The organism is Bradyrhizobium sp. CCBAU 11386, assembly GCF_028128955.1.
Lineage (GTDB): Bacteria > Pseudomonadota > Alphaproteobacteria > Rhizobiales > Xanthobacteraceae > Bradyrhizobium.
In genome coordinates, this window is sequence record NZ_LBKA01000004.1 from 563 (window position 1) to 57506 (window position 56944).

General features: G+C 64.4%; 50 protein-coding genes and 1 pseudogene (1 of these 51 only partly in view). 31 read left to right on the top strand and 20 right to left on the bottom strand.

Features of this window, described 5'->3' with window-relative positions:
* Positions 1-856, top strand: an 856-nt coding sequence (locus tag XI09_RS01465) for a GDP-L-fucose synthase family protein (protein WP_271565369.1), incomplete at its 5' end; no start/stop codon positions are given.
* A 1861-nt stretch (positions 857-2717) separates the two neighbouring features.
* Here the strand turns inward: XI09_RS01465 and XI09_RS01470 are convergent.
* Both XI09_RS01470 and XI09_RS01475 read right to left on the bottom strand, forming a co-directional pair.
* Positions 2718-2924, bottom strand: coding sequence for a hypothetical protein (locus XI09_RS01470; protein ID WP_271565370.1), 207 nt, complete (start codon positions 2922-2924; stop codon positions 2718-2720).
* Positions 2925-3591: 667 nt separating this feature from the next.
* Complete coding sequence (locus tag XI09_RS01475) at positions 3592-4815, bottom strand: phenylacetate--CoA ligase family protein (protein ID WP_271565371.1); 1224 nt, start codon at positions 4813-4815, stop codon at positions 3592-3594.
* Between the two features lie 86 nt (positions 4816-4901).
* On the opposite strand from XI09_RS01475, the gene XI09_RS01480 reads away from it, so the two are divergent.
* Positions 4902-6053, top strand: coding sequence for an AGE family epimerase/isomerase (locus tag XI09_RS01480; RefSeq protein WP_271565372.1), 1152 nt, complete (start codon positions 4902-4904; stop codon positions 6051-6053).
* Between the two features lie 65 nt (positions 6054-6118).
* On the opposite strand, the gene XI09_RS01485 is transcribed toward XI09_RS01480, so the two are convergent.
* The 7 genes from XI09_RS01485 to XI09_RS01515 form a co-directional block, all read right to left on the bottom strand.
* Positions 6119-6958, bottom strand: coding sequence for an ABC transporter ATP-binding protein (locus XI09_RS01485; RefSeq protein ID WP_271565373.1), 840 nt, complete (start codon positions 6956-6958; stop codon positions 6119-6121).
* A 143-nt stretch (positions 6959-7101) separates the two neighbouring features.
* Positions 7102-8382, bottom strand: coding sequence for an ABC transporter substrate-binding protein (locus XI09_RS01490; protein ID WP_271565374.1), 1281 nt, complete (start codon positions 8380-8382; stop codon positions 7102-7104).
* Between the two features lie 42 nt (positions 8383-8424).
* A complete protein-coding gene (locus XI09_RS01495) occupies positions 8425-9498 on the bottom strand; it encodes a branched-chain amino acid ABC transporter permease (protein ID WP_271565375.1) in 1074 nt (357 codons plus the stop codon).
* 3 nt (positions 9499-9501) lie between these two features.
* Complete coding sequence (locus XI09_RS01500) at positions 9502-10395, bottom strand: branched-chain amino acid ABC transporter permease (RefSeq protein WP_271565376.1); 894 nt, start codon at positions 10393-10395, stop codon at positions 9502-9504.
* Positions 10392-10517, bottom strand: coding sequence for an ABC transporter (locus XI09_RS01505; protein WP_271565377.1), 126 nt, complete (start codon positions 10515-10517; stop codon positions 10392-10394). The genes XI09_RS01500 and XI09_RS01505 overlap by 4 nt, the downstream gene beginning before the upstream one ends.
* Positions 10514-12445 (bottom strand): long-chain fatty acid--CoA ligase, encoded by a 1932-nt coding sequence (locus XI09_RS01510; protein ID WP_271565378.1) that lies wholly within the window; start codon positions 12443-12445, stop codon positions 10514-10516. The genes XI09_RS01505 and XI09_RS01510 overlap by 4 nt, the downstream gene beginning before the upstream one ends.
* Complete coding sequence (locus XI09_RS01515; protein ID WP_027545088.1) at positions 12442-13263, bottom strand: ABC transporter ATP-binding protein; 822 nt, start codon at positions 13261-13263, stop codon at positions 12442-12444. Before XI09_RS01515 ends, XI09_RS01510 begins: the two co-directional genes overlap by 4 nt.
* Positions 13264-13600: 337 nt before the next feature.
* On the opposite strand from XI09_RS01515, the gene XI09_RS01520 reads away from it, so the two are divergent.
* Positions 13601-14275 (top strand): Crp/Fnr family transcriptional regulator, encoded by a 675-nt coding sequence (locus XI09_RS01520; protein WP_027545089.1) that lies wholly within the window; start codon positions 13601-13603, stop codon positions 14273-14275.
* Here the strand turns inward: XI09_RS01520 and XI09_RS01525 are convergent.
* Positions 14272-15522, bottom strand: a complete 1251-nt coding sequence (locus tag XI09_RS01525) for an MFS transporter (RefSeq protein WP_271565379.1) — start codon at positions 15520-15522, stop codon at positions 14272-14274. The genes XI09_RS01520 and XI09_RS01525 overlap by 4 nt on opposite strands.
* Positions 15523-15687: 165 nt before the next feature.
* Here XI09_RS01525 and XI09_RS01530 point away from each other — a divergent pair, with 165 nt between their 5' ends.
* The 4 genes from XI09_RS01530 to XI09_RS01545 all read left to right on the top strand — a co-directional run bounded on the left by XI09_RS01530 (position 15688) and on the right by XI09_RS01545 (position 20750).
* Positions 15688-15885, top strand: coding sequence for a hypothetical protein (locus tag XI09_RS01530; protein WP_271565380.1), 198 nt, complete (start codon positions 15688-15690; stop codon positions 15883-15885).
* 132 nt (positions 15886-16017) lie between these two features.
* Positions 16018-19341 carry an adenylate/guanylate cyclase domain-containing protein gene (locus tag XI09_RS01535; RefSeq protein ID WP_271565381.1) on the top strand — a complete coding sequence of 1108 codons (3324 nt, stop codon included), beginning with the start codon at positions 16018-16020 and terminating at the stop codon, positions 19339-19341.
* A gap of 18 nt (positions 19342-19359) precedes the next feature.
* The gene (locus tag XI09_RS01540; protein ID WP_271565382.1) at positions 19360-20037 is read left to right on the top strand and encodes a redoxin domain-containing protein; all 678 of its coding nucleotides are present in this window, start codon (positions 19360-19362) and stop codon (positions 20035-20037) included.
* A gap of 32 nt (positions 20038-20069) precedes the next feature.
* Complete coding sequence (locus XI09_RS01545) at positions 20070-20750, top strand: redoxin domain-containing protein (RefSeq protein ID WP_271565383.1); 681 nt, start codon at positions 20070-20072, stop codon at positions 20748-20750.
* Between the two features lie 17 nt (positions 20751-20767).
* Here the strand turns inward: XI09_RS01545 and XI09_RS01550 are convergent, their stop codons facing one another.
* Positions 20768-21607 (bottom strand): uroporphyrinogen-III synthase, encoded by an 840-nt coding sequence (locus XI09_RS01550; protein WP_271565384.1) that lies wholly within the window; start codon positions 21605-21607, stop codon positions 20768-20770.
* Positions 21608-21766: 159 nt separating this feature from the next.
* Between XI09_RS01550 and purU the strand changes: the two genes are divergently transcribed.
* The gene (gene purU / locus XI09_RS01555; protein ID WP_092190825.1) at positions 21767-22630 is read left to right on the top strand and encodes a formyltetrahydrofolate deformylase; all 864 of its coding nucleotides are present in this window, start codon (positions 21767-21769) and stop codon (positions 22628-22630) included.
* A gap of 69 nt (positions 22631-22699) precedes the next feature.
* On the opposite strand, the gene XI09_RS01560 is transcribed toward purU, so the two are convergent.
* The gene (locus XI09_RS01560; RefSeq protein WP_271565385.1) at positions 22700-22984 is read right to left on the bottom strand and encodes a hypothetical protein; all 285 of its coding nucleotides are present in this window, start codon (positions 22982-22984) and stop codon (positions 22700-22702) included.
* Positions 22985-23511: 527 nt separating this feature from the next.
* Between XI09_RS01560 and XI09_RS01565 the strand changes: the two genes are divergently transcribed.
* The 6 genes from XI09_RS01565 to XI09_RS01590 all read left to right on the top strand — a co-directional run bounded on the left by XI09_RS01565 (position 23512) and on the right by XI09_RS01590 (position 29414).
* Positions 23512-24690 (top strand): ABC transporter substrate-binding protein, encoded by a 1179-nt coding sequence (locus tag XI09_RS01565; RefSeq protein ID WP_271565386.1) that lies wholly within the window; start codon positions 23512-23514, stop codon positions 24688-24690.
* A 165-nt stretch (positions 24691-24855) separates the two neighbouring features.
* Positions 24856-25725, top strand: a complete 870-nt coding sequence (locus XI09_RS01570) for a branched-chain amino acid ABC transporter permease (protein WP_271565387.1) — start codon at positions 24856-24858, stop codon at positions 25723-25725.
* An 8-nt stretch (positions 25726-25733) separates the two neighbouring features.
* Positions 25734-26762 carry a branched-chain amino acid ABC transporter permease gene (locus tag XI09_RS01575; protein WP_271565388.1) on the top strand — a complete coding sequence of 343 codons (1029 nt, stop codon included), beginning with the start codon at positions 25734-25736 and terminating at the stop codon, positions 26760-26762.
* Positions 26759-27514, top strand: coding sequence for an ABC transporter ATP-binding protein (locus XI09_RS01580; RefSeq protein ID WP_271565389.1), 756 nt, complete (start codon positions 26759-26761; stop codon positions 27512-27514). The genes XI09_RS01575 and XI09_RS01580 overlap by 4 nt, the downstream gene beginning before the upstream one ends.
* Positions 27507-28223 carry an ABC transporter ATP-binding protein gene (locus XI09_RS01585; protein WP_271565390.1) on the top strand — a complete coding sequence of 239 codons (717 nt, stop codon included), beginning with the start codon at positions 27507-27509 and terminating at the stop codon, positions 28221-28223. Before XI09_RS01580 ends, XI09_RS01585 begins: the two co-directional genes overlap by 8 nt.
* 72 nt (positions 28224-28295) lie before the next feature.
* Positions 28296-29414 carry a cobalamin-independent methionine synthase II family protein gene (locus XI09_RS01590; RefSeq protein WP_271565391.1) on the top strand — a complete coding sequence of 373 codons (1119 nt, stop codon included), beginning with the start codon at positions 28296-28298 and terminating at the stop codon, positions 29412-29414.
* A 222-nt stretch (positions 29415-29636) separates the two neighbouring features.
* On the opposite strand, the gene XI09_RS01595 is transcribed toward XI09_RS01590, so the two are convergent.
* Positions 29637-31355 (bottom strand): caspase family protein, encoded by a 1719-nt coding sequence (locus XI09_RS01595; protein ID WP_271565392.1) that lies wholly within the window; start codon positions 31353-31355, stop codon positions 29637-29639.
* Between the two features lie 166 nt (positions 31356-31521).
* Between XI09_RS01595 and XI09_RS01600 the strand changes: the two genes are divergently transcribed.
* The 7 genes from XI09_RS01600 (at position 31522) to XI09_RS01630 (ending at position 39197) form a co-directional block, all read left to right on the top strand.
* Positions 31522-32877: a hypothetical protein gene (locus XI09_RS01600; RefSeq protein WP_271565393.1), complete on the top strand. Its 1356-nt coding sequence runs from the start codon at positions 31522-31524 to the stop codon at positions 32875-32877.
* 63 nt (positions 32878-32940) lie between these two features.
* Positions 32941-34137, top strand: coding sequence for a methionine adenosyltransferase (gene metK, locus XI09_RS01605; RefSeq protein WP_271565394.1), 1197 nt, complete (start codon positions 32941-32943; stop codon positions 34135-34137).
* A 122-nt stretch (positions 34138-34259) separates the two neighbouring features.
* Complete coding sequence (ahcY, locus tag XI09_RS01610) at positions 34260-35681, top strand: adenosylhomocysteinase (RefSeq protein WP_271565395.1); 1422 nt, start codon at positions 34260-34262, stop codon at positions 35679-35681.
* 164 nt (positions 35682-35845) lie between these two features.
* Complete coding sequence (locus XI09_RS01615; RefSeq protein WP_271565396.1) at positions 35846-36265, top strand: nuclear transport factor 2 family protein; 420 nt, start codon at positions 35846-35848, stop codon at positions 36263-36265.
* Between the two features lie 50 nt (positions 36266-36315).
* Positions 36316-37782, top strand: a complete 1467-nt coding sequence (locus XI09_RS01620; protein WP_271565397.1) for a flavin-containing monooxygenase — start codon at positions 36316-36318, stop codon at positions 37780-37782.
* A 142-nt stretch (positions 37783-37924) separates the two neighbouring features.
* A complete protein-coding gene (locus XI09_RS01625) occupies positions 37925-38587 on the top strand; it encodes a ParA family protein (protein ID WP_271565398.1) in 663 nt (220 codons plus the stop codon).
* A complete protein-coding gene (locus tag XI09_RS01630) occupies positions 38556-39197 on the top strand; it encodes a phasin family protein (RefSeq protein WP_271565399.1) in 642 nt (213 codons plus the stop codon). Before XI09_RS01625 ends, XI09_RS01630 begins: the two co-directional genes overlap by 32 nt.
* Positions 39198-39222: 25 nt before the next feature.
* Here XI09_RS01630 and XI09_RS01635 read toward each other — a convergent pair whose 3' ends face one another.
* Genes XI09_RS01635 through XI09_RS01645 form a run of 3 tightly spaced genes read right to left on the bottom strand, consistent with a single transcriptional unit; the run spans position 39223 to position 41454 of the window.
* Positions 39223-40455 (bottom strand): YbfB/YjiJ family MFS transporter, encoded by a 1233-nt coding sequence (locus XI09_RS01635; RefSeq protein WP_271565400.1) that lies wholly within the window; start codon positions 40453-40455, stop codon positions 39223-39225.
* Between the two features lie 32 nt (positions 40456-40487).
* Positions 40488-40724 carry a tautomerase family protein gene (locus XI09_RS01640; protein ID WP_271565401.1) on the bottom strand — a complete coding sequence of 79 codons (237 nt, stop codon included), beginning with the start codon at positions 40722-40724 and terminating at the stop codon, positions 40488-40490.
* A gap of 19 nt (positions 40725-40743) precedes the next feature.
* Complete coding sequence (locus XI09_RS01645) at positions 40744-41454, bottom strand: SDR family NAD(P)-dependent oxidoreductase (protein WP_271565402.1); 711 nt, start codon at positions 41452-41454, stop codon at positions 40744-40746.
* Between the two features lie 211 nt (positions 41455-41665).
* Between XI09_RS01645 and XI09_RS01650 the strand changes: the two are divergent.
* From XI09_RS01650 to XI09_RS01665, 4 genes and pseudogenes are all read left to right on the top strand, one after another.
* Positions 41666-42589 (top strand): annotated as a pseudogene (locus XI09_RS01650) (LysR family transcriptional regulator).
* Positions 42590-42734: 145 nt separating this feature from the next.
* Entirely contained in the window at positions 42735-42890 is a 156-nt protein-coding gene (locus XI09_RS01655) for a hypothetical protein (RefSeq protein ID WP_177234883.1), read from the top strand.
* Between the two features lie 144 nt (positions 42891-43034).
* A complete protein-coding gene (locus XI09_RS01660) occupies positions 43035-43964 on the top strand; it encodes an aspartyl/asparaginyl beta-hydroxylase domain-containing protein (protein ID WP_027545117.1) in 930 nt (309 codons plus the stop codon).
* A gap of 11 nt (positions 43965-43975) precedes the next feature.
* A complete protein-coding gene (locus XI09_RS01665; RefSeq protein ID WP_271565403.1) occupies positions 43976-44434 on the top strand; it encodes a YybH family protein in 459 nt (152 codons plus the stop codon).
* A gap of 174 nt (positions 44435-44608) precedes the next feature.
* Here the strand turns inward: XI09_RS01665 and XI09_RS01670 are convergent, their stop codons facing one another.
* From XI09_RS01670 to galE, 3 genes are all read right to left on the bottom strand, one after another.
* Positions 44609-45310 carry a fumarylacetoacetate hydrolase family protein gene (locus tag XI09_RS01670; protein WP_110116673.1) on the bottom strand — a complete coding sequence of 234 codons (702 nt, stop codon included), beginning with the start codon at positions 45308-45310 and terminating at the stop codon, positions 44609-44611.
* A 35-nt stretch (positions 45311-45345) separates the two neighbouring features.
* Entirely contained in the window at positions 45346-47148 is a 1803-nt protein-coding gene (locus tag XI09_RS01675) for an ABC transporter ATP-binding protein (protein WP_271565404.1), read from the bottom strand.
* Between the two features lie 118 nt (positions 47149-47266).
* Positions 47267-48280: a UDP-glucose 4-epimerase GalE gene (gene galE / locus XI09_RS01680; protein ID WP_271565405.1), complete on the bottom strand. Its 1014-nt coding sequence runs from the start codon at positions 48278-48280 to the stop codon at positions 47267-47269.
* Between the two features lie 126 nt (positions 48281-48406).
* On the opposite strand from galE, the gene XI09_RS01685 reads away from it, so the two are divergent.
* Positions 48407-49444: a glycosyltransferase family 4 protein gene (locus tag XI09_RS01685; protein WP_271565406.1), complete on the top strand. Its 1038-nt coding sequence runs from the start codon at positions 48407-48409 to the stop codon at positions 49442-49444.
* Between the two features lie 487 nt (positions 49445-49931).
* Positions 49932-51485, top strand: coding sequence for a hypothetical protein (locus XI09_RS01690; RefSeq protein ID WP_271565407.1), 1554 nt, complete (start codon positions 49932-49934; stop codon positions 51483-51485).
* A 58-nt stretch (positions 51486-51543) separates the two neighbouring features.
* On the opposite strand, the gene waaF is transcribed toward XI09_RS01690, so the two are convergent.
* On the bottom strand, positions 51544-52611 hold the full coding sequence (gene waaF, locus XI09_RS01695; protein ID WP_271565408.1) for a lipopolysaccharide heptosyltransferase II: 1068 nt from the start codon (positions 52609-52611) through the stop codon (positions 51544-51546).
* Between the two features lie 159 nt (positions 52612-52770).
* Between waaF and rfaD the strand changes: the two genes are divergently transcribed.
* The 4 genes in view from rfaD to XI09_RS01715 are tightly spaced (at most 55 nt apart) and all read left to right on the top strand, a layout consistent with a single transcriptional unit that may run on beyond the window.
* Positions 52771-53751: an ADP-glyceromanno-heptose 6-epimerase gene (gene rfaD / locus XI09_RS01700; RefSeq protein WP_271565409.1), complete on the top strand. Its 981-nt coding sequence runs from the start codon at positions 52771-52773 to the stop codon at positions 53749-53751.
* A gap of 12 nt (positions 53752-53763) precedes the next feature.
* On the top strand, positions 53764-55248 hold the full coding sequence (gene rfaE1, locus XI09_RS01705) for a D-glycero-beta-D-manno-heptose-7-phosphate kinase (protein ID WP_271565410.1): 1485 nt from the start codon (positions 53764-53766) through the stop codon (positions 55246-55248).
* Positions 55245-56555, top strand: coding sequence for an O-antigen ligase family protein (locus XI09_RS01710; RefSeq protein ID WP_271565411.1), 1311 nt, complete (start codon positions 55245-55247; stop codon positions 56553-56555). Before rfaE1 ends, XI09_RS01710 begins: the two co-directional genes overlap by 4 nt.
* Positions 56556-56610: 55 nt before the next feature.
* Positions 56611-56944: the 5' end (the start) of a nucleoside-diphosphate sugar epimerase/dehydratase gene (locus XI09_RS01715; RefSeq protein ID WP_271565412.1), read on the top strand. The gene runs 1580 nt beyond the window's last position; only the first 334 of its 1914 coding nucleotides appear in the window; it begins with the start codon at positions 56611-56613; its stop codon lies off the right edge, out of view.

Consider the following 56944-nt stretch of genomic DNA (forward strand, 5'->3'; position numbering starts at 1 on the left):
TCGGCTCGCAGGAGAGGATGTCAAGCTCGTCACGGTGGACCGTCGCGAGGTCGATCTCTGCAACCAGGCCGCCGTGTTCGACTGGTTCGCAAGGGTGCGGCCGCAGGTCGTGTTCCTCGCCGCGGCCAAGGTCGGCGGCATCGTTGCCAACGACACGCTGCGCGCCGAGTTCATCTACGACAACATCGCGATCGCGGCCAACGTGATCCACGCCGCGCATCAGAACGGCGCCGAGAAGCTGATGTTCCTCGGCTCCTCCTGCATCTATTCCAAACTGGCGCCGCAGCCCCTGCGCGAGGACTCGGTGCTATCAGGCCCGCTGGAGCCGACCAACGAGCCCTATGCGATCGCCAAGATCGCCGGCATCAAGATAGCGGAGGCCTATCGCAGCCAATATGGATGCGACTTCATCAACGTGATGCCGACCAATCTCTACGGCCCCGGCGACAATTATCATCCCGAAATGAGCCACGTCGTCGCCGCGCTGATCCGCCGCTTCCACGAGGCCAAGGTTGCGGGCGCCGGAAGCGTCGTCGTGTGGGGCACCGGCACGCCGCGGCGCGAGTTCCTCTATGTCGACGACATGGCGGATGCCTGCGTGCACCTGATGAAGACCTATTCGGCTGCCGAGCTGATCAACATCGGCACCGGCGAGGACATCACCATCGCCGAATTCGCGCGCGTCGTCGCCGAGGTCGTTGGCTACCGCGGCGAGATCAGTTTCGACACCTCGCGGCCCGACGGCACGCCGCGCAAGCTGCTCGATGTCCGCCGCCTCACGAAACTCGGCTGGCGCGCGACGACCTCGCTTCACGATGGCTTGAAGAGTGCTTACGGACATCTCTCTCTCGAGTAAAATACAGCGATTGCGCGTCACCAGTTTTGGAAAGATTCCTGCGACGTCGGTTGGGCCTGTTCCTTCGGTTTCGCTATGAAAGAACATCCGACGTAGATGCATCGATAGTCGGATAACCTCTCCGGCACTTCTGGCGTCCGCGCAAGCATGGGCAGCTTCAGCCGTCTGCATCGCTTCCTTCAGGCTGTGTGGAGCTCGGCGGGCAGTGGGTTAATAGTTGGCATTGCAGCTTCGACGTCCATTTGTAGCCTCATGTGTAGGGCTCTTGTGACAGCCCGACCCTCTTTGCGGAGCTCTCCCTGTCAATCGGACTGTGGTTAAGGCGCATCTTGCTCTAGCGCCGGAGATTGTTGATCTCCTCAGCAGCAGCAGACGCCGAAGCTGCGCTCCGTTCAGGACCGCTTTAAATGGACGGAGGACTTCTCTGGCCCGGACGTAGACCTCCATGTTGAGGGCGTGCTGATCGAAACTGTAGGAGCGGAGGCTGGCTTCGATGTCGATCGCGGCAGATGGGTCGAGCTGCCGGTTAACTGCGTTCTTAATCGTGTAGATTTCGGCAACATCTTGGAAATCGGGAGGCCCCGCCCGCGACATCCATGCACCGGAGAGCCATCTCGACCGCCTTTCCTTCCGCCAGATGGACGGGACTCGCATCCCAAAGCTATTTGGCGATCTGTAGCGGAGCAATCTGCAAGTTTGTCCACCAGGCTCGCTCGTTGCCATGCCGATGAAGAGATTGGTGATGCGATCGGCAAGTGGCGCGGTGAACTCGTCGCTGACTTTTCTCGGTCGGGAGAACGTCAGGTGATGCGCGTCCGCAGAGGTCTTTTGGCGGCCTGGCAAGCCGCGGGCGAAGGCGAGGTGTTCCTTGCTTCGCCTGCGCGCTCCTTTCGGGAAGGCACGGCCAACGTGCTCTTGGAGAGGCGGATTGGCAGTAGCATGAAGCTGGCTGGGCGCCGCCCTGGAACCTCTGTCGACTAGAGATTGATCGGCTGCGAACGCGGGCGGCTCGTCTGCTACATTTAGTCCAGAGGCTCCCAGGCGACTTCGAGAACGCGGACGTCCGGCTCCAGGAGGCTGTTCCCAGGCCAGTCTTGGCCTAGGCAAGAAGACCTTCGCGGTCCTCTTGGCCGGCCAGTTCGCCCAGGAGCCGGTCCAGGACCTCGGCGGAGCATTCGGGCGGCACGCGGAGGGCTGGTTCAGGACGTCCTAGGCGGCCTCCCGTCGGCCCCGGCGCGGTTCGATTAGCCTGCAATCCCGAAAGCAAACAGCGCATAGCCAAGAAGGTCAGCGCCGCCCCCATCCGGTGCGGCGCCTCAATGTTTCGAGGCGCCGCACCGGCAGATCCGAGGAGATCCATTCTCCCGAAGCGTGGGCGAGCACGATGGCGAGAGGGATCTGTCCCGTGCCCTGCTCAATGGGCCCGTTAGCGACTTGCGTGGACATTTCGGTAGGCGATCTACTGTGGTTTGGTTCCCCGGCCGACCGGCCAAATCGAAAACCCGAAATGGAACTTGCGCCGTCGGGCAAAATAGTGGTTCATAGGGTGCTGGTCCCACTCGTGAAACGACGAACCAGCCATGACCCACGAATTCAAAGCTTTATCCGATTTGCCCGCACTCGCTAGGCGCGTTGCTTTCGACCGCTTTGCTGCGCTGGCGTGGCTCGGCAAGCGGGGTGGCTGGCGGTTATAGCTTGATGAGGCGATTAGCCGTTTTGAACCACACAATTTCTGGCGTTCTTGCTGCTCATGATCTCGCGAAAGGGGCGGCGCAACTTACGATCAGGCGAGCGGCCTTCTCGCTACGCTCTTGCGAGATCTGGGCGCAAATTGCGGCGACATAAGCTCTCCACAAACCGGCTAAAACACACCACCGAAGTCGATGCCTTCCTTGGCGAGCCCCTCGGCTTCCTCGGCGGAGCCGGCGGGCCTGGTATCAAGGTAGGGACGCTCAGAAGCCGGCAGGATGGTGCGGATGTTCTGGCCATCCGCCCGGGTGATGCGGGCAACCCAGCGCCTATGGCCCTGCTCAAATCGCTGGATATGGTACTGCTTGTACGTAATCATGACTCTTGAACGCAACCGACGCTGGAGCAGGCCTGCTTTTAGCTAAAGTGAGGCCGCCGAACAACGGGTCTTAAGCCAAAGTTAAGATCCCAGTGGAACCGGCGTGTCCCGTCGGACACAAGGGTTAAAAGAAAACCCGCCGACCTAGGGCCGTCAGGAGCTAACTGAAATTGCAACCGAGTTAGTGGTCGCCCGCGGAGCCTAGTACAGCCCGCGCGCCGCAGGGCTTGTCGCCGAGCCGCACAAACCAACATGCCGAAAGCTCGGCTGTACTTGGCCGCGATCACTCACCAGATGTTCTCGACGATGCTCGCGAGCATGCTCCCATTGTTTTCGAACTGCTCCGCGCAATAAGCAACGTTGGTGCCAGCACGTCAGCAACGAACTTATGTTGCGCGCTTTCGTCAAGATCCTGGGAGCGCCCTCCATTGGCTGACGTCGTAACTAGGAGTTGGCAAGTCGGTCAGTTCTTCTCGATATCCTCAAGCAGTTGAGGGAGCCCAACCCTTGTTGGTAAACAACCCGCTCTCGCCTTCGTCGTTGTTGATTGTGAGACCTTTGGGCCCTCTCGACCACAGGAAAAGCCGATCCTTCCCAGACTCGCGGTCCTTCTCCCAATTGGCCGGAAAAACAAAACAGGAGACTCGAACCCGATGGTGAAGGAACCCTACCGCTCGTCCGCGATCACCTTGCCGTCGTTCGGCAGCGCGCCGGGGCTGACCAACTCGACGTTGCCGCCAAGTTTCGTGACGACGCGCAAGCTGGCCGCCACCTCTTCGCGCAGGGCGTCGTTTGGGGCCGCCGTTTCTACTCTCAGCGTCATCGCGTCGGTCTCGCCCTGGCGAGTCACGACGAGGCGCAGTCTTCCAAGGGCGGAATGCCGCTTGCCGATCTCGGCGACCTGCTCGGGACGGATGAACATGCCCTTGACCTTGGTGGTCTGGTCGGCGCGGCCCATCCAGCCCTTAATGCGCATGTTGGTGCGCCCGCATGGGCTCGTGCCGGGCAAGGCCGCGGTGAGGTCGCCGAGCGCGAGGCGGATCCAGGGATGGTGCGGGTCGAGCGAGGTGACGACGATCTCGCCGACGTCGCCTTCCGCAACGGGATCGCCGGTGCCGGGCTTGACGATCTCCATAATCAGGCCCTCGTTCACGACCATGCCCTCGCGCGCCTCCGTCTCGAAGGCGATGAGACCGAGATCGGCGGTGCCGAAGGCCTGGTAGGCGTCGATGCCGCGCGCCTTGATCTCGGCCTGGAGCGAGGGCGGGAAGGCCGCACCCGAGACCAGCGCACGCTTGATCGAGGAGACGGCGCGGCCCGCGGTCGCCGCTGCATCGAGCAGGATCTTCAGGAAGTCCGGCGTGCCGCTATAGCCGACCGGCCGGTAGGCCTCGATCAGCTCGAATTGTTGCTCGGTATTGCCGGGCCCGGCCGGGATCACTGCACAGCCGAGCGCGCGCGCGGACGAGTCGAAGATGAAGCCGCCGGGGGTGAGGTGGTAGCTGAAGGTGTTGAGCACGATGTCATTGGGCCGGAACCCGGCCGCGAACAGCGCCCGTGCGCCGCGCCAGGGATCGGCCTGCCGGCCCTCCGGCTCGAAGATCGGACCCGGGGAGGTAAAGAGCCGCGCGAACGAGCCTGGTGCCGCCGCCACGAAGCCGCCGAAGGGCGCGGAGGCCTTGTGCAGGGCCGGCAGTTCCGACTTGCGCAGCACCGGCAGGCGCGCCAGCGCCGCGCGCGTGGTCACCGTGGCCGGATCCACACCCTTGAGCCGCTCGGCATAGGCGGGCGCCGTCATCGCGCTGCGCAGCACGCCCGGCAGGCACGAAAACAGCTCGGCCTCGCGCGCGGCTTGCTCGCGCGTCTCGAGGGGGTCGTAATGGGCGGTCATGGCTGATCTTTCCGGGTTGGCATCCGTTGCACGCCGCCGCTGGCATGGGTATCAGACGGCCATTGTCGGGACGTGGAGAGAGCGAGATGGCGGACGAACGGATCATGGTGGCGGAGGAGACGGCCGGCGTTGTCGCGCGCCTGAAACGCCGCATGATCGACGACGCGATGCCGCTGTGGTCGAGCGTCGGCTGGGACCATGCCGCGGGCGGCTTCATCGACCGGCTGCACCGCGACGGCACGGCGGATGCCGCCGCGCCGCGGCGCGTGTTCGTGCAGGCCCGGCAGATCTACTGCTACGCCAAGGCGGCGCAGATGGGCTGGTATCCCGAGGGGCGCGCCATCGCGCTGAAGGGGCTGGAGCACCTGCTGGCACGCGCGAAGGCGCCCGACGGCCGGCCGGGCTATGTGCACCGGCTGACGCCGGAGGGCGCGGTGCTGGACGGCCGCCGCGACGCCTACGACCACGCCTTCATCCTGTTTGCGCTTGCGACCGTCTACGCGCTCGACAAGGACGCGCAGGTTCGCGCCGAGATCGACGCGCTGCTCGCCTTCCTCGACGGCCGTCTGCGCTCGCCGCATGGCGGCGTCCACGAGGGGCTGCCGGTCTCGCTGCCGCGGCGGCAAAACCCGCACATGCACCTGTTCGAGGCGATGATCGCGTGCTTCGACGCGACCCACGATCTGTCGTTCCAGAACCGCGCCGGCGAATTCTTCGCGCTGTTCCTCGCCAATCTCTACGACAAGCAGAAGCACATCCTGACCGAGTATTTCGAGGAGGACTGGTCGAAGATCGAGCCGGTCAGTGTCGAGCCAGGCCATCAGGCGGAGTGGGTCTGGCTGCTGAAGGGATTCGAGCGCATCACGGGCTGCCCGACCGGGCAGCGGCGTGCGGAGTTGCTGGCGAGCGCGCTGCGCTATCGCGACGAGGCGACGGGCTGCCTGAGCGACGAGGGTGATGCCACGGGCAACATCCGCCGCAGCACGCGCCGGCTGTGGCCGCAGACCGAGATCGCGAAGGCGTGGACTGCGCAAGCCGAGTCCGGCGAGGCGGGCGCGGCGGATGAGGCGCGCGCGGCCCTGGTGCGGCTCGAACGGCATTATCTCAGCCATCCCGTGCGGGGCGGCTGGTACGACCAGTTCGATCGCGACGGCAAGTCGCTGGTCGACACCATTCCTGCGTCGTCGTTCTATCATGTTCTCTGCGCAGTCACGGAAGCGGAGCAGGTGCTGGAGTAAGAGTCTCTTGTCTTGACGCGTCTTCTTCACGCGGACCGGTTCCCACTTCGCTTGAAAACGTTATGTCAGAGCCAGCGCTTGCGCCGCTTGAAGCTCTTGAGGTTCTTGAAGCTCTTGCGCTGGTCACCGGCGCCGCCGAGGTAGAATTCCTTGACGTCCTCGTTGTCGCGCAATTCGTCCGCGGTGCCGTCGAGCACGACCTTGCCCTGCTCCATGATGTAGCCGTGGCTCGCCACCGACAGCGCGGCGCGCGCGTTCTGCTCGACCAGCAGGATGGTGACGCCGAGGTCGCGGTTGATCTTCTGGATGATGGAAAACACCTCTTTCACCAGCAGCGGCGACAGGCCCATCGACGGTTCGTCCATCAGGATCATCTTCGGGCGTGCCATCAGCGCGCGGCCGATCGCGAGCATCTGCTGCTCGCCGCCGGAGAGATAACCGGCAAGGCCGGTGCGCTCCTTCAGGCGCGGGAAATAATCGAAGACCATGTCGATGTCGGCATCGACCTCGCGGTCCCTGCGGGTGAAGGCGCCGAGCTTGAGGTTCTCCAGCGACGTCATGTCGGCGACGATGCGGCGGCCCTCCATCACCTGGAAGATGCCGCGGCGGACGATCTTGTCGGGATCGATGCCGTTGATCCGTTCGCCCTCGAACAGGATCTCGCCGCGCGTGACCTCGCCGTCCTCGGTCTTGAGCAGCCCCGAGATCGCCTTCAGCGTCGTCGACTTGCCGGCGCCGTTGGCCCCGAGCAGCGCCACGATCGCGCCCTTGGGCACGTCGAGGCTGAGGCCGCGCAGCACCAGGATGACGTCGTCATAGACGACCTCGATATTGCGCACGCCGAGGAGGGGCGGCGCGGGGACGGTGATAGGCGAGGGACGTGTTGCTTGGGCGGTCTCGGTCATGCTTCATAACTCCGCTGTCGTCGCCCGGCTTGACCGGGCGACCCAGTATTCCAGAGACGCCTGAGATTCACGGAGAAGCCGTGGCGTACTCGATCCCCCGCCTTCGCGGGGGATGACATTTGTGCTTAAGGTGAGTGCCGGGCTCACCACCCCAGCCATTCCGGCTTGCGCGGCAGCTCGACGGTCTTGACCTTTTCGAGCTTGATCGTGCCCTTGGTCATGAGGTCGTTGAGGTCGCCGTCGGTCGCGCCCGAAACCTTGGTGCGATAGAGATCGACCTTGAGCGTGCCGCGATGGTCCTTGTCGGTCCAGGTCGAGGGATTGCAGACGCCCTCCATGCCGGCCGGCACCCAGTCCTTCTTCTGATAGAAGCCCTTGGCGACGTTCTCGCCGGTGGCGCCGCCGTTCTTGACGGCCCAATCGAGCGCTTCCTTCGTGTACAGCGCGCTGCAGACGCCGGCGATATAGTGCACGGGGCGATACGCCTTGCCACCGGCATCAGACATCTTGGAGATTTCCATCACCGTCTTCATGCCCGGCGCGTTACCGCCCCAGGTCACCGCCGTGCGCAACGGGAACACGACACCTTCGGCCGCGTCGGCCGCGGTCTTGGCGGCGTTCTCGTCCATGCCCCAGACGTTGCCGAGGAATTGCACGTCGACACCGGCGGCCTTGCAGGCCTTCAGCACGGAGATGTTGGAGGCTGCCGTGTTGCCGAGATAGGCGTAGTTGGCGCCGGAGCTCTTCAGGCTCAGGCACTGCGCCGAGTAGTCGCCCGGCGTCAGCGCGAACACGATCGGCGGCAGCACTTCGAAGCCGAGCTCGTTGGCGATCGCCTCGCCGGCCGCCTTCGGTGCGTTCGGGTAGGGATGATTGCCGCCCATGTGGACGAATTTGGGCTTGCCCGGCTTGCCCTTGGCCTTCCAGTCTTCGGCGGCCCAGGTCACGAGTGCCCGCATCGCGTCCGAGTAGCTCGGGCCATAAAAGAAGTTATACGGTGCCGGCTTGGCCTTTCCGCTGACGCCTTCCGGATCGGTCAACGCCGCCGCATAGGAAGCGGAAACATAGGGGATCTTGTCCTGCGCGACGAAGCCGGTCAGCGCTTCGGTGTCCGCGGTGCCCCAGCCCATGATCGCCGCGACCTTGTCGCCGCCGGACCACTTCTTGTACAGCGCAATTGCGCGCGGCACCTGATAACCGTAGTCGTTGCTGTCGAGATTGACCTGCTTGCCGCCGATGCCGCCGTTCTTGTTGATCCAGGCAAACGTGTCGGCCACGGCCTGGCCATAGGGCGTTCCGACATCCGAGGTCGCGCCGGAATAGTCGGCGAGATGGCCGAGCGCGATCTGCGCCTGCGCGGGCGCCGAGAAGGCCGCGACCGCAAGCGCGAGCGAAGCGGAGCTCAAAAGGGCTTTTGTCTTCATGGGTTGGTTCCTCCTGTTATCGTTAAAGTGAAGTTGCCGCCTTCAATGCGAAAACGGGTAGAGTTTCCAGTAGGCCTTGATCTGTCGCCAACGATGCGCGAGCCCGTCCGGCTCGAACATCAGGAAGGCGATGATGATGAGCCCGATCGCGATCTCGCGCAGGAAGGTGATGTTGGTGTTGAGCGACAGCGCGTGATCGATCGCGCCGCCCTTCAGGCGCAGGCTGATCCATTCCATCGATTCCGGCAGCAGGACCACGAAGGCGGTGCCCATCAGCGTGCCCATGATCGAGCCGGTGCCGCCGATGATGATCATGGCGAGGAACAGGATCGAGCGTTCGATGCCAAAGCCTTCCTGGGAGACCACGAGCTGGTAGTGGGCATAGAGCGCGCCGGCGATGCCGGCGAAGAAGGCGGCAAGGCCGAACGACAGCGTGCGATATTTGGTCAGGTTGATGCCCATGATCTCCGCGGAGAGATAATGGTCGCGGATCGCCACCAGTGCGCGGCCGTCGCGCGTGCGCATCAGATTGGTGACGAGGATATAGCTCGCCAGCACATAGGCCAGCACGACGTAGAAGTACTGCTTGTCGCCGCGCAAGGTGAAGCCGAAGATCGAGAACGGATTGGCGCTGGCCGGCACCGAGCCGCCGGTGAACCATTCGGCGCGGGAGAAGAAGTCGAGCAGGATGTATTGCGCGGCGAGCGTCGCGATGACGAGGTAGAGCCCCTTCAGCCGCGCCGCCGGAATGCCGAAGATCAGCCCGATCAGCGCGGTGACGACGCCCGCGAGCGGGATCGCGAAGAACACCGGGATCGGCGCATTGTTGGAGATGTAGGCCGAGGTGAAGGCGCCGAGCAGGAAGAAGGCAGCGTGGCCGATCGAGATCTGGCCGGTGAAGCCGACCAGGATGTTCAACCCGAGCGCCGCGATCGAGAAGATGCCGATCTGGATCAGGATGCTGAGCCAGTAGCCGCCGAGGAATTGCGGCACGAGGCAGAGCAGCAGCACGCCTACGATCGCAAAGTTGCGGCTGGTCGCCGTCGGGAAGATCGTGGTGTCGGCCGCATAGGAGGTGCGGAAATCACCAGCGGGAATGAGGGCAGGGCCGGCCATGGGTCAGATCCGCTCGATGTCGTGGGTGCCGAACAAGCCGTAGGGCTTGATCATCAGCACGATGATGAGGACGTAGAACGGTGCGATCTCGTAGAGATTGCCCCAATGCAGATACTCGCTGTCGACATATTGCGCGATGTTCTCGAGCAAGCCGATGATGATGCCGCCGAGCACGGCGCCGCCGACGGAATCGAGCCCGCCGAGGATCGCCGCCGGAAACACCTTGATGCCGTAGGCGGCGAGGCCTGACGATACGCCGTTGACGACGGCGACGACGACGCCCGCGACCGCCGAGACGGTGGCCGAGATCGCCCAGGCCATCGCGAAGACGCTTTTGACGGAAATGCCGAGCGACTGCGCGACCTGCTGGTTGAACGCGGTGGCGCGCATCGCAAGGCCGTATTTGGAAGCGCGGAAGAACCAGGCCATGCCGATCATCATGGCGACCGAGACCACCAGGCTCATGACATAGACGGTCTGGATCTGAAGCCCGAACAAGCTGACCGACTGGCTCTCGAACACGCGCGGGAACGGCTGCGGGTTGACGCCGAACATCCATTTCAGCGCGGCCTGGAGCACGGTCGAGAGGCCGATCGTCACCATGATCACCGAAATGATCGGCTCGCCGATCATCGGCCGCAGGATCAGGACCTGGATGGCGATGCCGAACACGAACATGAACACCAGCGTCATCGGCATGCCGATCCAGAACGGCACCTGGTATTTCGCCAGCAACGCCCAGCACACCCAGGCGCCGACCAGCAGCAGCTCGCCTTGCGCGAAGTTGACGACCTGCGTCGCCTTGTAGATCAGCACGAACGACATCGCGACCACGCCATAGAGCGTGCCGACCACGAGGCCGTTGACCAGGAGCTGGATGAGGAAGGCGGTGTTCATGTCGGCTGACCCAACTCGTCATTGCCGGGCTTGATCCAGCAATCCATCAATGTGGACGGAAGCTTGTTCGGAAGAGGATGGATGCGCGGGTCGAACCCGCGCATGACGATCACGTGTGTCACTCCGCAGCCTCCGCCAGATGCCCGGGCCCGCCCAGATCCACCACCCGCAGCGTGGTGCGCACCCTCTGCGTGGTGCCGTCCTGGAAGCGGATCACAGTGTCGACGGGGATATCGGCATCGCCGCGGTAGATCGCGTCGATGATGCCGGCGTATTTCTCGTTGATCACGCTGCGGCGCACCTTTCGCGTGCGGGTTAGCTCGCCGTCGTCGGCGTCGAGCTCCTTGTAGAGCAGCAGGAAGCGCGAGATGCGCTGCGCCGGCGGCAGCGTGGCGTTGACGGTCTCGACCTCCTTCTGGAGCAGCGTGTAGACCTCGGGCCGCGAGGCGAGGTCGCTGTAGGTCGTGAAGGAGAGGCGGTTCTTTTCCGCCCATTTCGAGATGATGGAGTAGCGGATGCAGATCATCGCCGCGAGTGCGTCGCGCCCCGAGCCGAGCACCACGGCTTCGGCGATATAGGGCGAGAATTTCAGCTTGTTCTCGATGAACTGCGGCGAGAAGCGCTCGCCGCGCGAGGTCTCGGCGAGATCCTTGATGCGGTCGATGACGACGAGCTGCCGGTTGGCGTTGAAATAGCCGGCATCCCCCGACAGCATCCAGCCATCCTTGATGTCGGCAACGCTCGCCTCCGGGTTCTTGTAATAGCCGAGGAACATGTTGGGATGCCGTACCACGATCTCGCCGACGCCGTGGACGTCGGCATTGTCGATGCGGATCTCGATGCTGTCGGCCATCGGCACGCCCGTGGTGTCGGGATCGACCTTGCCCTCGGGATGCAGCGTGTAGGCGCCCAAAAGCTCGGTCTGGCCGTAGAGCGTGCGCAGCGGCACGCCCATCGCCTGGAAAAACTTGAAGGTATCAGGGCCGAGCGCCGCGCCGCCGGTTGCGGCCGAGCGCAGGCGGGTGAAGCCGAGCCGGTCGCGCAGCGCGCGGAACAGGATGGCGTCGGCAAAGCCGGAGCGCTGGCCCTGTTCGAGCGCGGCAAGACCGCTTTTCATCCCGATATCGAACAGGCGCTGCTTGAAGGGCGTGGCGTCCATCACCCTGGCGCGCACGTCGGCGGCGATCGATTCCCAGACGCGCGGCGCAAACAACACGAACGTCGGCGCGATCTCGCGCAGATCGTTCATCATCGTATCGGGCTCTTCGACGAAGTTGATCTTCATCCGGCACAGGAGGCCTTTGCCGAGCACATAGACCTGCTCCATGATCCACGGCAGCGGCAGCACCGAGACGTATTCGTCGTCGGGGCCCTTGGGGTCGAAGGCGAGATAGGTCGCGCAATGGCCGAGCACGCGGCCGGCGGCGAGCATTGCGAGTTTTGGATGCGAGGTGGTGCCCGACGTGGTGCAGAGGATTGCGACGTCCTCGCCCTTGGTCGCATCGACGAGCTTGTCGTAAAGCCCCGGTTCGCGCGCAGCGCGGGCGCGGCCGAGCTCGGCGAATTTCTCCGCCGACAGCAGCCTGGGATCGTCGTATTTCCGCATCCCGCGCGGGTCGGAATAGATGATGTGCTTCAGATCAGGCACGCGGTCGGCGAGGGTGAGCAGCTTGTCGACCTGCTCCTCATCCTCGGCGAAGACGAGCTGCGCCTCGCCATGATTGAGGAGATAGGAGGCTTCTTCGTCCAGCACGTCGCGGTAGAGCCCGAGGCTGAGGCCGCCGATTGCGTGGGTGGCGATTTCGGCGGCGACCCAGTCCGGCCGGTTGTCGCCGATGATGCCGACGACGTCGTTGCGCCCAAGGCCGAGCTCGACGAGGCCGAGCGCGAAATCGCGCACGCGCGTCTGGTAATCGTTCCAGGTGAAGACACGCCACAGCCCGAGATCCTTTTCGCGCAACGCGATTTCGTTGCCATGCTCCCTGGCGTTGAGCCGGAGCATTTTGGGATAGGTATCGGCCTGCGCGACGCGGCCTGCATAATCCATCATGCCGCGCTCTCCTGCGCCGGCGGCGCATCGTCGGGATCGACCAGCACCTCGTCCTCCTCGCCGAGATAGGCGCGCCTGACGTGGGGATCGGCGAGCACCGCACCCGGATCGCCCTCGGCGATCTTGCGGCCGAAATCCAGCACCATGACGCGATGAGAGATGTCCATCACCACGCCCATGTCGTGCTCGATCATCACCACCGTCATCCCGAACTCCTCGTTGAGATCGACGATGTAGCGGGCCATGTCCTCCTTCTCCTCGAAGTTCATGCCGGCCATCGGCTCGTCGAGGAGGATGAGGCGCGGCTCCAGCGCCATGGCGCGGGCAAGCTCGACGCGCTTGCGCAGGCCATAGGAGAGCGTGCCGGCTTGCGCTTTTCGCACCGACTGGAGGTCGAGGAAGTCGATGATCTCCTCGACCTTGCGGCGATGCGCGAGCTCTTCCTTGCGCGCGCCGGTGAGCCAGTAGAGCGAGCCTGTGAGGAAATTGTTCTTCAACAGGTGGTGGCGGCCGACCATGATGTTGTCGAGCACGCTCATGTGGTGGAACAGGGCGAGGTTCTGGAAGGTGCGGCCGATGCCGAGCGAGGCGCGGGCGTTCGGCGTCAGGCCGGTGATGTCGCGGCCCTGATAGAACAGCTGGCCCTCGGTCGGCTTGTAGCGGCCGGAAATACAGTTCACGATCGAGGTCTTGCCGGCCCCGTTGGGGCCGATGATCGAGAACAGCTCGCCATCCCTGATGGCGAAGCCGACATCGGTCAGCGCACGGACGCCGCCGAATCGCAAGGACACGCCGCGCACTTCAAGACTGGTAGCCACCAAACAAATCCCTCCCGGTGATGGCGCTTGATTGGCGCTCTTCGTCGGTTCCTGTCGGGCGATCCTAGTACCGTCGTGTCGGCCAGACCATGCAGCTATTGGTCTCGACCGGACCCGTGAGGCTCTCTTTCTCGCTAGGGGATCAAAAGCCGCATCGCCCGAGGTGGTTCTCAATAGGGGAAAGCGCTATTTTGAAATGTCTCCGGCCTGACAATTCTGCGACAAAGTTTTTCAGGCGGAGGCGGTCTTCATCTTTCGTCGGATGGTGGCCGGAGCGGTCGTGTTGCAGTGCAACAGAAGGGCGGAGTGACGAAACGGTGCGGCTGGCTTCGGGATCATGATTTCAGAGGATCAACTGAAGCGCATCGCCGCCTGGTCGCGCGAGCTCACCCAAGCGGAGATCGAGGTCGCTCGCGCCGGGATCACGGAGCGGTCCTACGGCACCGGCGAGGCCGTGTTCATGCGCGGCGACACGTTCGACTATTGGGCCGGCATGGTCTTTGGCCTTGCCCGGATGGGCGGGGTGTCGCGCGACGGCAAGGAGACGAGCCTTGCCGGGCTGACCGCGGGGGCCTGGTTCGGCGAGGGCAGCGTGCTCAAGAACGAGCCGCGCCGCTACGACGTGGTCGCGCTGCGCAACAGCCGCGTCGCGCTGATGGAGCGCAGCGCCTTCATGTGGCTGTTCGAGAACAGCGTCGGCTTCAACCGTTTCCTGGTGCGCCAGCTCAACGAGCGGCTCGGCCAGTTCATCGGCATGCTCGAGGTCAACCGCACGTTGGACGCCACCGCGCGCCTCGCCCGCGGCATCGCCTCGCTGTTCAACCCGATCCTCTATCCGGAATCGACCGCGCATCTGGAGATCACCCAGGAGGAGATCGGGGCGCTCTCCGGCATGTCCCGCCAGAACGCCAACCGCGCGCTGAACCGGCTGGAGAAGGAGGGCCTGCTGCGGCTCGAATATGGCGGCGTTACCATCCTCGATGTCGAGCGGCTGCGCGGGTACGGGGACTAGCGCACATTGGCGGGGGCGTGCACGGGCCAGAGGTCGGCGCGCCAGCGCACGGCGATCGCCGTCATCGCGATGAAACCCGACGCGGCATAGAGCGACCCCGTCGCGGAATAGCCGATGATGTCGATCAGGCTGCCGGCTGCGAGCAATCCGACCGGCAGGCCGTAGATCACCATCATGCGCACGCCCATCACGCGGCCGCGCAGATGCGCGCTCGCCGTGCGCATCAGGATCACGGCGGCCGAGATCATCGACATGCTCTGGGCGATGCCGGCGAGAGCAAGGCAGGCCATGGCCACCGGCATGGTCCTGATCTCGACGAACACCAGCAGCATGGCGTACCAGGCCAGCGTCGCGCCTATCAGCAGTCGGGCAATGCGCAGTCCGCCGACGAGGCTGAGCGTGATGGAGCCGGTCAGCGAGCCGACGGCGAAGCTCGCCGACAGATAACCGAGGCCGGTCTGGTCGGTATGAAAGATCTCCCGCGCGATATAGGGCAGCAATCCGCCGGTGAGGGGAAAAGCGGTGAGATTGGCCAGGAAGGCGACGCACAGCGCCGCGCGCATTCCCGGGCCGTTCCAGGCGTAGACCATCCCTTCCTTCAGGTCGTCCAGCAATCTTGAGACGGCGCGGCTGTTCGCCCGGAGATGAGTTGCGGCAACGGTCCTTTCCGGCCGGGTCAGACAGAGCATGAGAAGCGCGGCCACGAGGTAGAGGCTGGCGACCGCCGCGTAGACGAGTCCAATGCCAAGCACCGCAAACAGTCCGGCTCCCGTCAGCGCTCCGGCAATGCGCGCGCTATCCTGGGTCGTGCGTGACAGGCCGATCGCGCCGACAAGCTGCTCGGCCGGCATGATGTCGGCGAGCAGCGCGCTGCGAATGCCGAGATCCGAGGAGCGGATCAGGCCCATGATCGCCACGATGGTCATGACGTTGAGCGGCGCCAGGTGTCCGGCGAGCGCCAGTACCATGATGGTGGAGGCGAGCGCCGTATAGGTAAGGCGCAGCACGACGAGGAGATCGCGATGTCCCATGCGGTCGCCGACCATCCCGAGCGCCGGTGCAATCAGCGTTCCCAGATATTGCAGCGAGGCGAGAATGGTCAGCAGCAGCACCGATCCGGTCTCGACCAGGATGTACCAGCCGAGCACCAGCGTTTCGATTTCGAACGCCCAGGAGGTGAGCAGGTCGGATGGCCACTGGAAGCGATAGTTGCGGATGCGGAATGGCGCGAGTGCGGATGTGCTCAAGATGCGATGACGGGTGTCACGGCGATTCCCTGCCCTTGTTCTTGTTCTTTCTAATCCGGCAGCGTAGCGCTGACACTGCTCGTGTCAATCAGCGCGGCCGCATACCAACATGCTCGAACGCCACGACCAATGCGCCGTCCCCCGCTGTTTCTTGTGAGCGTCGTCGTGTCGCCCTCCCGGGCGGGTCCGCAGGACATGCTCGCCTTGATGCAGCGCATTACGTCGCTCGCAAAGGAGACCCGCTATGGCGAGGCGGTGTGGCTTGCGCGAAAGCTCGTCGGCGAGGCCGAGAAAAGCGCGGGCGACAATCGCCGGGGGGCGATCCTGAACACCGAAAGACTGACCGGTTGCGGGGAGGAGTGAAGCCGCGCTCGCGGCCGTTGACCAACCACCACTTGCTCTTCCCGTGCGACGAGCCCATGCTTGTCTGGTTCCTGGGCCCATCCGGCGGGTCCAGTGGATTGCGGCATCGCGGCTTCCGCGAGGTCTTGACCCATGAACTGCTCTTGCTGTGGTTTAGAGGTCCAGAGCGGCTTTGCCTTCTGCCCGAAGTGCGGCACGAAGCAACCGAACGCGTGCCCTGGCTGCGGCTTTCCGTGCGCGCCGGACTTCGCCTATTGCCCGAAATGCGGCGCCCTCGTCTCTGAGGTCCCCACAGGCGGCGGGCAGGCATCCGCGCGGACGAGTCCGACGACGCTCCCGATCCGGTCCTCCTCTCCGCCGCTCGCGCCGACGGAGGAGGCTCAAGCCGCATTTCGACCTCAGTCGGACAAGATCGACAGCGAGGCGAACCGCCGCACCATCACCGTGCTATTTGCCGACCTCAGCGGCTTCACTGCGATGAGCGAGCGGCTCGACCCCGAGGTCATGCAGACGCTTCAAAACGAGTTGTTCGAGGAGTTGACGGCCGCGGTGCAAAGCTTTGGCGGCTTCGTGGACAAATTCATCGGCGATGCGCTGCTTGCTCTGTTTGGTGCGCCGGCGGCGCACGAGGACGACCCGGAGCGGGCGGTGCGCGCTGCCCTCGACATGATCGACCGGTCGGCGCGCCTCAGCGAACGCGCGAAGGCGTATGCAGGTTCACCGCTGCTGCTCCATGTCGGGATCAACACCGGGCACGTCGTCGCGGGCGGGCTCGGTGCGGGCGTTGCCAAATCCTATTCGGTGACCGGCGACACGGTGAATACCGCCCAGCGACTCCAATCGATGGCGGCTCCGGGCGAGGTGCTGGTCGGGCCGTTGACCCACCGTCTGACGCGGCATGCGTTCTCCTATGACTCGCTTGGCGAGGTCTCGCTCAAGGGCAAGATGGGCAGCGTGCTGGTCCACCGTCTGAAGGAGCCGCTCGACACGCCCCGTGCGGCGCGAGGTCTCGACACGCTGGGCCTCAATGCGCCGTTGATCGGGCGCGACGCCGAGCTTGCGCGCATGATTGGCAGCCTTGATCGCGCGTGCGGCGGCGCGGCTCAACTGGTGCGGCTGGTCGGTGAAGCCGGCATCGGGAAAACGCGCCTGGTCAGGGAGTTCGTCGCCCGCATCCGCGATCAGGATCGGTTCGCAGGCGTGGCGATCCGGCAGGCGGCGTGCTCGCCGCTCGGCGAACAATCCTACGGCACACTCGCCGCCGTGCTGCGCAGCGCCTATGGCATCGCGCAGAAGGCGAGCGCCACAGAGGCGGAGGCGAAGGTCGCCGAAGCGCTGTCGGAGCTTGGCCTCGCGACTGACGAGGCCGACCGCCTGATGCCCCTCTATCTGCACGTACTCGGCCTCGGCGACCCCAACGCCGTGCTCAGGCATGTCGAGCCCGAACAGCTCCGCCGGCAGATATTCTTCGCGATTCGCACCGTCTTCGAACGCCGCCTCGCACTGTCGCCACTGCTGATCATCGTCGAGGATCTGCATTGGGCCGATGCGGTGTCGCTTGAAGCGTTGCGCTTCCTGATGGACCGACTGGAGCGGACGCGGCTGATGCTGCTGTTTACGCATCGGCCGATGCTGGAACTGGACCAGTTCGGTTCGAGCAGGATCAGTCACGCAACCCTCCGGCTGCCCCCGCTTGGCGACGCTGACGGACAAAGGCTGCTCGCGGCCTATTTCAGTCACGGTTGGCGTGAACCACCGGGACGTCTGTTCAGTCGAATCCTCGATCGCGCCGGCGGCAATCCGCTTTTCCTCGAGGAGATCATACGCGGCCTGATCGAAGCCGGCACCCTGGAGCGCGACGGCGCGCAGTGGCGGATGACGTCGGATGAAGCCGCCGCCGATATTCCGGCAAGCATTCAGGCGTTGTTGCTGGCGCGTCTCGACCGGTTGCCGCATCAGGTGCGCCGCCTGGCACAGGAGGCCGCGGTGATCGGCCCGCGTTTTGATGCGGCTGCTCTCGGTGCGGCGGCAACCGAGCCGGCAAGGGTCGAAGCAGGGCTCGAACTTCTGTGCGACGCGGAAATCGTCGAGGAGATCGCGGGCTCGAACTCGATTTCGCTGCGGACCTACCGCTTCACGCAAACCATGCTTCAGGACGTGATCTATCAAAACCTGCTTCTGCAGCGCCGGATCGAGCTTCATGGACGGATTGGTGGGGCGCTCGAGAGGCTGTATGGCCATGAGCCCGAGCGCCTCGAAGATCTCATACTGCTCGGACATCACTTCAGTCTGAGCGCGAGCAAGCCGAAAGGTGCGCACTATCTGCGCGCGGCCGGCGATCGCGCACGCGCCAGCTATGCCAATGACGATGCCATCCGTCTCTACCAACAGGCCCTCGCCGTGCTGTTGACCGGCGGCGAACGGGAGCCGGAACGTCTGGTCCTGTACGAGCGGATTGCGGACCTCTGTGGCGCGGCTGGCCGCCGGAACACGGCCGAGGAGCACTATCAGAGCGCGTTGGAGGGGCACCGCGCCATACAGGACCGGATCGGCGAAGCGCGAATTCTTCGCAAGCTTGGCCGATTGCTGTGGGACGCCGGCAAGCGGATCAAGGCGGAGACGCATTACGCCGAGGCGGCCAACCTGCTTGGAGGGATCGACGCGCCCATCGAGTGGGCGCATCTCTTGCAGGAGCGCGGCCGTCTCGCGTTTCGGACGGGCGATCACGTGGCCGCCGCAAGATGGGCAGACGAGGCGCTCGGCTATGCACGGTCCGTATCGGCGGACGCGGACGAGCAGTGCGGGCTCGAGGCGGCACGTGCCATTGCGGAGGCCCTCAACACCAAGGGGGTTGCGCTGGCGCGGCTTGGACGACACGAGGAGGCGGTGCGCGAAGTGGAGCAAAGTGTTGCAGCCGCCGAAACAGCCGGCCTCCTCAACGTAGCCTGCCGCGGCTACACCAACCTCGGTGTGCTCTACACGATTGTCGACCCGGCGAAAGCCGTGGAGGTCTGCCGGCGTGGACTCGATGTCGCGCGTCGGATCGGGGATCTCGGCTTCCAGGCGCGTCTTCTTGCCAATTTTGCCGTTGCCTGTTGCACCTTCACGGACAGATGTACCGAGGAAGGGGTGCCGGCTGCCGAAAAGGCGATCGAAATCGACCGTGCGCTCGATCAGCGCGAGCATCTCTCCGTGCCCTTGATCGTGCTCGGGCAAATCCATCAATGCCATTTCCGCCCCGATCTGGCCGCCCTGTGCTACAACGAGGCAATCGAGGTGGCGAACGAAACCGGCGAACCGCAGCAGCTTTTTCCATGCTATGATGGTCTCGCCACGCTGAGCCTTGATCGAGGCGACATGCCCGAGGCCGAGCGGTATTTCGCGCTGGCCCATGATGTCTGCGCCCGCCACGGGCTTGATCCCGCCGGGCTGATCGTACTGCCGTTTCTTGACTAGGTTAGAAGGAGTTCAACCATGTCAGAACTTCATGTCGGACCGCTTCAACCGGGCGATCGCGCACCGAACATCGTGCTGGACGCCATCACACGCGATGGAACGATCGCGCTCCAGGACTTTCGCGGGCATAGCCCGATATTGATCGGCTTGTTTCGAGGGCTGCACTGCCCGTTCTGTCGGCGCCATATCGCGGCACAGGCGCAACTTGACGTAGCCCTGCGCGACAAGGGCGTCGAAAGTCTCACGGTCGTCAATACGCCGATCGAACGCGCGCGGCTCTACTTCCGCTATCATCCCTTGCCCAATCTGCTCGCCGCGTCCGACCCCGAGCGGGTCTCGCACCGTGCGTTCGGCCTGCCCAATCTCGAGTTTACGGAGAACGAAACCGAGTGGCCGCGCAAGGTGGGCATGGATGTGGTGAGAAGCATGCAGGTCGAAATTCCGGGCGAATTATCCGGACCGATGAATCGACTGGCGGCGTTTGACTACCTCAACAACAAGGACGGTTACGAGATCATGGAAGCCGACAAGCACATGGAAGCAACCGGCCTTGGCCAGTTGTTTGGGCAGTTTCTGCTCGACCGCGAGGGGATTGTGCGCTGGAGCTTCACCGAGATTCCTGACGGAGGCCAGCACATGTTCGAGGCGCCGAGCCCCCGGGAGTTGATGTCGGCTGCCTCGCAGGTGGCAGGCTAAGCACCGTTAGCTAAAAGTGAAGGAGTTCAACCATGTCAGAACTTCATGTCGACGGACCGCTTCAACCGGGCGATCGCGCACCGAACATCGTGCTGGACGCCATCACACGCGATGGAACGATCGCGCTCCAGGATTTTCGCGGGCATAGTCCGATATTGATCGGCTTGTATCGAGGGCTGCACTGCCCGTTCTGTCGGCGCCATATCGCGGCACAGGCGCAACTTGACGCAGCCCTGCGCGACAAGGGCGTCGAAAGTCTCACGGTCGTGAATACGCCGATCGAACGCGCGCGGCTCTACTTCCGCTATCACCCGTTGCCCAATCTGCTCGCCGCGTCCGACCCCGAGCGGGTCTCGCACCGCGCGTTCGGCCTGCCCAATCTCGAGTTTACGGACCACGAGACCGAGTGGCCGCGCAAGGTGGGTATGGACGTCGTCACGAGCATGCAGGTTGATATACCCGGCGAAACGTCGGGGCCGATGAATCGGTTGGCGGCTGCCGAGTACCTCAACAACAAGGACGGCTACGAGATGATGGAGGCCGATCAGCGCATGGCGGCAACCGGCCAGGGCCAGCTGTTCGGCCAGTTCCTGCTCGATCGTGAGGGGATCGTGCGCTGGAGCTTTACCGAGGTTCCTGAAGGCGGCCAGCGCATGTTCGGGGCTCCAAGCCCTCAGGAGTTGATGTCGGCCGCCTCGCAGGTGGCAAGCTAGGCATCGTCGCCTGGTGATTAACCCGCCACCTTCGGCCGTTTCTCGGCGAGCGCTGCCGCCATCGCCGAGATCAGCGGGCGCATGAAATAGGCCTCATCGGCCGGCGAGATATCGGTGCGCAGGCCATGCGCGGCGAGCTCCCCCGACACCGCAGGGCCCACCGACGCAATCAGCGTCCGCTCCAACCCTGCGTGCAACTTCGCCTCGCTGCCATGCGCCTTGGCGGCTTCGATCAGGCGGCGGACCTGGCCGAGATTGGTCAGCGCGATGGAATCGATCCGCCCCTCCGCCATGTCGTCGATGGCGGCGACGATGTTGGCATCCGCCGCCTTGGGATCGTAGACATAGGGCAGCACGGTATCGACCTCGGCGCCTTGCGCCGAGAGTGCGCCGGTCAGTGCGCTGTGGTCCTTGTCCGGATACAGCTGGAGGCCGAGGCGATGCCCCGTCAGGTCGAGCTTGCCCAGCATCTCGATCACGCCCTCGGTGGTCGGCTTCTCCGTGGTCTGCTGCGCCTCGAGCGAGATCTCGCGCAGCGCCTTGCCGGGCTTCGGCCCGCGGGTGAATTTTCGCGATTTGGCGAGGGCTGCGACCAGAGCCTGGTCGAGACCACGGGCCCGCGCGAGCTTCATGATCCGCCGCAGGCCTTCGCCGGTCATCAGCACGAGATCGTCGAAGGGCCTGGCGATGGCGCGGCGGATCCAGGCCTCGATCGGGGCGGGGTCCGGCGCATCGTGGATGGTGAACATCGGGCACTGCACGACGTCGGCGCCTTGCTCGGCGAGGAGCTTCGAGAACTGCGCCTCCTCGCGCGTTTCCAGGATCAGGATACGGTAGCCGTTCAAGCGGTCGGCCATGGGCGTGCTCCGGTATAAATCGCAATTGTCCGTTCATCCTGACTCTGCGCTTTATGTGGAAGCAAGTCTTGGGATTGGCGCAAGGGCGGGGTCGGTGATAGAGCAGGGCGCAAATCGCGGGTTGTTCCGCATCATTTGCCCAAACCTTCATCAAGAGCCATGCCCGATCATCAATATGTCCTGACCCTGTCCTGTCCGGATCGCCCCGGCATCGTCTCGGCGGTGTCGACCTTCCTGGCCCACAACGGACAGAACATTCTCGACGCCCAGCAGTTCGACGACGTCGAGACCAAGAAGTTCTTCATGCGGGTGGTGTTCACCGCGGCCGACCTAGCCGTGGAGCTGTCCGCGCTCCAGACCGGCTTTGCCGCGATCGCGGAGCGCTTCGGCATGGAGTGGCAGATGCGCGACCGCGCCGCGCATCGCAAGGTGATGCTGCTGGTGTCGAAGTCCGACCATTGTCTGGTCGACATCCTCTATCGCTGGCGCACCGGCGAATTGCCGATGGTCCCGACCGCGATCGTCTCCAACCATCCGCGCGAGGTCTATGCCGGGCTCGATTTCGGCGGCATCCCGTTCCACCATCTGCCTGTAACAAAGGAAACCAAGCGCGAGCAGGAGGCGCAGATCCTCGATCTCGTCGCCAGGACCGGGACCGATCTCGTCGTGCTTGCGCGCTACATGCAGATCCTGTCGGATGATCTGTCGGCCGAGCTCTCCGGCCGCTGCATCAACATCCACCACTCGTTCCTGCCGGGCTTCAAGGGCGCAAAACCCTATCACCAGGCCCATGAGCGCGGCGTCAAGCTGATCGGCGCCACCGCGCATTACGTCACGCGCGATCTCGACGAGGGCCCGATCGTCGACCAGGACGTCGAGCGCATCAGCCATCGCGACACGCCGGAAGATCTCGTCCGCAAGGGCCGCGACATCGAGCGCCGCGTGCTGGCGCGCGCGATCCGCTATCACCTCGACGACCGCGTCATCCTCAACGGCCGCAAGACCGTGGTGTTCATGGATTAGCGAATGGTGAGTGGCGAATAGAAAAAGGTAGCCTCCTTATTCGCTACTCCCTATTCGCCATTCGCCTCCTCAGCGCACTGCGTTGCCGGGCGCCGAGCCCGTCGCGCCCTTCTGCGCCTGCTCTTCCTTCTCGCGATCGGCCGCCGGCAGCAGCCGCTTGCGCTCGCGCTCCTTCACGTAGGCGTCGTATTGCGGCGTGCCTGCCCGCGGCGGGGCGTCGGCCGGCAGGCCGCCGGCCCATTGCGGCACGTAATCGCCCATGCCGGCTGACAGCTTCTCATTGACCGTGCCGCAGCCGGACAGTCCCGCGGCAAGCGCGAGGAGGGGCAGGAGAGAGCGGAAAGGCTTCGGCATTGTGGGGGCGCGCGGGTTCGGTCTGGTTGGACGCCGGGTCAGGCTGGCGCCGAGAGAGTAGCCTTCAACAAGGTAAAAGAGACTTATTCGAGGTAGGTACTGCGTTACCGAGTTGGAGCCGGGCCCAAGGCCCCGGATGTACCAATTCTGCAAAAGAAAGACGAAATCTTCCATCCACGCGGCCCGTCGCGTTTCTAGACTGTGGCGCGGGCTCGCGACAAAGTGGCTTGGCCGATCAGAGGGGTTTTTCGTTGACAGGTCCATTTTCTTTGTACAATCGTACAAATAGAAGCGGCCAAGGTCGGGGCGTTCGGGTCACCTCGACGTAACCGCGACATCACTCCCCGCCGTCGGAAAACGGGACGCCCGGCTTGCGCCGAATGGTCGCCAAACGTCCGATTGACAAGGGGGGCGCCAAGGACGCCATGTGGCGCGCGATAAGGCTCGCGCGTGAGCTAGAGTGAGGCAAGGATCGGGCACTCGGTTCGCCGCACAAGAGGTCAGGAATCAAGGGGAGGGACACTCTGATGTTCGAACGCAAACAACTTTCTTGGGCAGCCGCGGTGGCCGCCGTTGCGGGCCTGGTGGCCGTCGCACCGGCCAGGGCCGAGGACACGGTCAAGGTCGGCCTGATCCTGCCGATGACCGGCGGCCAGGCCTCGACCGGCAAGCAGATCGAGAACGCGATCAAGCTCTACATGCAGCAGAAGGGCGACACCGTCGCCGGCAAGAAGATCGAGATCATCCTGAAGGACGACGCCGCGATTCCGGACAAGACCAAGACGGCCGCGCAGGAACTGATCGTCAACGACAAGGTCAATTTCATCGCCGGCTTCGGCGTGACGCCGGCAGCCCTCGCCGCCGCGCCGCTGGCAACGCAGGCCAAGATTCCGGAAGTCGTGATGGCGGCCGGCACCTCCATCATCACCGAGCGCTCGCCCTACATCGTGCGCACCAGCTTCACGCTGGCGCAGTCCTCGACCATCATCGGCGATTGGGCGGTGAAGAACGGCATCAAGAAGGTGGCGACGCTGACCTCGGACTATGCGCCGGGCAACGACGCGCTGAACTTCTTCAAGCAGAATTTCACCGCCGGCGGCGGCGAGGTGGTCGAAGAGGTCAAGACGCCGCTTGCCAACCCCGACTTCGCGCCGTTCCTCCAGCGCATGAAGGACGCCAAGCCCGACGCGATCTTCGTGTTCGTGCCGGCCGGCCAGGGCGGCAACTTCATGAAGCAGTATGCCGAGCGCGGCCTCGACAAGGCCGGCATCAAGGTGATCGGGCCGGGCGACGTCACCGATGACGACCTCCTCAACAACATGGGCGATGCCGTGCTCGGCACGGTCACCGCGCACCTCTACTCGGCGGCGCATCCGTCAGCGATGAACAAGGATTTCGTCGCGGCCTACAAGAAGGCCTTCGGCAACCGTCCGGGCTTCATGGCGGTGAGCGGCTATGACGGCATCCACCTGATCTACGAGGCGCTGAAGAAGACGGGTGGCGACACCAATGGCGACAAGCTGATCGAGGCGATGAAGGGCCAGAAGTGGGAGAGCCCGCGCGGCCCGATCTCGATCGACCCCGAGACCCGCGACATCGTGCAGAACATCTACATCCGCAAGGTCGAGAAGGTCGACGGCGAGCTTTACAACGTCGAGTTCGCGACCTTCGAAGCCGTCAAGGACCTCGGCAAGACCAAGAAGTGACGCGCGAAAGCGCGTCATCCCGGGGCGCGCATTAGCGCTAATCCGGGATCTCGCGCCCCGCTCTCGTCATGCCCGGGCTTGACCCGGGCATCCACGCGAGAGCCGAAACAAGAACGTGGATGGCCGGGACAAGCCCGGCCATGACGATAACACCAAGCTGAGACGATGACCGCAATCCTCACCAACCTGTTCGATGGCGTTGCCTACGGCATGCTGCTGTTCGTGCTCGCCTGCGGGCTCGCGGTCACGCTCGGCCTGATGAACTTCGTCAATCTCGCTCACGGCGCCTTCGCCATGACCGGCGGCTATGTCTGCATGGTGCTGGTCAACCGGATGGGCTGGCCGTTCTTCGCCGCGCTGCCGCTCGCTTTCGTCTCGTCGGCAGCGATCGGCATTGCGCTCGAGCGTACGCTGTACCGCCATCTCTATACCCGCAGTCATCTCGACCAGGTGCTGTTCACGATCGGCGTGACCTTCATGTCGGTCGCCGCCGTCGACTACATCCAGGGCTCGTCACGGGTCTTCATCAACCTGCCGGCCGCGCTCCAGGGCCAGTTCGACCTGTTCGGCGTCGGCATCGGCCGCTACCGGCTGATGATCATCGTGATCTGCGGCCTGCTCACCATCGCGCTCCAGATGGTGCTGGCCAAGACGCGTTTCGGCAGCCGGCTGCGCGCCGCCGTTGACGATCCGCGCGCCGCCAGCGGCCTCGGCATCAACGTGCCGCAGGTGTTCGCTTTCACGTTCGCATTCGGTTGCGGGCTTGCCGGCCTCGGTGGCGCGCTCAGCGCCGAGATCCTCGGCCTCGACCCGTATTTCCCGCTGAAGTTCATGATCTACTTCCTGATCGTGGTCACCGTCGGCGGCTCGTCCTCGATCACCGGCCCGTTCCTGGCCTCGCTCCTGCTCGGCATCGGCGACGTCGCCGGCAAGTATTACGTGCCGAAGATGGGCCCCTTCGTGATCTACACCATGATGATCGTGATCCTGATCTGGCGCCCGAACGGCCTGTTCGGCCGCACGGCCGCGCGTTGAGTTCGCCGATGAGCGCTTCTTCCGACGTCGGTTATCGTGCCCAGCGCCAGGCGCGCTGGCACTACGGCGAAGTCGCCTTCTGGCTGATCGTGCTGGCCTGCGGCTTTGCATTTCCCACGCGCTATCTGATCATGACCGACATCCTGCGGCTGGCGCTGTTTGCGATGTCGCTCGATCTCATCCTCGGCTATGCCGGCATCGTCTCGCTCGGCCACGCCGCCTTCTTCGGCGTCGGGGCCTATGCCGCGGGACTGCTTGCGCTTCACGGCATCATCAACGAGCCGGTGCTCGCGCTGATCGTGGCCGGCCTGGCCGCGATGGTGCTCGGCTTCGCCACCAGCTTCCTGGTGATCCGCGGCGTCGACCTGACCCGGTTGATGGTGACGCTCGGCATCGCGCTGCTGCTGGAAGCGCTCGCCGAGCGCTTCTCCAACATCACCGGCGGCACCGACGGCCTGCAGGGCATCGAGATGCAGCCGATCTTCGGCGAGATCCCGTTCGACATGTTCGGCAAGGCCGGCTTCTTCTATTCGCTGGCCGTGCTGTTCGTGTTGTTCCTGTTCGCCCGCCGCGTCGTGCATTCGCCGTTCGGCCTGTCGCTGCGTGCGATCAAGAACAATCCGCTGCGGGCCGCCGCGATCGGCATCCCCGTCAACCGCCGCCTGATCGCGATCTATACGCTGGCGGCGTTCTATGCCGGCATCGCCGGCGCGCTGTTCACCCAGACCACCGCAATCGCCTCGCTCGACGTGTTCGCCTTCGAGCGCTCCGCCGACCTGATGCTGGTGCTCGTCATCGGCGGCACCGGCTATCTCTATGGCGGGCTGATCGGCGCGGTGGTGTTCCGCATGCTCCAGGAATTCTTCTCCACCATGACCCCGCAATACTGGCAGTTTTGGATCGGCCTCGTGCTGGTCGTGATCGTGCTGGTCGGCCGCCAGCGCCTGCATCGTTGGGTGCTGTACGTGCCCAACCTGATCATCAAGCAGATTGCGGGCCGCAAGGCGGTCGTCGCCGTGCCGGAGAGCGACGCATGACCATCGCGCTCGAAACCCAGAACCTCGAAAAACAGTTCGGGGGCCTGCGCGTGACTCGCGATCTCTCCCTGAAGATCGAGCAGGGCGCCCGCCATGCGCTGATCGGCCCGAACGGCGCCGGCAAGACCACTGTCATCAACCAGCTCACCGGCGTGCTGAAGCCGAACTCCGGGCGCATCCTGCTGGAAGGCCAGGACATCACGGACCTGCCCGTGCACAAGCGCGTGCTGCGCGGTCTGTCTCGCACGTTCCAGATCAACCAGCTCTATCCCGACCTGACCCCGCTCGAAACCATCGGCCTTGCCGTCTCCGAGCGCCTCGGCCATGGCGGCGACTGGTGGCGGCGGATGGGCACGCGCAGCGACGTCAACGGCGAGATCGCCGATCTGCTCGGGCGCTTCCATCTGCTCGACGTCATGAATGAACAGACCGTGACGTTGCCCTACGGCAAGCAGCGCCTGCTCGAGATCGCGGTCGCCATTGCAGCCAAGCCGCGTGTGCTGCTGCTCGACGAGCCTGCCGCCGGCGTGCCCGAGAGCGAGCGCCACGACATTCTCGCCGTCGTAGGCAGCCTGCCGCGCGACGTCACGGTGCTGCTGATCGAGCACGACATGGATCTCGTGTTCTCCTTCGCCGACCGGATTTCGGTTCTGGTCTCCGGTGCGCTGCTCACCGAAGGTCCGCCCGAACAGGTCGCGCGCGATCCGCAGGTGAAGGCGGTCTATCTCGGCGAGGAGGCGGTCAATGTCTGACCTGCTCGCGATCGACGCCTTGCGCGCCGGCTATGGCGAGGCGGTGGTGCTGCCGAAGATGACGCTGCGTCTCGCCGAGGGGCAGGTGCTGGCGCTGCTCGGGCGCAACGGCACCGGCAAGACCACGCTGATCAACTCCATCGTCGGTGTCACCCGCCGCTTCTCCGGCACAGTCGCGCTCGCCGGCATGGATGTCACCACGCTCCGACCCGATCAGCGGGCGCGCGCCGGCATCGGCTGGGTGCCGCAGGAGCGCAACATCTTCCGCTCGCTCACGGTCGAGGAGAACATGACCGCGGTGGCCCAGCCCGGCGCCTGGACGGTCGAGAGGGTCTACGAGATGTTTCCGCGGTTGAAGGAGCGGCGGAGCAATTTTGGCAACCAGCTCTCCGGCGGCGAGCAGCAGATGCTGGCGATCGGCCGCGCGCTGACCCTCAACCCGAAGGTCCTGCTGCTGGACGAGCCGACCGAGGGCCTTGCCCCCATCATCGTCGAGGAGCTGTTGAAGGCGATCGGCACCATCACCCGGGCCGGCGGCATCTGCTCGATCATCGTCGAGCAGAATGCGCAAAAGATTCTGGGGCTCGCCGACCGCGTTGTGATATTGGAACGCGGAACGATCGTCCACGACGCCCCGAGCGCCGCGCTGAAGGCCGACCCCTCGGTCCTGGAGCGCCACCTCGGGGTCGCAGGGGCGGTGGCCCACTAATCTTCGCCTCTCCCCGCAGGAGGGGAGAGGGAGTACAACGAGCGCCGACTGAAATTTCGGGAGAGACAAGAAATGCAGCGAACCAAAGCCCCCTTCCGCGCCGACGAGGTCGGCAGCCTCCTGCGCCCCGCCAAGATCAAGGAAGCCCGCGCCAGGCTCGAGAAGGGCGAGATCTCGGCCGACGATCTGCGCAAGATCGAGGACATGGAGATCGAGAAGGTCGTGCACAAGCAGGCCTCGGTCGGCCTGAAGCTCGCGACCGACGGCGAATTCCGCCGCTCCTGGTGGCATTTCGACTTCCTGGCCAAGCTCACCGGCTGCGAGCTCTTCCACCCCGACACCGGCATCCAGTTCGCGGGCGTCGAGACCCGGCACGACGCGATAAGGGTGATCGACAAGCTCGACTTCCCCGACAACCATCCGATGCTGGACCACTTCCGCTTCCTGAAGAAGTGCGCCGACCAGGCCCACGTCACCGCCAAGATGACGATCCCCTCGCCGGCGGTGCTGCACTTCCGCGGCGGCCGCAAGTCGATCTCCAAGGACGTCTATCCCGATCTCGAGGCCTTCTACGAGGACCTCGGCAAGACCTATCGCAAGGCCGTGAAGGCGTTTTACGACGCCGGCTGCCGCTATCTCCAGTTCGACGACACCGTGTGGGCCTATCTCTGCTCGCCGGACGAATTGCAGAAGGCGCGCGAGCGCGGCGACAATCCGGACGGTCTCCAGCAGATCTACGCGCGCATCATCAACTACGCGCTGGCCGAGAAGCCCGCCGACATGGTGGTGACGACGCATGTCTGCCGCGGCAATTTCCGCTCGACCTGGATCTCCTCGGGCGGCTACGAGCCGGTGGCCGAGACCATGCTCGCCGGCACCAATTACGACGGCTACTTCCTCGAATACGACAGCGACCGCGCCGGCGGCTTCGAGCCGCTGCGCTTCCTGCCCAAGGGCAACAAGGTCGTCGTGGTCGGGGTCATCACCTCGAAGTTCGGCGAGCTCGAGAAGAAGGACGACATCAAGCGCCGTCTGGAAGAAGCCGCCAAATTCGCGCCGCTGGAGCAGCTCGCGCTCTCTCCGCAATGCGGGTTTGCTTCGACGGAAGAGGGTAACATCCTCTCCGAAGAGGAGCAGTGGGCCAAGCTGAGCCTCGCGGTCGAGATCGCGAAGGAAGTGTGGGGCAACTAGGCCCCACGCAGTCCGTCGCGTGAGTGACGGATAGGACTCGCCACACTTTCGGTGTCGTCCCGGCGAAGGCCGGGACCCATACCCCCCAGAAAGAAGTTGTGGCGCAAAGCCGGTAACCGCGAGTCTTCGCCAAACACGACCCTGTGGCTATGGGTCCCGGCCTTCGCCGGGACGACATCGCGTTTTTGGCGTGGCCCTCGCCATGCGACGCGGGCCCGCACCCTACTTCTCCGCCAGGTAAACCTCACCCAGCAGCGACGAGTTCGACCATGGCACCTGCTTGTTCTTCGTGGTCGACACGACTTCCGCCCGCACCCGCGTCAGCATCTGCTGCACCTCCAGCCCGGGCGTGCCGATGTGGCGGGAGAGGGCGGCGGAAAACGGCGAGTTGGCGCCTTCGCCGTCGAGCGCGACCTGGCCCGGCGCGGTGGCGAAGGCGATCAGCGTGCCGGCGCCCAGCGTCGCGCCGGCGCCGAGGCTGGTTGGAGCTGCGAGGCCCGAGGCGCCCTCGATGCCGCGACTGCTGCCTGCGGAAGCCACCTGCTGTGCCATCGGATTGTTGCGGCAGGCATCGAAGATCAAGATGTTGGTGCGGACCTGGTCGTCGAGGCCGGCCATGATCGTATCCATGTCGATTATCGCCTCCGTCATGCCCGTGCCCGGCTTGAGCTCGACGTCGACGGGAATGAGATAGTTGCGGCCGTCGATCTGCACGCCATGGCCGGCATAGTAGACCACGGCAACTTGCCCCCGCGCCGCATCGCGAAGGAAGTCGCGCGTCATCTTCTGCATCGCGGCGCGGTCGAGGTCGACGCCCTCCGACACCGTGAAGCCGATGTCGCGCAGGCTCTTGGCGACCGCGCGGGCATCGTTGGGTGGATTGGGCAGCGCCTTCACATGCGCATAGGCGCCGTTGCCGATGATCAGCGCCATGCGCGTGCCGCGCACGGCCGGCACAGGTGAGGGCGCAGGCGCCGCGCCGGTCTGCTGCGGGGCAGGGGCTGCTGTCGGCTGCGTTGTGGGCGAGGGCGCATCGCGCGGGATCGGCACGGCTGCATCCGTCACCAGCGACAGCCGCACTTTGGCAGTCGCCTGATTGGCCTTGCTGCCGGCATCCGAGGCCACGATCGCCAGCGTCGCCCTGTAATCGTCGCGCGCGCGGGCGTAGTCGCCCTTCGCTTCATAGGCCAGCGCGCGATGGGTGTAGCCCGAGATCAGCACGCTGTTCGGCGGCGTCATGATGTTGGCCGGCGGCTTTTCCCTGGCGAGCCGGATCGCCTCGCTGCCATCGGCGATGGCGCGATCGAGGTCGCCCTTGGCGCGCCAGATCGAGGTGCGGTTGATCAGCGGCTGCGGCAGCGTCGGGTCGAGCCGGATCGCCTGGTTGATGTCGGCGAGCGCGCCGTCGAGATCGCCGAGTGCTTCTTTCGAGATGCCGCGGTTCTGGAACGAGAACGCCGATCTCGGATCTGATTTGATCGACATGTCGTAGTCGGCGATTGCCCTGGCATAGTCGTGCTTGCCCCGCCAGGCATTGCCGCGGTTGTGGAAGATGATGCCGCTGGGCGGGCCGAGCTTCAGCGCGTCGTCGAAATCGGTGATCGCGATGTCGTAGTCGCCCTTGTCGTAATAGGCCGATCCCCTGAGGTTATAGACCGCCTGACTCGGCTGGAGCCGGATCGCCTCCGTGGTATCGGCGATGACCTTGACGTAGTCGCCCTTCCTGTTCCAGCCCACCGCGCGCCAGAAATAGACGGTCGCAAGCTGCTCGCCCTTGAAGACCTTCAGCGCGATGATCTTGGTGCAGGCGTCGACCATCTGGTCCGCCGGCGTGGTCTCGGTGGTGCAGAGCGGCCCGAGCTGGTTGCGCGGCTGCGTCAGGGCGGACGTCGACCACAGCACGGCGGTGAGCAGGCAGAGCGCGACGAGCAGGCGGCGCATGGCGGTCGTCCCGTAAGAGGAGAGGCGCTTGTTTGTTGCCCGGCGGTGCGCCGGGGTTCACGCTCCCGTCATTGGATGTGGAGTAAGGCAGGCGAGGGTATTCCCTCGGTGGGCAGACTTTGCTAATAGGCAGGACCCAACATCGCTGCCCACCAGCTTCCCACTTATGAAAAACGACGAAATCCTGAGCCAGATCACCGAGTTCTGCCGCAAGGCGGACATGGCGGAATCGACGTTTGGCCGGCGCGCCGTGAACGATGGGAAGCTGGTGCATCGCCTGCGCGAGGGAAAGCGCATCACCATCGACACGCTGGAGCGGATCCAGGCCTATATGGCGGCGTCGATGGCCGGCGGCGTGCCGCCGCCGCGGGGACTTCAGGTGCCCCCGGAAAAGCGCGATCCGCGCGGCAATTTCCGTTTCTTCGAGAACCGGCAGAAATATCTGCTGTTCGTCCACACCTGTAGCGAAAAGCGGGTGATCGCGGACAGGGTTGCGCTGGAGCTGGCCGCCATCCATCCGCGCCCGCCGGCGCTGCGTGTGTTCGACGCCGGTGTCGGCGACGGCACGGTGCTCGCGCGGGTGCTGCGCGCAACGCACCAGCGCTTTCCGCACATGCCGTTCTATGTCGCCGGCAAGGAGCTCAGTCTCGAGGATTTGCGCCTGACGCTGGAGAAGGTGCCGGATCGCATTTTCGAGCATCCTGCGTCGGTGTTCGTCTTCACCAACATGTTCTACTCGGAGGCGCCCTGGCTCACGCCGGCATCGCCCGCAGCGGCGGCCGCCACCGTCTGGCACGAGGTTCCGCTACGGGGCGCCTCGTCGGGCGAGTTCGAGCAGCAGATCGCAGAGCTGCGGCCGTTCCTGGAGCAGAACTGGCGCGCCGCGATCAGCCCACGCACGGCCATGCCGCTCTACGAACGGCCCGTCGTCCTGGTGCTCTATCGCGAGGACCACCGGTTCCTGCTGGATTCGACCATTCCGCGGCCGGGCCAGACCGAGGCCAATTTCGACCTCGTTATTGCATCCCAGCCATACCGCGCGCTGTCCTCGGTCAATTTCCGGGCAAAGCGGATCATTGCGCCTCTGGCGCGGGCATTGCGGCCGGGGGGGCGCCTGATCGGTATTCACTCTCATGGTCACGATCCCGGCATGGAAATGATCCAGGCAATCTGGCCCGGAGAAAATCCTTTCGCGGTCAGCCGTCATGAGCTATTGCGCGCAATCAAGTATGAGCTCGGATCGTTGGGCCGAGACCTAAATTTTAATGCTTATGCGGACAACCGCTCGATCTTCAGGTATGATATGGAAGCGCTGCCCAACGAGGTGACGGGTACCATCGGAACCTCGACGGCCTTTGCAGCGTGGAATGCGGCGGTGTATGTCGCTCAGATCGAGGACGACCGATTGGCAGAAATGACTCAAAACGGCCGCACTCTGGATGCCGCCAGGGACGTGCTGAGAAAGTACAACGGGCTCTGGTTTCTTGACGAATCCTACGTCATCTCGCGCCGGCGTGATTGACATAATCCAAAGGTAAACATCGCAAACGAACCGCCATCTAGTGGCGGAACAAGGGGTTTCTTGATGCGCGCGTCCTATCTCTTCACCAGCGAGTCCGTGTCCGAAGGCCATCCGGACAAGGTCTGCGACCGGATCTCCGATGAAATCGTCGATCTGTTCTACCGCGAGGGGCCGAAAGCCGGCATCGACCCGTGGCAGATCCGCGCCGCCTGCGAAACGCTCGCGACCACCAACAAGGTCGTGATCGCCGGCGAGACCCGTGGTCCGAAGTCCGTCACCAACGAGCAGATCGAGGGCGTCGTGCGCGCCGCGATCAAGGACATCGGCTACGAGCAGGAAGGTTTCCACTGGAAGACCTGCGACATCGAGATTCTGCTGCATCCGCAGTCGGCCGACATCGCCCAGGGCGTCGATGCGCTTCAGCCGGGCGAGGTCAAGGAAGAAGGCGCGGGCGACCAGGGCATCATGTTCGGTTACGCCACCAACGAGACGCCTGACTTGATGCCGGCGCCGATCTTCTACGCCCACAAGATCCTGCGCCTCATCTCCGAGGCGCGCCACTCCGGCCGCGAGAAGGTGCTGGGCCCGGATTCCAAGAGCCAGGTCACCGTGCAGTACGAGAACGGCAAGCCGGTCGGCGTGCGCGAGATCGTGGTCTCCCACCAGCATCTGGTGCCGGACCTCACCTCGAACCAGGTGCGCGACATCGTCGAGCCCTATGTGCGCGAGGCGCTGCCGAAGGACTGGATCACGCCGAAGACCATCTGGCACATCAACCCGACCGGCAAGTTCTACATCGGCGGCCCCGACGGCGACTCCGGCCTGACCGGCCGCAAGATCATCGTCGACACCTACGGCGGCGCGGCCCCGCATGGCGGCGGTGCGTTCTCCGGCAAGGATCCGACCAAGGTCGACCGTTCCGCGGCCTACGCTGCACGCTACGTCGCCAAGAACATCGTTGCCGCCGGTCTCGCCGACCGCTGCACGCTGCAGCTCGCCTACGCCATCGGCGTGGCGCGGCCGCTGTCGATCTATATCGACACCCACGGCACCGGCAAGGTGCCGGAGGATCAGCTCGAGAAGGCGGCAGCACAGGCGATGGATCTCACGCCGCGCGGCATCCGCAGCCATCTCGACCTCAACCGCCCGATCTACGCGCGCACTTCGGCCTATGGCCATTTCGGCCGCACGCCGGACAACGAGGGCGGCTTCTCCTGGGAGAAGACAGATCTCGTCGAGCAGCTCAAGCGCGCGCTCTAGTTCTCTCGCGTCGTTCCGGGGCGCCGCAACAGCGGCGAACCCGGAATCTCGAACCTCCGGATCCGGGTTCGCTCGTTTCACGAGCGTCCCGGAATGACGAGCCAAACAAACAGGAACCCCCTATGAACGCGAAGCCCGGCTTCACCGATTACATCGTCAAGGACATTTCGCTCGCCGATTTCGGCCGCAAGGAACTCTCGCTCGCCGAGACCGAGATGCCCGGCCTGATGGCCACCCGCGAGGAGTATGGCCCGAAGCAGCCGCTGAAGGGCGCGCGTATCGCCGGCTCGCTGCACATGACGATCCAGACCGGCGTGCTGATCGAGACGCTGGCAGCCCTCGGCGCCGACATCCGCTGGGTCTCCTGCAACATCTATTCGACGCAGGACCACGCCGCCGCGGCGATCGCAGCCGCCGGGATTCCCGTCTTCGCCGTCAAGGGCGAGACGCTGACCGAGTACTGGGACTACACCGCAAAACTGTTCGACTGGCACGGCGGCGGTCACCCGAACATGATCCTCGACGACGGCGGCGACGCCACCATGTACGTCCATCTCGGTCTGCGCGCCGAGAACGGCGACACCGCCTTCCTCGACAAGCCCGGCTCCGAGGAAGAGGAAGTCTTCTTCGCACTTCTGAAGAAGCAGCTCAAGGAAAAGCCGAAGGGCTACTTCGCCGAGATCGCCAAGAGCATCAAGGGCGTTTCCGAAGAGACCACCACGGGCGTGCATCGTCTCTATGACATGCAGAAGGCCGGCACGCTGCTGTGGCCGGCGATCAACGTCAACGACAGCGTCACCAAGTCGAAGTTCGACAACCTCTATGGCTGCCGTGAATCGCTGGTCGACGGCATCCGCCGCGGCACCGACGTGATGATGTCGGGCAAGGTCGCGATGGTCGCGGGCTTCGGCGACGTCGGCAAGGGCTCGGCCGCCTCGCTGCGCCAGGCCGGCTGCCGCGTGATGGTCTCCGAAGTCGATCCGATCTGCGCGCTCCAGGCCGCGATGGAAGGCTACGAGGTCGTGACCATGGAAGACGCCGCCCCGCGCGCCGACATCTTCGTCACCGCGACCGGCAACAAGGACATCATCACCATCGAGCACATGCGCGCGATGAAGGATCGCGCCATCGTCTGCAACATCGGCCACTTCGACAACGAGATCCAGATCGCGGGTCTGCGTAACCTGAAGTGGACCAACATCAAGCCGCAGGTCGACGAGATCGAGTTCCCCGACAAGCACCGCATCATCATGCTGTCGGAAGGCCGCCTCGTGAACCTCGGCAACGCGATGGGCCATCCGTCCTTCGTGATGTCGGCGTCCTTCACCAACCAGACGCTGGCGCAGATCGAGCTCTTCGCCAACAACAAGGACGGCAAGTACAAGAAGGAAGTCTACGTGCTGCCGAAGACCCTCGACGAGAAGGTCGCGCGCCTCCACCTCGCCAAGATCGGCGTCAAGCTCACCGAGCTGCGCAAGGACCAGGCCGACTATATCGGCGTGAAGCAGGAAGGTCCGTACAAGAGCGACCACTACCGCTACTGAGATTTTATCCAGCTGCGACACGAAAGCCCCGGAGCGATCCGGGGCTTTTTTTGTCGCCATTCTCTGTGGTACGCTCGGAGGTAGAGCCAAAACAAGCCTGCCACTTTCGAAGCGGGCGGCCGCCTTTCCCAGTTCATTTTCAGAATGCATATGGAGGGAATACGATGTCCAGCGAAGCCAACGTTGAGCTGTTGAAGGAAGCCTATCGCCAGTGGAACGACAGCAAGGGCGCCAGCGTCGACTATTGGTTCGACAGGGTCATCGGCCCGCAGATCAAGTTCGATTCGATTCCGCGAGGTGCCGAGCCGGTGCCTTTTGCCAAGCGCTATGACGACCGTACCGAGCTGCGCGGCTATTTCGACGGCCTGCTGGCCGACTGGAGCATGCAGTACTACACGATGAACGAGTACGTCGCGCAGGGCGATACCGTCGTCGCGCGCGGCGAGTGCGCGTGGACCAACAAGAAGACCAAAAAGGTCGCGAAGACGCCGAAGGTGGATTTCTGGCGCTTCAAGGACGGCAAGGCAGTCGAATTTCACGAGTATTTCGACACCGCCTGTGTCTACGGCGCCACCATCCCCTGACGGTTGCAATTCGGCGCGGCGCCGCCCATCCTGTGCGGCGGGAGAACGCCATGATCGAAGCCAAAGAGCATTTCGACGTGCTCATCGTCGGTGCCGGCCTGTCCGGCATCGGCGCGGGCTATCATCTTCAGACGAAGTGCCCGGGCAAGAGCTACATCATCCTGGAGGGGCGTGATTGTATCGGCGGCACCTGGGATCTGTTTCGCTATCCCGGCATCCGCTCCGACAGCGACATGTTCACGCTCGGCTATTCGTTCAAGCCGTGGACCGATCCGAAGGCGATCGCCGACGGGCCGCAGATCCTGAACTATGTGCGCGAGACCGCGGCCGAGAACGGCATCGAGACACACATCCGCTTCCGCCACCGCGTCAAGCGTGCGGCGTGGTCGACGCCGGACGCGCGCTGGACCGTCGAGGCCGAGCGCATGACGGGCGAGGGTGCAACCGAGCTTGTGCGCTTCACCTGCAATTTCCTGTTCATGTGCTCGGGCTATTACAAATACGAGGCGGGCTATACGCCGGAGTTCAAGGGCGCGGCGGATTTCGCCGGCCGCATCGTGCATCCGCAGGAATGGACCGAGGACATCGACTATGCGGGCAAGCGCGTCGTCGTGATCGGCTCGGGTGCGACCGCAGTGACGCTGGTGCCGGAGTTGGCCAAGAAGGCCGCGCAGGTCACCATGCTTCAGCGCTCGCCGACCTATGTGGTGTCGCGCCCGGCGCAGGATCCCCTCGCCAACAAATTGCGGCGCAACCTGCCGGCGCGGCTTGCCTATCATCTGATCCGTTGGCGCAACGTGATGTGGGGGATGTTCTTCTTCCAGCTCAGCCGGCGCAGGCCGGCGAAGGTGAAGGACCTCATCCTCAGGGGCGTGCAGATGGCGCTCGGGCCCGACTATGACGTCGCGACCCATTTCACGCCGCGCTACAATCCCTGGGACCAGCGGCTGTGCCTCGTGCCTGACGGTGATCTGTTCAAGGCGATCCGCGAGCAGCGCGCCTCCGTCGTCACCAATGAGATCGACAATTTCACGCGCGACGGCATCCGCCTGAAGGACGGCCGAGAGCTTGCGGCCGATATCATCGTCACCGCGACGGGGCTGGTGCTTCAGGTCGTCGGTGGACTCGAAGTCAGCGTCGACGGCCGCGCCGTCGATTTCGCCAATACGCTGACTTACAAGGACATGATGTATGCCGACGTGCCGAACATGGCGTCGGCCTTCGGCTACACCAACGCGTCCTGGACGCTGAAATGCGATCTCACCTGCGAATATGTCTGCCGGCTCATCAACTACATGGACCGGCACAATTTCCGCCAGTGCATGCCGCACAACGACGATCCCACGATCACCGCGCAGCCCTCGCTCGATTTCACCTCGGGCTATGTGCAGCGCTCGGTCGCGAAGATGCCCAAGCAGGGCTCGAAGCAGCCGTGGCGGCTGTACCAGAACTACGCCCTCGACATCGTCTCCCTGCGCTTCGGCCGGATCGACGACGGCGTGATGCAATATTCCTGATCTTGCTACGTAAATTACCGGGAGAGGCTCGCGATCGCTTGAGACGAATCGCGACTTGGGGTAGCATTTTTGCGTTGCAAGAAGTTTATTTCCAGCGAAGTCTGAGTTCCACGTTGTTGCCGTCCTGAGGAGAACGCGGAACATGCACGTCCTTGCTCTGGTCACGCAGAAAGGCGGAAGCGGCAAGAGTACGCTGTCCGTTGGACTAGCGGTGGCAGCGATGCAGCGCGGAGAGCGCGTCGCTCTCGTCGAGGCGGACGCGCAAGGTACGATCTCGAGATGGAAAGGGCGCCGTGAGAAGCCCTATCCTCGCGTCGATTCTGTTACCGATCCCACCGAAATCGAGCCGGTGATATCCCGCCTCAAGGCCGAAGGGGTTTGGCTCGCAATCATCGACACAGCCGCCACGAACAACGCCTTGGCGACGCGCGCCATTGCCAGTGCCGATCTTTGTCTCATCCCGGCTCGTCCGAGCCCGGCCGATATCGAAGCCGCAATACCTACGCTGATCGCTACTCGCAGGCTCGATCGCCGGTTTGCCTTCATCCTCAATCAGACGCCCACACGGGGGGGCCGGCTGAGCGAAGCCGCCACGTCGCTCAACTCGCTTGGCGTGCTTGCGCTCCCCTTCATTGGGCAGCGCAACGACCACCAGGATGCGCTCGGGGTAGGGCTGGGCGTGACCGAGTTCGCGCCGGAGGGAAAAGCCTCGGAGGAAATTGCGGCCCTGTGGGGTTGGATCTGGGAACGCCTTATCGTGGAGTCGAATGATCATGGGCAAGCCGCGCTCAAGACAGCCTGCTGACGTTGCACGCACCGGGCGTCGCTCGCTGGTGGAACTGGCGGCGGAAGTGAGCCGTGCCGTTGACGAGGGCTTGGCCATGCCGCCGGGCCCGGTCAACGTCGTCATGCAAGATGCGCCGCAGATCGGGCAAGCAGCGCCCGCCCCGATGACAGCTCCGGTAAGAGAAGCGGCCAGCGTCATCGTTGCAACATCTGAACCTCCGGGCAGTACGACCATTGATCTCATCGTGGACATGGCCAAGGATTATCAGGCTCGTGCTTTGGACGGCATGAAGGTTGGTGCTCACGCTGCGCTGGATTATGCCAAGGACCTCGCCAAGCCACGGTTGGCCGATGTGGCATCGGAAGCCAATGGAATCACGGCCGCAGAAAGCCACCTCATCGAGGCGATTGGAACGGCAGCTGAGTGTCGTGTCGTCGTGCTCGAACTGATGAAAGTCAATGCGGGCGCGACCTTGGAGTATGCGCGGGAGTTGGGCCGTGCGAGAACGCTGGCGGAGTTGGTTGAGCTGTCGAGCACGCATGCGCGACAGCAATGTGAGTTGGTCCTGAAGCAAACCGAGTTGCTGAGATCGCTTACTCAAATCATGACAAAGCCCGGTGCCGGGTAGCACCGCTCGCCTGCCGTCATCGCGCTCAGGATCTGCGCGGGACAATCAGTGCGAGGCCGAGATCAATTGCGAGCGCCAGGACCACTGCGCCGCCGCCTAAACCGAACAGCACGAGATAGTCGCCGCCGGTCTGCGCATAGATCCAGGAGAAGCCGTAAGCCGCGGCCGCCTGGAACAGCGCAAAGCTGGTGGTGGCGTGGCTCCACGTCGCGCGCTGCTGCTCGGTCGAATGTGGAAGAAGCTCATGGATGCGTCCGAGCACCAGCGGCACGATGCCGGGCGTGAAGCCGCCGACCACGACGCTCGACACGATCAGCGAAATCGGCGCGGTGCTGACGGTCGGCAGCAGCACGGCCGCCGCCTCGATCAGGAAGGCTGCCCGCAGGGCCGGACCGAAACCTGCCCTGTCGCCGAGATGGCCGGTGACGAGCGGTCCGACGATCGCGCCGAGACCGTACAGCACCCAGTAGCGCGATCCCGCAGCAATGCCCTGGCCGAGGCCGCGCGCCACGAAATCGACGCTAAAGACCATGTGCGGCACCAGCGCCACCGCGTTGAGGCCGTATTGGACCAGCAGCGCGCGGGCAGCCGTCGATGCATGGTGGTGCTTCGCGTGATGCAAGGGCGCAGCGTCAGCCTTGGCCTCCGCAGGCCAGTCCCACCAGCTTGCGAGGGTGAGCAGCGCGGAGAGGGCGCCGAGGCCATACCAGCTCTGCTGCAGGCCTTGTTGCAGGAGCAGCGGCACCAGCGTGCCTGACGCGGCGACGCCAAGGCCGACGCCCGCAAAGATCACACCGCCGAAGATGCCGCGCCTCGCGGCCGAAATGTGCGGTAGAATGACGGAGGCCGCCAGCACCATGATGATGCCGCCGGTGAGACCCGACAGGAAACGCCAGGCGAAGAACCAGCTGAACGACACCGGGGTTGAACTGGCGAAGAAAGAGAGCGTGGCGAGCAGCATCATCGCACGCAACGTGCGGACCGCGCCGATGCGGGCGGCGACAGCCCGTGCCGCGAGCGCGCCGGCAAGGTAACCGGCAAGGTTCGCCGCGCCGAGATAGACGACATCCGACGCGCTGAACCATTTTGCCGCGATCAGCGCCGGGATCAGCGGCGTGTAGGAGAAGCGGGCGAGGCCGAGCCCGACCAGCGATGCGGACAATCCTGCCACCGTATATCGCCAGGTAGACTGCGACGTCGATCCCGGCCGCTGACGCGGCCGGGTCTCGACGTGCTGCTTCGTATCTGCGTTGGTCATGTCATCCTCCTGCGCGCTCGGTCGCACGCGGATCATCCTGTCTGGGCGGCGCGGCGGCGCCGGAATTCCGGCACGGGCAGGCCGCCCCAGCCCCAATTGTCGGTGTCGACTTCCTCGATCACGACGAAGGTGGAATCGAGCGGCTTGCCGAGCACGTCGAGCAGGAGCTGGCTCGATCCCTTGATCAGCGCGGCCTTCTCTTTCGCCGTGAGCGCCGCCGCGCCCGGCGTCGTTCCCTCGCGGGTCACTTGAATGGTGACGATGGGCATGGTGTCTCTCCTCTCACGCTCAGTGGCCGGCGCTCTGGCCGCCGTCGACATGCAGGATCTCGCCGGTGACGAAGCTCGCCTGCTCGAGATAGAGCACGGCATCGACGATGTCGGACATCTCACCCATGTGGCCGACCGGGTGCAGCGCGCTGAGCTCGGCATGCGTCGAAACCGGATGCATCGGCGACTTGATGACGCCGGGCGCCACGGCGTTTACGCGGATACCGCGCCTGGCGTATTCGATCGCGAGCGACTTGGTCGCGGCGTTGAGGCCGCCCTTGCTCAGCGAGGCCAGCACCGAGGGCACGTTCGAATTGGCCTGATCGACCAGGGTCGTCGTGATCTGCACGACGTGGCCAGAGCCCTGCTTCTCCATCTCGGCGATGGCGAGCTGCGTGATGTTGAAGAAACCGGCGACGTTGGTGCCCATCACCGCCGCATAGTCCTCGGCGGTGTACTGCGTGAACGGCTTTGCGACGAAGATGCCGGCATTGTTGACCAGCGTGTCGACGCGGCCGAAGCGAGCGACGGCTTGCGAAACTACGCGCTCGGCGGTGGCCCGGTCGGCGATGTCGCCGGGAACGGCGAGGACGTCGTCGTCGCCCGACGGCTTGATGGAGCGCGCCGTTGCAACGACGCGATAGTTGCGATCGCGAAAACCCTGGACCAGGGCGGCGCCGATGCCCTGCGATGCACCTGTGATGATGGCGACCTTCTGCTCGATACCCATGACGGGCTCCTTTTGTTGGCTTGAGAACTGCGCCGGCAGCGGCCGGCTTGGTTGGTGAGGTATGCCGCGGCGGCCCGGCTGCGAATACGCGCTGTCTGGCAGACACTCTTTCGCGGCGCGAACGAATGCCGGATCGGCCCCGGCGGCGGTTGTGGCGGCCGGTGCGAACGCTTAGCCTTCAGCCGGAATCTCAGGGGGCGGCGGGAAGCGTATGGATCGTCTGGATGCGATGAAGGTGTTCGTCCTTGCGGTGGATGAGGGCAGCCTCGCCGCCGCAGGGCGCAAGCTCGGCCGTTCGCCGGCGGCGGTGAGCCGCGCCATCGCCTTCCTGGAGGAGCGCGTCGGTGCCGAGCTGCTGCACCGGACGACGCGGTCGATCAAGCTGAGCGAGGAGGGCGAGCGTTATGTCGCGATCTGCCGCCGCGTGCTGACCGAGCTGGAGGAGGCCGACGACATCGCGGCCGGACCGCGCACGGCGCCGCGTGGCCTGCTCACGATCACCGCGCCGGTGGTCTCGGGGGAGATGGTGCTGCGGCCGATCCTCGATGCGTTTCTCGACGCCTATCCGACCGTGTCGGCAAAGCTTCTGCTGTTCGACCGTGCGGTCAACCTGATCGAGGAGGGTGTCGACATCGCGCTTCGCATCGGCCATCTCGCGGATTCGGCGATGGTGGCGATGCGGATCGGCGAGATCAGCCGCGTCGTGGTGGCTGCTCCGCGCTATCTGAAGCAGCATCCGCGCATCACTGACCCCGGCGATCTCGCCTAGCATCAGATCGTGGCGATGGCGCATCTGCCCAATTCCTGGACCTTCGCGCCCCAGGCGGGCTCGTCGGCGGCCCGCACGGTCCAGTTCACCCCGCGCCTCGTCGTCAACAGCACCTATGCGGCCGTGGCGTCCGCGGTCGCCGGGCGCGGCGTGGCGCGGATGTATTCGTACCAGGTGGCCGAGCAGGTCGCGCGCGGCGAGCTCGAGATCGTGCTGGCCGCCGACCAGGATCCGGAGATGCCCGCGCATTTGATCTGCCCGCAGGGGCGGCTCTCGGTGCCCAAGGTGCGGGCGTTCACCGACTTTGCCGTGCCTCGGCTGAAGAAGCAGTTCGCGCAGCTGAAGAAGAGCATCAATGCGCGCTGAGCCGCCGTGCGCCCGGCAATGCGTTGTTTTGCGTATACGGGTGCTGGGCTGAATCGGCGATGCTGCCCGAACGGTTAACGCCGGATTAACCGGTGAGTCCTAGCCTGTCTCGGCCGGGGTTACTCGCAAGGCCGAGGTGAGCCCAATGGAAGCCCAGAAGATCGCGGTCGACGCCGTCGTCGCGCTGACCGATTGCGACCGCGACGCCGTCATCGCGTTCATCCGCCGGCTCTATCTCGCCGGCGTCACCGACCCCAAGCGCCTGACCTTCAAGGGTCTCCAGGCGCTGGCGCGGGGGTAATTCGGCTCGTTTCGGCCAGTTTCAGCCCAGGTTCCGTACCCCCGCTCTCCCCAGCGTGATTGCAACCCACCGGCGAATATCTTGCCGCTCGGGCCGGCTCGGAGTAGATCACGTCCCCGGCTGGGTCACTCGGGAACTGGGGAAATGCTGAAACAGCTTTTTGCACCGCAGCTCGTCATTCTGTATGTGCTTGCGGCTTCGACGATCTACGTTCACTTCCGCGGCAAGCAGCGGCTGCGCTTCGCGCGCCAGCTTGGCGATCACTCGACCTATCTCGCCCCCTACAATGTGCTGATGTATGCGGGCTCGGCGGTACCGAACAAGCCGGTGATCCCGGTCGAACAGTTTCCCGAACTCAAGCCCCTCAGCGAGAACTGGGAGACCATCCGCGACGAGGCCGTGCGCCTGTTCGACGAAGGCTTCATCCGCGCGGCCGCCAAGAACAACGACTGGGGCTTCTACTCGTTCTTCAAGAGCGGCTGGAAACGCTTTTACCTGAAATGGTACGACGACTTCCTGCCCTCGGCGCGCACGCTGTGCCCGAAGACCGTGGAGCTGCTCAATTCGATTCCGAGCGTGCACGGCGCGATGTTCGCGATGCTGCCGCCCGGCGGCAAGCTGGGCGCGCACCGCGATCCCTTCGCCGGCTCGCTGCGCTATCATCTCGGCCTCGTCACGCCGAACTCGAACAAGTGCCGTATCCTGGTCGACGGCGTCGAATGCGTCTGGCGCGACGGCGAGGCCTTCATGTTCGACGAGACCTTCATCCACAGCGCCGAGAATGCGACCGACGTCAACCGCATCATCCTGTTCTGCGACGTCGAGCGCCCGATGAAGTTCGGCTTCATGACCGCGATCAACCGCTGGGTCAGTCATCACATCGTCAAGGCATCGGCGACCCAGAACGTCGACGGCGAGAGCGTCGGCGTGCTCAACAAGGTGTTCGGCAAGCTTTATGAGATCCACCTCGCCAGCCGCAAGGTCAAGGAGTGGAATCGCAACGTCTACTACACGCTGAAATACTCGCTGACGGCGCTGATCCTCGGCCTCATCGTGATGTCGGCGCTGCGGTGAAGCCGGTGCGAATGACCCCCTTGCCGACCGCGAATACAGAGACAGTGCAATTCTTCCGCCAATGGCTGGAGACCTTCGCCGGCTATGTCCGTGAGGTCGACTACGCTTCGGCGAGGCCGCTGTTTCATCCGGAGGTGCTTGCCTTCGGCACGCACAACGATGTCATCCCAGGCCTCGACCAATGGGTCACCACGCAATGGGACAACGTCTGGCCGAAGACGGCCGACTTCCGTTTCGTGCTCGAGCAGACGTCGGTTCTGGCATCTCCTGATGGTGCGATGGCGACCGTGATCGCGCCGTGGACGAGCACGGGCTATCATCCCGACGGCAGCGCGTTTCCGCGTCCGGGCCGGGCGACGATGGTGTTCTCCAAGACCGCCGACGGCTGGCTGTGCGTGCATTCCCACATGTCGCTCAATCGCGGCGTCCCGCAGGTGAGCCACGCCAATCGGCCGGTGAAGGCCTGGTAGATCGAAGCCGTCGTTTGTGCTTCACCTCTCCCGTAGGGAGAGGTCGGATCGCATCGAATGATGCGATCCGGGTGAGGGGTTACGATCTCACCGAATGCCGCGGCCCCTCACCCGGATTGCTGCGCAATCCGACCTCTCCCCGCTGGGGAGAGGTGAGCACCGAGGTGTGCAGGCCTACTCCGGCTGGCCGATCGAGACCTTCAGCGTGCCGACACCGTCGACGCCGCATTCGAGCTTGTCGCCGGGCTGGAGCTGCGACACGCCGGCCGGCGTGCCCGTCATGATGATGTCGCCGGCGGCGAGCTTCACCTGCTGCGAGAGCTGCCAGATGATCTCGGGCACGTTCCAGATCAGCTCGGTGAGGTCGCCCTTCTGCGCTTCCTTCCCGTTGACCGTGAGCCAGATCTTGCCCTTGGCGGGATGGCCGATCTTCGCGGCCGGCTGCACGGCGGAGCAGGGCGCGGAATAGTCGAACGACTTGCCGATCTCCCAGGGACGCTCCTTCTTGCGCGAGGCGATCTGGAGGTCGCGGCGCGTGAGGTCGATGCCGACGGCGTAGCCGTAGACATGGTCGAGCGCCTTGTCGGCAGGAATGTTCAGCCCGCCGCTCTTCATCGCGACGATCAGCTCGACCTCGTGATGCAGGTCCTTGGTCAGCGGCGGATAGGGGATGGTGGCGCCATCGGGCACCAGCATGTCGGCGTGCTTGGCGAAGAAGAACGGCGGCGCGCGCTCGTCATTGCCCATCTCGCGGATGTGCTCGAGATAGTTGCGGCCGACGCACCAGATGCGGCGCACCGGGTAACGGCCGCTTTCCCCGACGACGGGAAGCGAAGCCTGGGGCGGAAGCGGGATGACGTAGGAGGCGGCGTTCATGAAGCGGTCTCGCTGCTCTTGAGGTGAAAACAATTCTATGCGGTTGCGCTAATCGGCGCCAGAGTGCCGGCGTCGTGATGCTGCAGGCGGAAGAACGAGGCGTAGCGGCCCGAGCGGCGCAGCAGCTCGTCGTGTCGGCCCTGCTCGACGATCTCGCCGCCCTCGACCACCAGGATGCTATCTGCGTGCATGATGGTGTGCAGGCGGTGCGCGATCACGATGGTGGTGCGGTTCTGGCAGAGATGCTCGATCGCCTCCTGCACCTGCTTCTCGGACTCGGAGTCGAGTGCGGCGGTGGCTTCGTCCAGCAGGATGATCGGCGCGTTCTTGATCAGCGCGCGCGCCACCGCGATGCGCTGACGCTGGCCGCCTGAGAGCTGCGTGCCGTGCTCGCCGACCGGCGTGTCGTAGCCGAGCGGGAAGCTCATGATGAAATCATGTGCGCAGGCCGCTTTCGCGGCGTCGATGATCTGGTCTTCGGTCGCGCCCGGCTTGCCGAAGGCGATGTTGTTGCGGATGGTGTCGCGGAACAGATAGACGTCCTGGCCGACATAGGCGGTCTGCGCGCGCAGCGATTTGCGCGAGATCGCGCCGATCGACTGGCCGTCGATGACGATGTCGCCTTGCGTCACCTCGTAGAAGCGCAGCAGCAGCGCCAGCACGGTCGACTTGCCGCCGCCGGAGGGGCCGACCAGCGCGGTGACCTTGCCGGGCTCGGCGACGAAGCTCATGCGGTTGAGCACGGTCTCGCCAGTCCGGTAGGAGAAGCTGACATCGCGCAGCTCGATCCGCGCGTCCGACAGCTTCAGCGCCGGCTTGTCGTCGTCGGAATGCTCGCTCGCCGGGCTGTCGACGACTTCCAGCAGCATGCGCGCGCCGACGAGCTGGCTGTTGAGGTCGATATTCAGCCGCGCCAGCCGCTTGGCCGGCTCGGTCGCCATCAGGAAGGCGGTCATGAAGGAGAAGAACGCGCCGGGCGTGGCGTTGAGCGCGACCACGCTGTAGCCACCGTAGAGCAGGCAGCCGGCGACCGCGAAGCCCCCTAACATCTCCATCAGCGGATTGGAGCGGTTGGCGACGCGGGCCATCTTGTTGGCGTTGCGCTCGACGATCGCGATGTTCTCGTCGATGCGCTTCTGCATCGTCTCTTCGAGCGTGAACGCCTTGACCGTGCGGATGCCTTGCAGCGACTCCTGCATGGTCTCCATGATGTCGGCGGTGCCGGTGAACTGGTTGAAGGCGAGGCCCTTGATGCGCTTGACCAGCTTGCGCAGCACCAGCATCGCCGGCGGCACCGCGACGAGGCCGATGAACGACATCAGCGGGTCCTGCCACACCATCACGCCGATCATCGCGAGCAGCATCAAGAGGTCGCGCCCGATGGCGTTGACCAGCATGTTGAGGACGTCGGTGATCGACTTGGCGCCGGCTGTCAGCCGCGCCAGGAATTCGGACGAATGCCGCTCGGAGAAGAAACCGATGCTCTCGCGCATCAGCTTGGCGAACAGCTGGCGCTGGTTGGTGGCGAGGATCGCGTTGGAGATCTTGGTCAGGATCACCATGTGGCCGTAGGTCGCCACGCCCTTGATGAACAGCAGGATCACCGTGATGCCCGAGAACATCGCGATGCCCGGGATGTTCTTGTCGACATAGGCCTGGTTGATGACCTGGCCGAGCACGTAGGTCGCGCCCGCGGTCGATCCGGCGGCAAGCGCCATCAGGGCGAAGGCGACGAGGTAACGCCGCCAATAGACGATCCCCTGTTCCGTGACCAGGCGGCGAATCAGGACCGCTGCCGTATAGGGATCGTCGGTGATTTTCTTTGGAAACTGGGCCATCCGGAGTCCATTGACGGCGCAAGGAAAAACCTGCCCGCGCGTCAGGGATCGATGGGCCTCTGTGCCCGCTAAAGCGGGGCTTTTCAAGCCCAATTAAGGGCTTGCGTCCGGATGGAATCTAGGCCGAGACCGCGTGGCGGAGCTCGCCATGGCGCTCGCGGAACAGCTTGTCCTCCCAGGCCAGCGCATGGGCCGCGATGGTCTCGAGGTCGTCGTATTGCGGCTTCCAGTCGAGCAGGCCGCGGATGCGGCTGGTGTCGGCGACCATGGTCATGATGTCGCCGGGCCGGCGCGGGGCGTATTGCACGGCGAAGCTGCGCCCGGACACCCGGCGCACCGCGTCGATGGTCTCCAGCACCGAATAGCCGCGGCCATAGCCGCAATTCAGCGTCGTCGAGGCGCCGCCATTGCGCAAGTATGCCAGCGCCGAGCGGTGGGCCTGCGACAGGTCCGTGACGTGGATGAAGTCGCGGATGCAACTGCCGTCCGGGGTCGGATAGTCGGTGCCGAACACGTCGATCTTGGCGCGCTGGCCGGTTGCGGCCTCGACCGCGATCTTGAGCAGATGCGTGGCGCCGACGGTGGCAAGGCCAATGCGGGCCTGTGGGTCGGCGCCGGCGACGTTGAAGTAGCGCAGGGTCACGTACTGCATGCCGTAGGCGGCGGCGACGTCGTGCAGCATGATCTCGGTCATCAGCTTCGACGAGCCGTAGGGCGACAGCGGCCGCGTCGGCGCGTGCTCGGGCACCGGCACCTGGTCCGGATTGCCGTAGACGGCGGCGGTCGAGGAGAAGATGAAGCGGCCAATGCCGCGCTTCACTGCGACATTGAGCAGGTTGCGCGCGGTCATGAAATTGTTGCGGTAGTAGCCGAGCGGATCGCGCATCGAATCCGGCACGACCACCGAGCCGGCGAAATGGATGATGCTCTCGATGTTGTGCTGGGCGATCACGCCCTCGAGCAGGTTCTCGTCGCCGGCATCGCCAATGAACAGCGGCACGCCTTCCGGCAGGTAGGCGGAGAAACCGGTCGAGAGATCGTCGATCACGACGACGTCCTCGCCGGCTTCCGCCAGCGCCAGGACCGTGTGACTTCCGATATAGCCGGCGCCGCCAGTGACTAGCACAGTCATGATCTCACCCGTCTTCGATCAACGCTCCAAGCTACCGTTTGCGTGGTGAAGAGGGGGTATCGGCGCAGGTGAACTGGTCACTATGCTTAATGTTGCGTATAGGGGGTCTGCTAAACGGAGCGTGACGTGACGAATTCCCCGGGCGATCTGCAAGTGATCGTGCCAAATCTGCACAGGCGCTATTCCGGGGTCACCGCGACCAACCGGATGGTGGCGCCGCGGCTGGCAAGACTGTATCGCGCGGCGTGGTTCGGCTCGGACGCGCCGGAGGGGATCGCGCGCCTGAGCGGCGCCGATTTCCTCAAGCTATGGCGCCGCAAGACGCCACTGATCTGGCATGCGCGCCGCAACAACGAGATGATCGCGGGCGTCGTGCTGCGCGCACTCGGCTGGCCGCTCAAGCTGGTCTTCACCTCGGCGGCGCAGCGTCATCACAGCTGGATCACGCGCTGGCTGATCCGCCGGATGGACGCGATCATCGCGACGACAGATCTCTCGGCCTCGTTCCTGAAGGTGAAGGCCACGGTGATCCCGCACGGCGTCGACACCGACGTCTACGCGCCCCCCACGGATCGTTCGGCGGCGTTCGCTGAAAGCGGGTTGCCGGGGCGCTACGCGATCGGCTGCTTCGGCCGCGTGCGCGCCCAGAAGGGTACGGACGTGTTCGTCGATGCGATGTGCCGATTGCTGCCGCGCTATCCTGACTTCACCGCAATCATCGTCGGTCAGGTCACGCCCGAGCAGACGCCCTTCGCGAACGACCTGAAGAAGCGCATCGAGGCCGCCGGCCTGCAATCGCGCATCGTCATCACCGGCGAGTTGCCGATCGAAGCGGTGCAGCGCTGGTACCAGCGGCTGACGATCTACGCCTTCACCTCGCGCAACGAAGGCTTTGGCCTGACGCTGATCGAGGCAATGGCAGCCGGCAGCGCACTCGTCGCCGCGCGCACCGGTGCAGCCGAGCTCGTGGTCGGGGATGGGGTGACGGGCGTGCTGATCCCGACCGGCGATGCCGATGCGCTCGCCGTGGCCCTGGAGCCGCTGATGCGCGATGTGGCTGCCGCAACTGCGATGGGCGAGCGCGGACGGGCACGGGTGCTCGAACGGTTCAGCCTCGATGCCGAAGCGGCGCGGATCGGCGAGGTCTATCGTCCGCTGCTCTGAACCCCCGCTGTCGCGCCCCCAAAACAAAAAGCGCGAAAACAACCCCATGCACAGTAGCCGAAGTCAGCGAAATCAATGGCTTGGCGGTGGAGCTCACGCGCTGCTGATTTTACGAAATCTGTTTGACTCGTCGGGCAAGACACCTGTAGACAGGCATCATCGCAAAAGTCGTCAGCCGCACGCTTTAGCGCGTAGCCATGATCGCGTAGGCCGGCACCGCCACTCTTGTCACGATCCGACAATGAGAAGCGCAAGCGTTCAACATTGTCTGCTTACAACGATCTGCGTCTGAAATGTTACGCGAGCATGATGGTGCTCGCGTCCGTATGGTCAACGTTAAAGTTCAGTCAACGCGCCTGCCGGCAATCGCTCCGTTTCATGCAAAATTGGGCATCCAGGGCAGTAAAGGTTGACGAAATCGGCAGATGCTACCCAATTGCGCGCGGTCGGCCGCGAAGACGGATACCTTTGGCGCGAGCGAAGCCACATGTCGGACCTCATGTCTCCTTCCGATCGTTTCAATGCGCTGCCGTTGATGCCACGCCCCGTCGGCATTTACTTTTGTGTTTTGGCAGGGCTGACATTCATCGCGTTCATGCCAGGGATGATCACGCTCGGCCTGTTGCTGTTCATCCTCCCGGGTCAGACGCTGATCGCAGCTCCCACGCTGCTTTATTACTCCCTCGCTGCGCTCCCCGGATATCTGCTCGCACGGTTTCTTGGAAGCAACCTGCTCGGCGTCACGGTAGCGGGGATCACGCTCTCCGCGGCTGCGCTGTTGCCGCATTACCTCAGCCAACACCAGCTCGAGAGACTGCTCGCGTCGGATATCTCGGACCCCGTGCCATCGTCATTCCAGCCGCGCTCCTTTGAGCTGCCATATCCCGAACGGGACAATTACTGGATGAATTGGCGGCAGCCCGAAAGCCACGATCCTACCCCTCCGCCGCCGTGCGCGGATCTTTGTCAACAGTTGCTATTCAAGGGACATGTCGACCACGTCATCATCCGAGATCACAATTCGCGCAACGCCCGGATGACCAACACCGAGACCAATGAGAGAGGGCCTGACGGCTCGATGCGACGGATGATTCACGTCACATGGCTGCCACGTTGGAGGAGATTTCACCTCGAACATCGCGAGAGCTGTCCCGACACGCTGAGCCTGATCGCAGCTGAATTCGTTCACGAGGTCGTCGGCGGCCGCTGCTTGATCGAAGACACCATCGATCAGCGCGAAGCCGATGTCCTCGTGTCACTGTCCAAGCCCCTTGATGTACGCGGCGCTGATGGCCAGTTTCGTCCGGATCCGAACATCGCATTCGCCAACCTCGAATCCGACCCGACCACCATCACCATTGCCGAGCAGCATGACAGCAAGGTCGTCCCGGCCGAGATCAGGACAGCGCTGCACGCGACCTATGCGAACGTTCCGTTCTACTTCAGGACGAGACGATGTGGCGGAGGTGAAATTCCAAATCTGTGCCTCACCGCGGCGGCCGAGCCGTTTGCGAACAGCCGCGCTGATCCCTTTGAGATGATCAATCGCCGATATGGCTTGCCGGTGGTGCCGGGATCCAAACCGGCCCGTCTTTCAGCCGTGCCCACATCGGAGGATGACAGAGCGACGGTCAATGCCATTTTGAGGCGGGACTACGGCGCGGGCGGATTGATTCCAACGGCGCAGTCGAAACTCGTCGCAAGCTTCGTCAATGCAAGGCTCAAGAACGGACAACTCAATCAAGACGATATCGAGCTGATCCGGATGGCGCTGAAGCAGCACGCCTTTGCCGCATCAATCGAGACCGACAAGCTGCCCTCGGAAGCTTGTCAGGCCCTGAAGCCGTTGCTGCCCGACATGTTCGAGCGGATCGCCGATCGGGCCGACGGGCAGCAGGAGATGACGCAGTCGCTGAACGTGATACTCGGGCACTATCCAGCTGAGGATACGAACCCGTACTCATCCACGCTTTGCCAGGAACCCAAAAACGCCGGTTTGCGTGTCTGCTATCAGCGGGAATTTCGCACGCGCAAGAAGTGATGGCCTCTGGCTCTAGCGCCAACCGTGGTGACGGTTTCGTCAGGTGCTTTTTCCTTAGTTAGCGCTCGCGCGCCCCAGCCTCACTCAGCACCTTCTCCGCAATCGCCACCACCTCCGACGCTGCGATATCGCGCATGCAGCGGTGGTCGTTCATCTTGCAGATCGTGCTCTGGCAGGGCTGGCAGGACAGCACGCTCTTGTACTGGACCACGGTCGCGGCCAGGCCGTTGAGGGGGGCCCAGAGGTAGGGGCTGGTCGGGCCGAAGATGCCCATGGTGGGCGTGCCCAAGGCCGCTGCGATGTGCATCAGGCCGGAATCGTTGGAGATGGCGACGCCGGCCGCGGCCATGGCGAGGACGCCGTTGCGCAAATCGGTGCCGGTGAGGTCCCGGACGCCCGGGCCGCCCGCCGCGACGATCTCCTGGGCGAGGCCCTTTTCGGCGGGGCCGCCGACCACCCAGACCTCCAGGCCGCGCTCGACCAGCAGCCGGGCGGCCTCCGGATAGTAGGTCCAGCGCTTCGAGACGCCGACCGAGCCGGGGGCGAGCGCCACGGCGGCGCCGGCGCTGAGGCCATTGGCCTGCCGCCAGCGGACGATGTCCTCGGCCGGGACCCGCAATTGCGGCACCGGCCATTCCGGCGGCAGGGGGGCGCCATCGGGCTGGGCGAGGGCTGCGTTCTTGTCGATGAAGCGGGGCAGCTTCTTCTCGCCCCAGCGCCAGCGGTTGAGCAGGCCGAACCGGAACTCGCCGACGAAGCCGACCCGTTCGGGGATCCCGGCCAGCGCGGGCGCAATGGCGGCCTTCCAGGTCCGGGGCAGCACCAGGGCGGTGCCGTAGTTCCGCTCGCGCAGGAGCCTTGCCAGGCCGAACTGGCGGCCGACGGCGAGCCGGCTGCGCGGCAGGTCCCAGACGACGCCAGCGCGCACGCCGGGCATGTAATCGACCAGCGGCGCGCACAGGGACGTGGTCAGGAGATCGACCGGCCGGTTCGGCCAGCGCTCCTTCAGGACCCGGACCACGGTGTGATTCCGGACGAAATCGCCGATCCACATGTAGGGAACAATCAGAATCGGGCGCGTGTCGCTCCGATCTGCGCTTCCACTAAATTGCGAATCTTGGTTCATTTGTTAATAGGACCGAGGGCGGGCTGATCTGGCGGTTCGGTTAGCCGCTCCCGGCCGGCAGGTAAAGCCGGGAGCGCGTTGGTCCCAAAATGCTTACACTTTGGCAGATGATGCGCTACGGCAGGTATTGGGCCGCGAAGATCGGGCAGGGTGGTTGGAATGTTGCTGGTGACCGGCGGAGCCGGTTTTATCGGGTCGAATGTCGTGGCCGCGTTGAACGACGCCGGCCGCAGTGACGTCGTCGTCTGTGATTTCCTTGGTACCGAAGGCAAGTGGCGCAATCTCGCCAAGCGCCAGCTTGTGGATATCGTCCCCCCGGCCGAGCTGCTGGACTGGCTGAAGGGCCGCAAGCTCGACGCGGTGATCCATCTCGGGGCGATTTCCGCGACCACCGCGACCGACGGCGATCTCGTGTTCGAAACCAATTTCCGCCTGTCCATGCGCCTGCTCGACTGGTGCACGGCGAATGCGGTGCCGCTGATCTACGCCTCCTCGGCGGCGACCTATGGCGACGGCGAGGCAGGCTTCGACGACGATTCCTCCCTGCCCGCGCTGAAAAAACTGCGGCCGATGAACCTCTACGGCTGGAGCAAGCACCTGTTCGATCTCGCCGTCGCCGAGCGCGTCGCGCGCGGCGAGAAGCTGCCGCCGCAATGGGCGGGGTTGAAATTCTTCAACGTGTTCGGCCCCAACGAGTACCACAAGGGCTCGATGATGAGCGTGCTGGCGCGGCGCTTCGACGACGTCAGTGCGGGCCGCGTCGTGCAATTGTTCAAGTCGCATCGCGAGGGCATTGCCGACGGCGACCAGCGCCGCGATTTCATCTATGTCGACGATGTCGTGCGCGTCATCATGTGGCTGCTGGCAACGCCCTCGGTGTCCGGGCTGTTCAATGTCGGCACCGGCAAGGCGCGCAGCTTCAGGGATCTGATGTTAGCTGCCTATGCGGCGCTCGGGGCGAGGCCCAACATCGAATATATCGACATGCCCGAACAGATCCGCAACAGCTATCAATACTTCACCCAGAGCGAGGTCGATCGCCTCTGCCGCGCCGGCTATAACGGCGGCTTCACGACGCTCGAGGATGCGGTGAAGGCCTATGTCGGGGATTATCTCGACCGGCCCGACCGCTTCCGCTGAGGCTCCAGGATCATGCCGACGCCCATTCTCGATTTCGACGCCCTCGCGCAAGCGATCTCAGGCCGCACGGTGCTCTGCATCGGCGACATCATGCTGGACGAGTTCGTCTATGGCGAGGTGTCGCGGATCTCGCCGGAAGCGCCGACACCGGTCATCGTTGCCCAGCGCAGCGAGATCCATATCGGCGGCGCCGGCAACGTCGCGCGCAACGTCGCCTCCCTCGGCGCGCGCTGCATCTTCGTCGGCCTCGTCGGCGAGGATGATGCGGGCAAGCGGCTCGCGGCCGCGCTTGCGGAGCAGGGGGCCATCGAAAGCGCGCTGGTGTGCGACCCGTCGCGGCCGACCACGCGAAAGGTCCGCTTCGTCTCCGAGCATTTCTCCACCCACATGCTGCGCGCGGATTGGGAGCAGGCGCAGCCTGCTTCCGACGAGGTCGAGGCGAAGCTGATCGAGGCGATCCTGCCGCAGATCGCGCGCGCCGACGTCGTGCTGCTCTCCGACTACGCCAAGGGCGTGCTGACGGCGCGGGTGATCCGCCACACCATCGACGCCGCACGAAAGCTCGGCAAGCCCGTGATCGTCGATCCTAAGAGCCTGAACTGGGCGATCTATCGCGGCGCGACGCTGCTCACGCCCAATCGCAAGGAATTTGCCGAGGCTACCCGCAGCCGCGCCGACACGCCGCAGAGCATCGTCGATGCCAGCGAGGACGTGATGCGGCTCGCCGATTGCGAGGCGATCCTGGTCACGCAAGGCGAGCACGGCATGACGCTGGTGCCGCGCCATGGCGCGGCCGTTCACGTTCCGGCCGTCCCCGTGAAGGTGCGCGACGTCTCCGGCGCCGGCGACACCGTCGCCGCCGCGCTCGCGGTCTCGCTCGCGGCGGGCGCGGACTGGGACACGGCGCTGCGCGTGGCCAATGCCGCCGCCTCCGTCGCCGTCGGCAAGCAGGGCACCGCCATTGTGAGCACGGCCGAGCTGCGGCGAAAGATCCTGCCGCACGCCTATCTCGCGGCCGAGGAGAAGATCGTGCTCGAGCCGGCGGCGCTCGACGCGCAACTCGCGGAATGGCGCAGGCAGGATTTGCGGGTCGGCTTCACCAATGGCTGCTTCGACATCCTGCATCCCGGCCACGTCAAGGTGCTGACCGCGGCGCGCGGCGCCTGCGACCGCCTGGTCGTCGGCCTCAACAGCGACGCCTCGGTGCGGCGGCTGAAGGGCGCCGACCGTCCGGTCCAGGACGAGCGCGCCCGCGCCGAGGTGCTGGCCGCGCTCGAAGCGGTCGATCTCGTCGTCATCTTCGAGGAGGACACGCCGATCGACCTGATCACCCGGATCAAGCCCGGCGTGCTGGTGAAGGGCGGCGACTACACCCGCGAGCAGGTGGTCGGCCATGAGGTCGTCGAGGCCGCGGGCGGGGCAGTCGTGCTGGTCGACATCCTCCAGGGTTTCAGCACAACTGCGCTGGTCCATCGCGCGCGAGGAGGGGGCAAGTGACGGCGCTCGCGCAGAAGGAGTCGACGAGCGCGCTGCTGCTGCGGCGCCTGCGCAGCCCGGAGGCCTGGAGCGAGACGGTCGACGTGCTCGCGGTCCTGACTGCAGCCTCGCTGCCCTGGTCGACGTCGCTTGTCGCGATCTTCAATGCCCTGATGCTCGTCTGCATGGTGCCGTTTCTCGATCTCAAGGCATTCCTGCAACACCTGAAGCGTCCGATCTGCGCGGCGCCGATCGCGCTGTTCCTGCTCGCTTTGGTGGGCACGCTGTGGTCGGACGCGGCCTGGGGTGCGCGGCTCTATGCGGTCAATCCCACGGTCAAGCTGCTCGTGCTTCCGATCCTGCTCTACCATTTCGAGCGCTCGCCACGCGGACATTGGGTGTTCGTCGCCTTCCTCGTTTCCTGTGCGCTGCTCGCGGTGGCATCCTGGCTGGTCGCTTTCTACCCCAACCTTACGATCAAGCCGGGTGGCATTGAGCGCGGCATCATCGTCAAGAATCACATCGACCAGGGCCAGGAATTCACGCTGTGCGCGGTCGCGCTTGCCTATCCGGTCGTGATGCTGCTGCGGGAGAAACGGTACTGGCTTGCCGGGCTGCTCGCCGCGCTTGCGTTCGGCTTCCTCGCCAACATGGCTTTCGTGGTGGTGTCGCGCACGGCGCTGGTCACGGTTCCGATCATGTTCGCGGTGTTCGCACTGCTGCATCTGAGGTGGCGCAGCATCCTAATCATCGGCGCCGGCCTCGTTGCCGTCGCGCTGCTCGCCTGGCAGGTCTCGCCGCAGCTCCGCAGGACGGCCGACACAATTTCGAGCGACTATCAACTCTACAAGGAAAGGGGGGCGCCGACCTCGATGGGCCTGCGGTTCGAATTCTGGCGGAAATCCCTCGGCTTTTTCGTGGAGGCCCCGATCAAGGGCCACGGCACCGGTGCGACGCGCGGACTGTTCGAGCAGGTCGCGATCGGAGGCGCCGACAAGGCTTCCGGCGAGGTGATCGGCAATCCGCACAACCAGACGCTGAATGTCGCCGTGCAGTGGGGCGTCATTGGCATTGTCATTCTCTACACGACTTGGATTCTCCATCTTCTCCTGTTTCGTGGCGACGGACTGGCCCACTGGATCGGACTGCTGCTCGTAGTGCAGAACATCTTCACCTCGTTGTTCAATTCCCATCTTTTCGACTTCCACGAGGGCTGGATGTACGTCCTGGGCGTCGGCGTTGCTGGCGGCATGGTTATGGGAGCGCGACGCGCCGAAGGTGAAACAAGCTGGTTCCTGACCCGCCGCACTGCTGGCAAGTCTTGTTGAGATGGGCTATCAGCGCGGTCAGGTTGCATCAAACTGGACATTCATCGGTCGGCGGATGACGCGTCTTTCGCATCTCACCTTGCGCAAACTCCTCATCGCGCTCCACGACCTCCTCATGACCACGGCGGCGCTGTTCGTCGCGTTCTATCTGCGATTCGAGGGCCACGAGGGCTTCTTCGACCGCCTGCCGATGCTATTCCAGATCCTGCCCTACTTCCTCGCCTTCAGCGTGGTCGTGTTCTTCATCTTCAACCTGACCGATACCAAATGGCGCTTCATCTCGCTGCCCGACGCGGTCAACATCATCCGCGTCGCGACCGTGCTGACGGTGGCGCTCCTCGTTCTCGACTACGTCTTCGTCGCTCCTAACGTCCGCGGTGTCTTCTTTC

What these genes read in the sequence shown, in the direction of transcription:
- XI09_RS01510 (WP_271565378.1), bottom strand. Translation starts at nt 12,445, where the DNA reads ATGATGGATTATGCAGGCCGCGTCGCGCAGGCCGATACCTATCCCAAA.
- rfaE1 (WP_271565410.1), top strand. Translation starts at nt 53,764, where the DNA reads ATGCCGACGCCCATTCTCGATTTCGACGCCCTCGCGCAAGCGATCTCA.
- waaF (WP_271565408.1), bottom strand. Translation starts at nt 52,611, where the DNA reads ATGAACCAAGATTCGCAATTTAGTGGAAGCGCAGATCGGAGCGACACG.
- XI09_RS01690 (WP_271565407.1), top strand. Translation starts at nt 49,932, where the DNA reads ATGTCGGACCTCATGTCTCCTTCCGATCGTTTCAATGCGCTGCCGTTG.
- XI09_RS01540 (WP_271565382.1), top strand. Translation starts at nt 19,360, where the DNA reads ATGTCAGAACTTCATGTCGGACCGCTTCAACCGGGCGATCGCGCACCG.
- XI09_RS01570 (WP_271565387.1), top strand. Translation starts at nt 24,856, where the DNA reads ATGACCGCAATCCTCACCAACCTGTTCGATGGCGTTGCCTACGGCATG.
- XI09_RS01625 (WP_271565398.1), top strand. Translation starts at nt 37,925, where the DNA reads ATGCACGTCCTTGCTCTGGTCACGCAGAAAGGCGGAAGCGGCAAGAGT.
- XI09_RS01655 (WP_177234883.1), top strand. Translation starts at nt 42,735, where the DNA reads ATGGAAGCCCAGAAGATCGCGGTCGACGCCGTCGTCGCGCTGACCGAT.
- XI09_RS01645 (WP_271565402.1), bottom strand. Translation starts at nt 41,454, where the DNA reads ATGGGTATCGAGCAGAAGGTCGCCATCATCACAGGTGCATCGCAGGGC.
- XI09_RS01480 (WP_271565372.1), top strand. Translation starts at nt 4,902, where the DNA reads ATGGCGGACGAACGGATCATGGTGGCGGAGGAGACGGCCGGCGTTGTC.
- XI09_RS01520 (WP_027545089.1), top strand. Translation starts at nt 13,601, where the DNA reads ATGATTTCAGAGGATCAACTGAAGCGCATCGCCGCCTGGTCGCGCGAG.
- XI09_RS01620 (WP_271565397.1), top strand. Translation starts at nt 36,316, where the DNA reads ATGATCGAAGCCAAAGAGCATTTCGACGTGCTCATCGTCGGTGCCGGC.
- XI09_RS01495 (WP_271565375.1), bottom strand. Translation starts at nt 9,498, where the DNA reads ATGGCCGGCCCTGCCCTCATTCCCGCTGGTGATTTCCGCACCTCCTAT.
- XI09_RS01535 (WP_271565381.1), top strand. Translation starts at nt 16,018, where the DNA reads ATGAACTGCTCTTGCTGTGGTTTAGAGGTCCAGAGCGGCTTTGCCTTC.
- XI09_RS01665 (WP_271565403.1), top strand. Translation starts at nt 43,976, where the DNA reads ATGACCCCCTTGCCGACCGCGAATACAGAGACAGTGCAATTCTTCCGC.
- XI09_RS01595 (WP_271565392.1), bottom strand. Translation starts at nt 31,355, where the DNA reads ATGCGCCGCCTGCTCGTCGCGCTCTGCCTGCTCACCGCCGTGCTGTGG.
- XI09_RS01500 (WP_271565376.1), bottom strand. Translation starts at nt 10,395, where the DNA reads ATGAACACCGCCTTCCTCATCCAGCTCCTGGTCAACGGCCTCGTGGTC.
- rfaD (WP_271565409.1), top strand. Translation starts at nt 52,771, where the DNA reads ATGTTGCTGGTGACCGGCGGAGCCGGTTTTATCGGGTCGAATGTCGTG.
- XI09_RS01470 (WP_271565370.1), bottom strand. Translation starts at nt 2,924, where the DNA reads ATGATTACGTACAAGCAGTACCATATCCAGCGATTTGAGCAGGGCCAT.
- XI09_RS01600 (WP_271565393.1), top strand. Translation starts at nt 31,522, where the DNA reads ATGAAAAACGACGAAATCCTGAGCCAGATCACCGAGTTCTGCCGCAAG.
- XI09_RS01550 (WP_271565384.1), bottom strand. Translation starts at nt 21,607, where the DNA reads ATGGCCGACCGCTTGAACGGCTACCGTATCCTGATCCTGGAAACGCGC.
- XI09_RS01640 (WP_271565401.1), bottom strand. Translation starts at nt 40,724, where the DNA reads ATGCCCATCGTCACCATTCAAGTGACCCGCGAGGGAACGACGCCGGGC.
- XI09_RS01475 (WP_271565371.1), bottom strand. Translation starts at nt 4,815, where the DNA reads ATGACCGCCCATTACGACCCCCTCGAGACGCGCGAGCAAGCCGCGCGC.
- XI09_RS01485 (WP_271565373.1), bottom strand. Translation starts at nt 6,958, where the DNA reads ATGACCGAGACCGCCCAAGCAACACGTCCCTCGCCTATCACCGTCCCC.
- XI09_RS01630 (WP_271565399.1), top strand. Translation starts at nt 38,556, where the DNA reads ATGGGCAAGCCGCGCTCAAGACAGCCTGCTGACGTTGCACGCACCGGG.
- XI09_RS01490 (WP_271565374.1), bottom strand. Translation starts at nt 8,382, where the DNA reads ATGAAGACAAAAGCCCTTTTGAGCTCCGCTTCGCTCGCGCTTGCGGTC.
- XI09_RS01590 (WP_271565391.1), top strand. Translation starts at nt 28,296, where the DNA reads ATGCAGCGAACCAAAGCCCCCTTCCGCGCCGACGAGGTCGGCAGCCTC.
- XI09_RS01660 (WP_027545117.1), top strand. Translation starts at nt 43,035, where the DNA reads ATGCTGAAACAGCTTTTTGCACCGCAGCTCGTCATTCTGTATGTGCTT.
- XI09_RS01580 (WP_271565389.1), top strand. Translation starts at nt 26,759, where the DNA reads ATGACCATCGCGCTCGAAACCCAGAACCTCGAAAAACAGTTCGGGGGC.
- metK (WP_271565394.1), top strand. Translation starts at nt 32,941, where the DNA reads ATGCGCGCGTCCTATCTCTTCACCAGCGAGTCCGTGTCCGAAGGCCAT.
- purU (WP_092190825.1), top strand. Translation starts at nt 21,767, where the DNA reads ATGCCCGATCATCAATATGTCCTGACCCTGTCCTGTCCGGATCGCCCC.
- XI09_RS01615 (WP_271565396.1), top strand. Translation starts at nt 35,846, where the DNA reads ATGTCCAGCGAAGCCAACGTTGAGCTGTTGAAGGAAGCCTATCGCCAG.
- XI09_RS01575 (WP_271565388.1), top strand. Translation starts at nt 25,734, where the DNA reads ATGAGCGCTTCTTCCGACGTCGGTTATCGTGCCCAGCGCCAGGCGCGC.
- XI09_RS01585 (WP_271565390.1), top strand. Translation starts at nt 27,507, where the DNA reads ATGTCTGACCTGCTCGCGATCGACGCCTTGCGCGCCGGCTATGGCGAG.
- XI09_RS01670 (WP_110116673.1), bottom strand. Translation starts at nt 45,310, where the DNA reads ATGAACGCCGCCTCCTACGTCATCCCGCTTCCGCCCCAGGCTTCGCTT.
- XI09_RS01635 (WP_271565400.1), bottom strand. Translation starts at nt 40,455, where the DNA reads ATGACCAACGCAGATACGAAGCAGCACGTCGAGACCCGGCCGCGTCAG.
- XI09_RS01565 (WP_271565386.1), top strand. Translation starts at nt 23,512, where the DNA reads ATGTTCGAACGCAAACAACTTTCTTGGGCAGCCGCGGTGGCCGCCGTT.
- XI09_RS01675 (WP_271565404.1), bottom strand. Translation starts at nt 47,148, where the DNA reads ATGGCCCAGTTTCCAAAGAAAATCACCGACGATCCCTATACGGCAGCG.
- ahcY (WP_271565395.1), top strand. Translation starts at nt 34,260, where the DNA reads ATGAACGCGAAGCCCGGCTTCACCGATTACATCGTCAAGGACATTTCG.
- XI09_RS01545 (WP_271565383.1), top strand. Translation starts at nt 20,070, where the DNA reads ATGTCAGAACTTCATGTCGACGGACCGCTTCAACCGGGCGATCGCGCA.
- galE (WP_271565405.1), bottom strand. Translation starts at nt 48,280, where the DNA reads ATGACTGTGCTAGTCACTGGCGGCGCCGGCTATATCGGAAGTCACACG.
- XI09_RS01560 (WP_271565385.1), bottom strand. Translation starts at nt 22,984, where the DNA reads ATGCCGAAGCCTTTCCGCTCTCTCCTGCCCCTCCTCGCGCTTGCCGCG.